Origin of the sequence: Planktotalea sp., assembly GCF_018607995.1 — a bacterium.
In the GTDB taxonomy this organism is placed as follows: Bacteria; Pseudomonadota; Alphaproteobacteria; order Rhodobacterales; family Rhodobacteraceae; genus Planktotalea.
Genome location: NZ_JABBAL010000001.1, coordinates 1 through 55,478, shown reverse-complemented (window position 1 = coordinate 55,478; position 55,478 = coordinate 1). Strand labels below are relative to the sequence as shown.

Annotated in this window: 55 protein-coding genes and 4 pseudogenes; 34 read left to right on the top strand and 25 right to left on the bottom strand. The window is 52.2% G+C overall.

What is annotated here, in order from left to right:
* Positions 1-34 precede the first annotated feature (34 nt).
* Genes QZ280_RS00290 through QZ280_RS00280 form a run of 3 tightly spaced genes read right to left on the bottom strand, consistent with a single transcriptional unit; the run spans position 35 to position 1,989 of the window.
* Positions 35-694, bottom strand: a complete 660-nt coding sequence (locus tag QZ280_RS00290; protein ID WP_293440029.1) for a SulP family inorganic anion transporter — start codon at positions 692-694, stop codon at positions 35-37.
* A gap of 1 nt (position 695) precedes the next feature.
* Positions 696-1,499 carry a coniferyl-alcohol dehydrogenase gene (locus QZ280_RS00285; RefSeq protein ID WP_293440027.1) on the bottom strand — a complete coding sequence of 268 codons (804 nt, stop codon included), beginning with the start codon at positions 1,497-1,499 and terminating at the stop codon, positions 696-698.
* Positions 1,500-1,554: 55 nt separating this feature from the next.
* Positions 1,555-1,989, bottom strand: a complete 435-nt coding sequence (locus QZ280_RS00280) for an NUDIX hydrolase (RefSeq protein ID WP_293440026.1) — start codon at positions 1,987-1,989, stop codon at positions 1,555-1,557.
* 76 nt (positions 1,990-2,065) lie between these two features.
* Here QZ280_RS00280 and QZ280_RS00275 point away from each other — a divergent pair, with 76 nt between their 5' ends.
* From QZ280_RS00275 to QZ280_RS00235, 9 genes are all read left to right on the top strand, one after another.
* The gene (locus QZ280_RS00275) at positions 2,066-3,043 is read left to right on the top strand and encodes an Hsp33 family molecular chaperone HslO (protein ID WP_293440024.1); all 978 of its coding nucleotides are present in this window, start codon (positions 2,066-2,068) and stop codon (positions 3,041-3,043) included.
* Positions 3,036-3,635 carry a CoA pyrophosphatase gene (locus QZ280_RS00270; RefSeq protein WP_293440022.1) on the top strand — a complete coding sequence of 200 codons (600 nt, stop codon included), beginning with the start codon at positions 3,036-3,038 and terminating at the stop codon, positions 3,633-3,635. Before QZ280_RS00275 ends, QZ280_RS00270 begins: the two co-directional genes overlap by 8 nt.
* Positions 3,632-4,777: a CCA tRNA nucleotidyltransferase gene (locus tag QZ280_RS00265; RefSeq protein WP_293440020.1), complete on the top strand. Its 1,146-nt coding sequence runs from the start codon at positions 3,632-3,634 to the stop codon at positions 4,775-4,777. Before QZ280_RS00270 ends, QZ280_RS00265 begins: the two co-directional genes overlap by 4 nt.
* Entirely contained in the window at positions 4,774-5,361 is a 588-nt protein-coding gene (locus QZ280_RS00260; protein WP_293440019.1) for a LysE family transporter, read from the top strand. Before QZ280_RS00265 ends, QZ280_RS00260 begins: the two co-directional genes overlap by 4 nt.
* Before the next feature lie 26 nt (positions 5,362-5,387).
* Positions 5,388-7,223: an ABC transporter ATP-binding protein gene (locus QZ280_RS00255; RefSeq protein ID WP_293440031.1), complete on the top strand. Its 1,836-nt coding sequence runs from the start codon at positions 5,388-5,390 to the stop codon at positions 7,221-7,223.
* On the top strand, positions 7,220-9,058 hold the full coding sequence (locus tag QZ280_RS00250; protein WP_293440017.1) for an ABC transporter ATP-binding protein: 1,839 nt from the start codon (positions 7,220-7,222) through the stop codon (positions 9,056-9,058). The genes QZ280_RS00255 and QZ280_RS00250 overlap by 4 nt, the downstream gene beginning before the upstream one ends.
* 15 nt (positions 9,059-9,073) lie before the next feature.
* Positions 9,074-10,300: a class I SAM-dependent RNA methyltransferase gene (locus tag QZ280_RS00245; RefSeq protein WP_293440015.1), complete on the top strand. Its 1,227-nt coding sequence runs from the start codon at positions 9,074-9,076 to the stop codon at positions 10,298-10,300.
* Between the two features lie 15 nt (positions 10,301-10,315).
* A complete protein-coding gene (locus tag QZ280_RS00240; protein WP_293440013.1) occupies positions 10,316-11,098 on the top strand; it encodes an ion transporter in 783 nt (260 codons plus the stop codon).
* Between the two features lie 89 nt (positions 11,099-11,187).
* Positions 11,188-11,682 carry a L,D-transpeptidase family protein gene (locus QZ280_RS00235; protein WP_293440011.1) on the top strand — a complete coding sequence of 165 codons (495 nt, stop codon included), beginning with the start codon at positions 11,188-11,190 and terminating at the stop codon, positions 11,680-11,682.
* Here the strand turns inward: QZ280_RS00235 and QZ280_RS00230 are convergent, their stop codons facing one another.
* Complete coding sequence (locus tag QZ280_RS00230) at positions 11,683-12,234, bottom strand: CAP domain-containing protein (protein ID WP_293440009.1); 552 nt, start codon at positions 12,232-12,234, stop codon at positions 11,683-11,685. It lies immediately after the preceding gene.
* A gap of 186 nt (positions 12,235-12,420) precedes the next feature.
* Here QZ280_RS00230 and QZ280_RS00225 point away from each other — a divergent pair, with 186 nt between their 5' ends.
* Entirely contained in the window at positions 12,421-13,032 is a 612-nt protein-coding gene (locus tag QZ280_RS00225; protein ID WP_293440007.1) for a L,D-transpeptidase, read from the top strand.
* A gap of 145 nt (positions 13,033-13,177) precedes the next feature.
* Positions 13,178-13,360 (top strand): hypothetical protein, encoded by a 183-nt coding sequence (locus QZ280_RS00220; protein ID WP_293440005.1) that lies wholly within the window; start codon positions 13,178-13,180, stop codon positions 13,358-13,360.
* 166 nt (positions 13,361-13,526) lie between these two features.
* Here the strand turns inward: QZ280_RS00220 and hemH are convergent, their stop codons facing one another.
* Complete coding sequence (gene hemH, locus QZ280_RS00215) at positions 13,527-14,591, bottom strand: ferrochelatase (RefSeq protein ID WP_293440003.1); 1,065 nt, start codon at positions 14,589-14,591, stop codon at positions 13,527-13,529.
* Between the two features lie 55 nt (positions 14,592-14,646).
* Entirely contained in the window at positions 14,647-15,444 is a 798-nt protein-coding gene (locus QZ280_RS00210; RefSeq protein ID WP_293440001.1) for an SAM-dependent methyltransferase, read from the bottom strand.
* Between QZ280_RS00210 and QZ280_RS16155 the strand changes: the two genes are divergently transcribed.
* The 5 genes from QZ280_RS16155 to QZ280_RS00190 are packed head-to-tail and all read left to right on the top strand — an operon-like array spanning position 15,445 to position 17,744.
* On the top strand, positions 15,445-15,663 hold the full coding sequence (locus QZ280_RS16155) for a double zinc ribbon domain-containing protein (protein ID WP_365733965.1): 219 nt from the start codon (positions 15,445-15,447) through the stop codon (positions 15,661-15,663).
* A gap of 33 nt (positions 15,664-15,696) precedes the next feature.
* Positions 15,697-16,185 carry a phosphoribosyltransferase family protein gene (locus QZ280_RS00205; protein WP_365733959.1) on the top strand — a complete coding sequence of 163 codons (489 nt, stop codon included), beginning with the start codon at positions 15,697-15,699 and terminating at the stop codon, positions 16,183-16,185.
* 30 nt (positions 16,186-16,215) lie between these two features.
* On the top strand, positions 16,216-16,473 hold the full coding sequence (gene grxC / locus QZ280_RS00200) for a glutaredoxin 3 (RefSeq protein ID WP_293439999.1): 258 nt from the start codon (positions 16,216-16,218) through the stop codon (positions 16,471-16,473).
* A complete protein-coding gene (locus QZ280_RS00195; protein WP_293439997.1) occupies positions 16,474-17,304 on the top strand; it encodes a carbon-nitrogen hydrolase family protein in 831 nt (276 codons plus the stop codon). It begins immediately after the preceding gene.
* The gene (locus QZ280_RS00190; protein WP_293439995.1) at positions 17,304-17,744 is read left to right on the top strand and encodes a MarR family transcriptional regulator; all 441 of its coding nucleotides are present in this window, start codon (positions 17,304-17,306) and stop codon (positions 17,742-17,744) included. Before QZ280_RS00195 ends, QZ280_RS00190 begins: the two co-directional genes overlap by 1 nt.
* Here QZ280_RS00190 and ubiG read toward each other — a convergent pair.
* Complete coding sequence (ubiG, locus tag QZ280_RS00185; RefSeq protein WP_293439993.1) at positions 17,741-18,487, bottom strand: bifunctional 2-polyprenyl-6-hydroxyphenol methylase/3-demethylubiquinol 3-O-methyltransferase UbiG; 747 nt, start codon at positions 18,485-18,487, stop codon at positions 17,741-17,743. The two genes, QZ280_RS00190 and ubiG, sit on opposite strands and share 4 nt — an antisense overlap.
* A 55-nt stretch (positions 18,488-18,542) precedes the next feature.
* On the opposite strand from ubiG, the gene pip reads away from it, so the two are divergent.
* The 5 genes from pip (at position 18,543) to infB (ending at position 25,118) form a co-directional block, all read left to right on the top strand.
* Entirely contained in the window at positions 18,543-19,526 is a 984-nt protein-coding gene (gene pip, locus QZ280_RS00180) for a prolyl aminopeptidase (RefSeq protein ID WP_293439991.1), read from the top strand.
* A gap of 260 nt (positions 19,527-19,786) precedes the next feature.
* A complete protein-coding gene (gene rimP / locus QZ280_RS00175) occupies positions 19,787-20,368 on the top strand; it encodes a ribosome maturation factor RimP (protein WP_293439989.1) in 582 nt (193 codons plus the stop codon).
* 2 nt (positions 20,369-20,370) lie between these two features.
* Positions 20,371-21,981, top strand: a complete 1,611-nt coding sequence (nusA, locus tag QZ280_RS00170) for a transcription termination factor NusA (protein WP_293439987.1) — start codon at positions 20,371-20,373, stop codon at positions 21,979-21,981.
* Between the two features lie 24 nt (positions 21,982-22,005).
* The gene (locus tag QZ280_RS00165) at positions 22,006-22,638 is read left to right on the top strand and encodes an RNA-binding protein (RefSeq protein WP_293439985.1); all 633 of its coding nucleotides are present in this window, start codon (positions 22,006-22,008) and stop codon (positions 22,636-22,638) included.
* Complete coding sequence (gene infB, locus QZ280_RS00160) at positions 22,635-25,118, top strand: translation initiation factor IF-2 (protein WP_293439984.1); 2,484 nt, start codon at positions 22,635-22,637, stop codon at positions 25,116-25,118. Before QZ280_RS00165 ends, infB begins: the two co-directional genes overlap by 4 nt.
* A gap of 349 nt (positions 25,119-25,467) precedes the next feature.
* Here the strand turns inward: infB and QZ280_RS00155 are convergent, their stop codons facing one another.
* From QZ280_RS00155 to QZ280_RS00145, 3 genes are read right to left on the bottom strand one after another with little or no spacing between them, the layout of a single operon-like run.
* Positions 25,468-25,866 (bottom strand): (deoxy)nucleoside triphosphate pyrophosphohydrolase, encoded by a 399-nt coding sequence (locus QZ280_RS00155; RefSeq protein ID WP_293439983.1) that lies wholly within the window; start codon positions 25,864-25,866, stop codon positions 25,468-25,470.
* Positions 25,863-27,089, bottom strand: coding sequence for a bifunctional glutamate N-acetyltransferase/amino-acid acetyltransferase ArgJ (gene argJ, locus QZ280_RS00150; RefSeq protein ID WP_293439981.1), 1,227 nt, complete (start codon positions 27,087-27,089; stop codon positions 25,863-25,865). The genes QZ280_RS00155 and argJ overlap by 4 nt, the downstream gene beginning before the upstream one ends.
* 3 nt (positions 27,090-27,092) lie before the next feature.
* On the bottom strand, positions 27,093-27,938 hold the full coding sequence (locus tag QZ280_RS00145) for a peptidylprolyl isomerase (RefSeq protein ID WP_293439979.1): 846 nt from the start codon (positions 27,936-27,938) through the stop codon (positions 27,093-27,095).
* A gap of 174 nt (positions 27,939-28,112) precedes the next feature.
* Between QZ280_RS00145 and secA the strand changes: the two genes are divergently transcribed.
* Both secA and QZ280_RS00135 read left to right on the top strand, forming a co-directional pair.
* Positions 28,113-30,815, top strand: a complete 2,703-nt coding sequence (secA, locus tag QZ280_RS00140) for a preprotein translocase subunit SecA (RefSeq protein WP_293439977.1) — start codon at positions 28,113-28,115, stop codon at positions 30,813-30,815.
* Positions 30,816-31,904: 1,089 nt separating this feature from the next.
* Positions 31,905-32,165 carry a hypothetical protein gene (locus tag QZ280_RS00135; RefSeq protein ID WP_293439975.1) on the top strand — a complete coding sequence of 87 codons (261 nt, stop codon included), beginning with the start codon at positions 31,905-31,907 and terminating at the stop codon, positions 32,163-32,165.
* A 194-nt stretch (positions 32,166-32,359) separates the two neighbouring features.
* On the opposite strand, the gene QZ280_RS00130 is transcribed toward QZ280_RS00135, so the two are convergent.
* Positions 32,360-32,458, bottom strand: a complete 99-nt coding sequence (locus QZ280_RS00130; RefSeq protein ID WP_293439973.1) for a hypothetical protein — start codon at positions 32,456-32,458, stop codon at positions 32,360-32,362.
* A 234-nt stretch (positions 32,459-32,692) separates the two neighbouring features.
* Here QZ280_RS00130 and QZ280_RS00125 point away from each other — a divergent pair, with 234 nt between their 5' ends.
* Complete coding sequence (locus QZ280_RS00125) at positions 32,693-33,307, top strand: hypothetical protein (protein ID WP_293439971.1); 615 nt, start codon at positions 32,693-32,695, stop codon at positions 33,305-33,307.
* Between the two features lie 57 nt (positions 33,308-33,364).
* Entirely contained in the window at positions 33,365-34,924 is a 1,560-nt protein-coding gene (locus QZ280_RS00120; protein WP_293439970.1) for a phosphate ABC transporter substrate-binding/OmpA family protein, read from the top strand.
* Here QZ280_RS00120 and radC read toward each other — a convergent pair.
* The 3 genes and pseudogenes from radC to dnaK form a co-directional block, all read right to left on the bottom strand.
* A pseudogene (gene radC / locus QZ280_RS00115) lies at positions 34,921-35,318 on the bottom strand (DNA repair protein RadC); the annotation flags it as partial. The gene QZ280_RS00120 and the pseudogene radC overlap by 4 nt on opposite strands.
* Positions 35,319-35,604: 286 nt before the next feature.
* Entirely contained in the window at positions 35,605-36,750 is a 1,146-nt protein-coding gene (dnaJ, locus tag QZ280_RS00110; protein WP_293439968.1) for a molecular chaperone DnaJ, read from the bottom strand.
* A gap of 90 nt (positions 36,751-36,840) precedes the next feature.
* Positions 36,841-38,751, bottom strand: coding sequence for a molecular chaperone DnaK (gene dnaK / locus QZ280_RS00105; RefSeq protein WP_293439966.1), 1,911 nt, complete (start codon positions 38,749-38,751; stop codon positions 36,841-36,843).
* 224 nt (positions 38,752-38,975) lie between these two features.
* On the opposite strand from dnaK, the gene QZ280_RS00100 reads away from it, so the two are divergent.
* Positions 38,976-39,578: an alpha-ketoglutarate-dependent dioxygenase AlkB gene (locus QZ280_RS00100; protein WP_293439964.1), complete on the top strand. Its 603-nt coding sequence runs from the start codon at positions 38,976-38,978 to the stop codon at positions 39,576-39,578.
* A 125-nt stretch (positions 39,579-39,703) separates the two neighbouring features.
* Here QZ280_RS00100 and QZ280_RS00095 read toward each other — a convergent pair whose 3' ends face one another.
* Positions 39,704-40,195: a hypothetical protein gene (locus tag QZ280_RS00095; protein WP_293439963.1), complete on the bottom strand. Its 492-nt coding sequence runs from the start codon at positions 40,193-40,195 to the stop codon at positions 39,704-39,706.
* A 289-nt stretch (positions 40,196-40,484) separates the two neighbouring features.
* Positions 40,485-40,901: a hypothetical protein gene (locus QZ280_RS16150; RefSeq protein ID WP_365733953.1), complete on the bottom strand. Its 417-nt coding sequence runs from the start codon at positions 40,899-40,901 to the stop codon at positions 40,485-40,487.
* Positions 40,902-41,135: 234 nt separating this feature from the next.
* Here QZ280_RS16150 and cysQ point away from each other — a divergent pair, with 234 nt between their 5' ends.
* The 8 genes and pseudogenes from cysQ to QZ280_RS00050 all read left to right on the top strand — a co-directional run bounded on the left by cysQ (position 41,136) and on the right by QZ280_RS00050 (position 47,742).
* Positions 41,136-41,933, top strand: a complete 798-nt coding sequence (cysQ, locus tag QZ280_RS00085; RefSeq protein WP_293439962.1) for a 3'(2'),5'-bisphosphate nucleotidase CysQ — start codon at positions 41,136-41,138, stop codon at positions 41,931-41,933.
* Positions 41,934-42,734 (top strand): manno-octulosonate cytidylyltransferase, encoded by an 801-nt coding sequence (locus QZ280_RS00080; RefSeq protein ID WP_293439961.1) that lies wholly within the window; start codon positions 41,934-41,936, stop codon positions 42,732-42,734.
* 107 nt (positions 42,735-42,841) lie between these two features.
* Positions 42,842-43,312, top strand: coding sequence for a glycosyltransferase (locus tag QZ280_RS00075; RefSeq protein WP_293439960.1), 471 nt, complete (start codon positions 42,842-42,844; stop codon positions 43,310-43,312).
* A gap of 687 nt (positions 43,313-43,999) precedes the next feature.
* Complete coding sequence (galU, locus tag QZ280_RS00070; protein WP_293439959.1) at positions 44,000-44,893, top strand: UTP--glucose-1-phosphate uridylyltransferase GalU; 894 nt, start codon at positions 44,000-44,002, stop codon at positions 44,891-44,893.
* A gap of 24 nt (positions 44,894-44,917) precedes the next feature.
* Positions 44,918-45,132, top strand: a pseudogene (locus tag QZ280_RS00065) (NAD-dependent epimerase/dehydratase family protein); the annotation flags it as partial.
* Positions 45,119-45,386, top strand: a pseudogene (locus QZ280_RS00060) (glycosyl transferase); the annotation flags it as partial. The pseudogenes QZ280_RS00065 and QZ280_RS00060, both read left to right, overlap by 14 nt.
* A gap of 3 nt (positions 45,387-45,389) precedes the next feature.
* A pseudogene (locus QZ280_RS00055) lies at positions 45,390-46,811 on the top strand (nodulation protein NodH).
* A 7-nt stretch (positions 46,812-46,818) separates the two neighbouring features.
* Positions 46,819-47,742, top strand: a complete 924-nt coding sequence (locus QZ280_RS00050; protein ID WP_293439957.1) for an aminotransferase class IV — start codon at positions 46,819-46,821, stop codon at positions 47,740-47,742.
* On the opposite strand, the gene QZ280_RS00045 is transcribed toward QZ280_RS00050, so the two are convergent.
* The 9 genes from QZ280_RS00045 to QZ280_RS00005 form a co-directional block, all read right to left on the bottom strand.
* Positions 47,739-48,203, bottom strand: a complete 465-nt coding sequence (locus QZ280_RS00045; protein WP_293439955.1) for a PTS sugar transporter subunit IIA — start codon at positions 48,201-48,203, stop codon at positions 47,739-47,741. The genes QZ280_RS00050 and QZ280_RS00045 overlap by 4 nt on opposite strands.
* A gap of 38 nt (positions 48,204-48,241) precedes the next feature.
* The gene (gene raiA / locus QZ280_RS00040) at positions 48,242-48,808 is read right to left on the bottom strand and encodes a ribosome-associated translation inhibitor RaiA (RefSeq protein ID WP_293439953.1); all 567 of its coding nucleotides are present in this window, start codon (positions 48,806-48,808) and stop codon (positions 48,242-48,244) included.
* Between the two features lie 238 nt (positions 48,809-49,046).
* The gene (lptB, locus tag QZ280_RS00035) at positions 49,047-49,805 is read right to left on the bottom strand and encodes an LPS export ABC transporter ATP-binding protein (protein ID WP_293439951.1); all 759 of its coding nucleotides are present in this window, start codon (positions 49,803-49,805) and stop codon (positions 49,047-49,049) included.
* A complete protein-coding gene (locus QZ280_RS00030; protein WP_293439949.1) occupies positions 49,802-50,350 on the bottom strand; it encodes an LptA/OstA family protein in 549 nt (182 codons plus the stop codon). Before QZ280_RS00030 ends, lptB begins: the two co-directional genes overlap by 4 nt.
* A gap of 12 nt (positions 50,351-50,362) precedes the next feature.
* Positions 50,363-50,974: an LPS export ABC transporter periplasmic protein LptC gene (gene lptC / locus QZ280_RS00025; RefSeq protein WP_293439947.1), complete on the bottom strand. Its 612-nt coding sequence runs from the start codon at positions 50,972-50,974 to the stop codon at positions 50,363-50,365.
* A 3-nt stretch (positions 50,975-50,977) separates the two neighbouring features.
* Positions 50,978-51,940 (bottom strand): KpsF/GutQ family sugar-phosphate isomerase, encoded by a 963-nt coding sequence (locus QZ280_RS00020; protein ID WP_293439946.1) that lies wholly within the window; start codon positions 51,938-51,940, stop codon positions 50,978-50,980.
* Positions 51,940-52,551: a ribonuclease H-like domain-containing protein gene (locus QZ280_RS00015; RefSeq protein WP_293439944.1), complete on the bottom strand. Its 612-nt coding sequence runs from the start codon at positions 52,549-52,551 to the stop codon at positions 51,940-51,942. The genes QZ280_RS00020 and QZ280_RS00015 overlap by 1 nt, the downstream gene beginning before the upstream one ends.
* A gap of 429 nt (positions 52,552-52,980) precedes the next feature.
* Positions 52,981-54,045: a hypothetical protein gene (locus QZ280_RS00010; RefSeq protein WP_293439942.1), complete on the bottom strand. Its 1,065-nt coding sequence runs from the start codon at positions 54,043-54,045 to the stop codon at positions 52,981-52,983.
* Between the two features lie 441 nt (positions 54,046-54,486).
* Positions 54,487-55,218: a tyrosine-type recombinase/integrase gene (locus QZ280_RS00005; RefSeq protein WP_293439940.1), complete on the bottom strand. Its 732-nt coding sequence runs from the start codon at positions 55,216-55,218 to the stop codon at positions 54,487-54,489.
* Positions 55,219-55,478 lie beyond the last annotated feature (260 nt).

Here is a 55,478-nt window from a genome sequence, read left to right as displayed (position 1 = left end):
CCGTGAATCATGACAGCGCCGCAAGCTCAATCAGTTAATGGGTCCTGACCCTAGCCGAAATTGCTGAAAGTTTTGAAACAGCGCCTGCTTCTGCGTTGACACCTGATCGGGTAAATGATCCTGATCCAGCGTAGAATTGAAAAAAGCTTCCAACGCTATTGGAAAGGCTTTGCGCGACAATTTCTTGATTGGGCGCGAAGGGTTCATGGCGGCGCAGCGCAAATTTGCGACCGATCGAAATTGCTTCGAGGAGGCCGACCAAAGCCACCGCAGCCGCGCTCGGCGTGAGAATTGCTACATTGACCAGTCTAGTGATGGGGCTTGGAAATTCGGCAGAGCCGCTGGTGTAGCACTCAGCATATCGACGCCCTTGTTCGCCGAGGCGCGCTAGCCCTGCGATGATCTGGAACAGCCCGACCAAAAGCGTCAGCAGTAAAACAAGCTCAATGTATCGCGTGGTTCCTGGTACTGCCATGCCCGCAAGGTCGGCGAATAAAAGCGCAGCAATAATAGCGGTGATCATCGCCGTGTAGAGACCGTATTCAGGCGGCAATCCTGCGATAGTCGCGAAGGCCACGCCTTGGTGTAACAAGATAGCCGCGTTGGTTAATCCCGCAAGAATGTCAGCTTTGAGCGTGGTAGGCGTGGTCTTGCTCAGCCACTCAAGTGCTCGAAAAAAGCGAAGCTGCGCCATGTTAGTTGGATTGAGATAGGCGCAGGCTTTGCAGGTCCATTGCATCGCTTTGATTGAACGCTCCCATGCCGCCGTCGATGGCAATGTCAGTGCCCTTTATCCAATTGGATGCAGACGAGAGTAGGAAGGCGGCGATTTCAGCGATCTCGTCGGGTGTTCCGGGTCGCCCTGCGCGTTCGACATTCCTGGCCATTGCGGCACCGAACGCTTTCTGAAAATCGCCCAGAATACCTGTGGAAATCCCCCCCGGACTAAGGGAGTTTACGCGCAGTCCTTGGCCCACCATCGCTTCTGCTTCGGCAACGGTCCAAAGGATTACAGCTTCTTTCGTCAAGTTATAACAGCGCGTTGCGTCGATATTTTCTGACGCGATAAAGTTGGCAAGCTGCTCGCGGCGCTTCAAGTTGGCCAGTCGTTTGACTTGTTCGACGCCCTCTCGCCATCCATGTCCCGCGCGGCTTGCCATGTTGACGATAGACCCGCCTTCACGCAGGTGCGGAAGCATTGCATCGGTGAAAGCGCGGGTGCCAAGGAAATTCACCTGCAAAATCGCCTCTTCAAGACCAGCGCGGGGAGGCAAGCCAGCGTTGTTGCAAAGTCCATGGAGCGGGCGGTCCACTGCTGCGGCCGCTGCTGAAATGCTACTCGCATCGTTAAGATCCAAAGGAATGAAGCGATCAACATTTTCTTGCGTCTTGCGGATGTCAAAGCCAATTACGCTGTGGCCCTGCGCTTTTAAAATTCTGGCCAGTTCGGCACCAATGCCACTTGCGACGCCTGTTACGGCGAATGTTGACTGCGTCATCTGAATCTCCCTGTAAACTGCGGTTTTGTACGAATTTGATCCCAAGCGCTCTGACCTAAAGCACTGATGTGAGGAAATGGCGTGCGCCTGGACTGCTTACTAAATCAATGGCGCTCTCTGAAGAGGTCCATATGCACGTATGGCCCAGTTCTGTCGGCTCCCCAAGTTTCAAAGCAGGACGCGCGAGAAAGATGTGACACATTTTATCCGCCCATTTGTCGTATTCGGGCATAAAAACGAATTGTCGAAAGGTGCCTAGTCGCACAGGTGAACCCACGCACCAGCCTGTTTCTTCCATGATCTCACGGCGCAATGCCGGAACCATATGTTCGCCCGGATCAATACCGCCACCAGGGATTTGATATTCTGGCTCAGGTTCTTCCTGAAATGTCAGCAGAACTTGCGTGTTGCGCACCAAAATTGCATATGCGCCGGGGCGTAGGTGATAGTGAACACCGCTCTTCGGGGGTGTACCAAACCGTCTGATCATCTGCTTGCCCTTGGACCTATGCTTGCGGCACCTATATAGGCGCTGTATGCCAAGAGCCTGCGTATAAGGAAACCCCATGTCACTTGGACAAAAACTCGCTTGGGACGACTCTGTTCTGCCCTTTCAATTGGATGCATCAGACATCCGCGGCCGCGTTGCCCGTTTGGACGGCGCCCTGGATGGCATTCTGAAGCAACACAATTATCCGCCTGCCGTTGAGGCCTTGGTGGCTGAAATGGCTGTGCTGACCGCTTTGATCGGCCAAACGATCAAGTTGCGCTGGAAGCTGTCATTGCAGGTTCAATCCAAGGGTGCCGTACGGATGATCGCGACGGACTACTACGGCCCGTCAGAAGATGGTGCACCTGCACGCATTCGCGCATATGCGTCCTATACCGAGGATCGCCTGACCGATGAAAAACCGTTTGATCAGATCGGCGAAGGTTATTTCGCGATTATGATCGATCAGGGCGAGGGTATGACGCCGTATCAGGGGATCACTCCCATCGCAGGTGGGTCACTGTCCGCATGTGCGGAGGCCTATTTTGCGCAATCCGAGCAGATTCCAACACGGTTTGAGCTTAGCTTTGGCGTTTCAACCGAACAGAGTGAACCGCATTGGCGTGCGGGTGGCGTGATGTTGCAGCACATGCCAAAGGCATCGCCTTCCGTTGCGCAAGAGGCGACGGGTGAGGGCGGATTGCTGCAAGCCAATGATGTGGTTGGTGAGGGGGATGATGCGGAAAACTGGTCTCGTGTGAACATTCTGCTCAACACTGTCGAGGAGTTGGAGCTGATTGGCCCCAGCGTTTCACCTGACAAGTTGTTGTTGCGGTTGTTCAGCGAAGAGCTACCGCGTGTTTACGCGCCGCAGGCTGTTCAATTCGGGTGCACCTGTTCGGAAGACCGCGTGCGCCAAAGTTTGTCGATCTATTCAGCGAAAGACATTGAGACGATGACAACTGATGATGGTCGCGTTACGGCGGACTGCCAATTCTGCGGATCGCATTATGATCTGGACCCGCAAAGCGTTGGTTTTGAGGCGAATGCCTAAGACAATCGATCATATACGTGAAAAGTTGGCAGCGTCTGGTGCGCCATCATCTGACTATGATTTGAACCCTGAAATTGTGCTGCCGGCAGAGCGTAAGTTGCGGTCTGCCGCAGTACTTGTGCCGCTTATTCGCTCGCAGGGTGAGTGGCAGATTGTGCTGACCATGCGCTCCAGCGCATTGAAACATCATCCGGGCCAAATTGCATTCCCCGGTGGAAAGCAAGATCCAAGCGACGCCACGTTGGAAGACACAGCTTTGCGTGAAGCTTTCGAGGAAATCGGGCTGCCCCGCGAGAAGGTCAAAATCTTGGGCCGCCTGCCAATCCATGAGACTGTGACTGGTTTTACAGTGACGCCCATTGTTGGGGTGATCACCTCGGAATTTGACGTCATGCCGGAGTCTGGCGAAGTTGCGGAAGTCTTCCAGGTTTCTTTTTCTTTCTTGAACGATCCAAAAAATTTCCAAACGCAGTTTCGTTGTTGGCGTGGGCAGAAACGTTACTACTACACCGTGCCTTACGGGCCCTATTATATTTGGGGCGCGACTGCGCGGATGCTTCGGATGTTTGCTGATACGTTGGCGAGGCCATGAAGATTCAGGGCACCTGGATCGAGGATGCAGCGACCCAAGTGGTCTGCGATGCGCTCACCTCGCAGGGATTTCAGGCGCTTTTTGTTGGCGGTTGCGTGCGCAATGCACTGCTTGGCGTTGATGTGTCCGACATTGATATTGCGACTGATGCGACCCCCAAAGATGTTGTCGAATGCGCTCGTCTTGCTGGTCTTAAGTCCATTCCGACCGGCATAGATCATGGTACAATTACCATTGTTTCAGCTGGTATCCCGCATGAATTAACTACGTTTCGAAACGATACAGAAACCGATGGAAGACACGCGAAAGTGCGCTTCTCCAAGAGCATTCTAGAGGATGCAGCACGCCGCGATTTCACGATGAATGCGATTTATGCTGACCCTGCTGGCACTGTGGTTGATCCGTTAAATGGGATACCTGATCTGAACGCGCGGCACGTGCGTTTCATTGGTGATGCTGAAGCGCGCATTCGCGAAGATTACCTGCGCAGCCTCAGGTTTTTCCGTTTTACCGCGTGGTACGGCGATCCTGCGCTGGGCATCGATCCCGAAGGGCTTGCTGCGATAGCCGCGAACCTTGACGGGTTACGAGGCTTGTCGCGTGAACGCGTTGGAGCGGAACTTAAGAAACTGATGACTGCCGCGAACCCCGCGATGGCAGTTGCTGCTATGCGGTCCTCGGGTGTCTTGCATGCTGTTTTACCAAGTGCGGATGATCGCGTGCTGGGTCCGCTTATCCATTTGGAGCAAAGCATTAATATCGCGCCGGATCCGATCCGGCGGTTAAGCGCGCTTACAACAAGTGATGCGGCAAAAAAATTGCGTTTAAGCAAATTGGAAAGCAAGCGCTGGGCGGTCCTGCGAGACGAAGTTGAAACGACTAAGCCCGCTGCGCATCTTGGGTATCTTCACGGGTCTAATACTGCAAAAGATGTTCTGTTGTTAAGGTCAGCGTTTCTAGAAATGCCTCTCAATGAGGAGGCATTGCAAGAGTCGAATAAAGGCGAAACCGCTCTTTTTCCGATTAAAGCGAAAGACCTGCCTCACCTTTCTGGTCGTGCATTAGGTGAAGCGTTAACGACACTAGAGCAGCGCTGGATCGTGTCTGGTTTTGCGCTTTCCCGAGATGAGCTGCTGGCGTGAGCGTTTTGCTCGATCCGATTTATGCGTTCGTGTTTTTGGGACTGTTTTCACCGGGGCCAAATGTCATTCTGCTTACCGCATCTGGCGCGCGCTTTGGATTTCTACGTACACTGCCTCATCTTGTGGGCGTTGTTCTTGGGGTTGGTATTGTCGCTGGCCTCACTGCGTTTGGCTTGGGTGCGATTCTGACTGCAATGCCGCAATTAGTGCTAGCATTAAAGGCTATCGCCGCAGTTTGGATATTGTGGATGGCGTGGCGTCTTTGGAACAGCGAGGCCCGTTTGAGCGACGCGAGCGATGTTCCGATGACTTTCACTCAAGCCGTTCTGTTCCAATGGGTAAACCCCAAAATTTGGGCGGTCGCCTTGAGTGGCATAACTCTTTACCCCGGTGGGTTTTCCCCAATTGGCGAAGCGGCACGACTGGCAAGCGCATTTTCAGGCATAAATCTTGGCGTGTGCATCTTTTGGACAGCGGCGGGCACTTTGCTCACCTTTTTGCTGACCTCACCAGTTGCATGGCGGATATTCATGCGCGTGCTGGCCTTGGCCTTGGCTGCATTTTCGATCATGTTGTTCGTCTAACTCTTCTGATCCGAAATCTGAAACCTATGCTGCGCTTTTTTGAATGCCTTGTTGATCCTTATGTGAGCTATTCCGAGACGGATACGCCGCCGCAAAAGCTGTGGCCGTTCATGATGGCTTATTCGCAGCCTTTCAAACGGGTGTTTTGGTATGCGGGCATCATGTCGGTTATCGTTGCTGTGGTGGAGATTTGGTTGATCTCCTACATGGGGCGCGTCGTGGACATTTTGCAGGGTGATCCGGCGTTGGTTTGGCAGACATATGGCACCGAGTTTCTGATTGTTTCACTGTTTATCCTGTTCATACGTCCGATCCTGCAAGGCATTGATGTTGCGCTTTTGAACAACACGATCCTTCCAAATTTTGGAACGCTCATTCGCTGGCGTGCGCATAAACATGTGCTTCGGCAATCCGTGGGGTGGTTTGAAAATGACTTCGCGGGTCGCATTGCAAACCGCATTATGCAAACGCCCCCAGCTGCTGGTGAAGCGGTATTTCAGGTGTTTGATGCGATCACATTTTCGCTCGCCTATGTCATCGGGTCTGCGATCTTGCTGGCGAATGCGGACCTGCGTTTGGCGCTGCCGCTTGTCATTTGGCTTGGACTTTATGCGATGTTGGTTGTGTGGACGGTGAAGCGCGTTGGTCCTGCGTCCCAAGCCTCGTCCGATGCGCGGTCTACTGTGACTGGGCGGGTCGTGGATGCCTATACGAACATCCACTCGGTGAAGATGTTCAGCCATGGTCCGCAAGAAATGAACTATGCGAAAGATGCTATCGAAAACGCACGTACGACGTTCCAGACTGAGATGCGGATTTTTACGATTATGGACTTCGCTTTGGTGATGCTGAACGGTCTGTTGATCATTGGTGTTGTCGGTGGTGCGATCTGGCTTTGGAGTGTTGGTGAGGCCTCTGTTGGGATCGTCGCGGCGACAACGGCGCTGGTGCTGCGCCTAAATGCGATGACCGCTTGGATCATGTGGGCGCTAACCAGTTTCTTCCGCCAGCTGGGTGTTGTGAAAGAGGGGATGGAGACGATTGCGCAACCGATTACACTTGTCGATCAGGTGGATGCGCAACCTTTGAAATTTGAAGAAGGCCGGATCGAGATTGATCAGTTGACCCATCACTACGGGAGACAAACAGGCGGATTAGACACTGTTTCTTTGCAAATCGAACCTGGCCAAAAGATAGGTTTGATCGGTCGTTCTGGCGCTGGGAAAAGTACGCTCGTTAAACTATTGCTCCGATTTTATGATGCTGACCGTGGGCGCATTTTGATCGATGATCAGGATATCGCTAAAGTCACGCAAGACAGCCTTCGTGCGCAGATTGGGATGGTACAACAGGACAGTTCACTGCTGCATCGGTCCGTGCGCGACAATATTCGCTATGGTCGACCTGATGCCACTGAGGAAGAGGTCATTGCAGCCGCAAAGCAAGCCGAAGCGCATGAGTTTATCCTTGACCTTGCCGACGCTGAAGGGCGTGAGGGATATGATGCTCAAGTGGGTGAGCGCGGGGTAAAATTGTCTGGTGGCCAGCGTCAGAGGATCACGCTCGCGCGGGTGATGTTGAAGGACGCGCCGATCTTGCTTTTGGATGAGGCAACCAGCGCTTTGGACAGTGAAGTCGAAGCCGCGATTCAAGCGACGCTCTACGGGATGATGGCAGGCAAAACTGTGATCGCGATTGCGCATCGCTTGTCCACGATTGCGCAAATGGATCGCATAATTGTGCTGGATCAAGGGCGTATCGTTGAAGATGGTACGCATGACGCGCTTTTGTCCAAAGGCGGGCTATATGCTGACTTCTGGGCGCGTCAGTCCGGCGGATTTCTGAATGCCGAGGACACATGAAAAAGATTGAAACATGGATTGAAGCTTTCCGTCCCGCGGATGGCCCACCGCCAAACACTTTGTGGGCGTTTGTTAGGTGGTGCTTGGCCAGCGCTTGGCCTGTTCTACTCCTTGCAGCACTTTTGTCTGCAGGCTCGGGTGCAATGGAGGCGGGGACAGCCTATATCTTGGGCCTCGTGATCGATGCGGTCGTTGGGACTGGCGCTGAAAATTTTTATACGACGAAAAACATCGTTATGGCCGTTCTAGCCATTGGATTTTTCGTCGTTTTGCGGCCTTTGATGTTTGCGGTGTCTTCCGCAGCGAACCATGTGATCGTTATGCCGAACGTCTCGACCCTTGTGCAGTCACGGCTACATCGCTGGTCGCTGGGGCAGTCGGTTAGTTTTTTTGACGATGATTTTGCAGGTCGCATAGCGCAAAAGCAGATGCAGACGGCGCGTGCTGTGACGGATGTTGTGTCAGAAACGATCAATGTTGTGGCCTTTGCGCTGGCATCTTTGTTGGGCAGCTTTGCATTGCTTGGGGCGATTGATTGGCGCGTCGCTGGGTTGTTCGTAATCTGGCTTTTTGTATATTTCGCGCTGATTGGCTGGTTCTTGCCCCGTATTCGCGCACGTGCAGCGACACGGGCGAATGCGCGTGCAGCTGTGTCTGGCCAGTTAGTGGATACGATCACCAACATCAAAACCGTCAAGCTTTTCGCGCATGATGCGCATGAAGATAAGGTTGCATTGGACGCAATGGGCAAGTTCCGTACGCAGTCTTTGCACTATGGTTGGCTCGCCGCGACGTTCCGCTTTTTCCTGATGGTGATTGCAGGAATTTTACCTGTCTTGCTGATGGGCGCGTCGATCTATTTCTGGCAAATTGGCCAAGCGACGCCGGGCGATATTGTTGCGGCTGGTGCGGTATCAATCCGAATCGCGCAGATGACGGGATGGGTGTCGTTCACGCTGATGGCGATTTATTCCAACATTGGTGAAATCGAAGATGGCATGCACACTTTGGCCAACCCTGTGCGTGTCGAGGATGCGCCGCATGCAAGCGATCTTGAAGTCCCTCAAGGTAGGATCACCTTCGAGAATGTGAGCTTTCAATATGGCAATGCGCTGGGCGGTATCAGTGACATGACCCTTACGATTGGGGCTAGCGAAAAGATCGGTATTGTCGGCGCTTCTGGAGCGGGAAAATCGACGTTAGTTTCGCTTCTTCTTAGGCTCTACGATGCGGAAGAGGGTCGCATTTTGATTGATGGGCAACCTCTGGAAAGTGTCACACAAACTTCGCTACGGCGCGCGATTGGGATGGTCACGCAAGAGACTGCGATGTTTAATCGATCTGCGCGCGACAACATTTTTTATGGGCGCCACGGTGCGAGCGAGCAGGATATGATCCACTCCGCAGAACAGGCCGAAGCGCACGGATTCATTGCTAATCTTCGAGACAGTCAAAAGCGCGAAGGCTACGATGCGCATTTGGGCGAACGCGGCGTGAAATTGTCGGGCGGTCAAAGACAGCGCATTGCCCTCGCGCGGGCCATTCTCAAAGACGCGCCGATCCTTGTGTTGGATGAAGCGACAAGTGCGCTTGACAGCGAGGTCGAAGCGTCGATCCAGGCCGCGTTAGAGCGCGCGATGGAAGGTAAAACTGTCCTTGCGATCGCGCACCGTTTGTCGACGCTCAGCCAGATGGATCGCATCATTGTTCTAGATGAGGGACGCATTGTCGAAGACGGTACGCATGACAGTCTGTTGAAACAAGACGGGCTTTATGCGCGCTATTGGAACCGTCAGTCGGGCGGGTTTATTGACGTGCGTTCAGCCGCCGAATAGGGCACTAGCACGCCTATGGAAGAATTTTTGATTGAACGATTAGGGCATCAGGGCGACGGGATCGCTTCTGGCCCTGTGTTTGCGCCGCGCACTTTGCCGGGTGAACGTGTGAGCGGTATTCGCAATGGAGATCGTTTGAGCGATGTGAAAATCATCAAACCCTCCAATCGACGCGTTGCTGCTGCGTGTCGTCATTTCAAAAACTGTGGCGGATGTCAGTTGCAGCACGCCTCTGAACCGTTTGTTAGCGAATATAAACAGCAGATCGTGAAAAGCGCGTTGGATGTGCATGGGATTGAGACGGAGTTGCGGCCGATTGTGACCTCGCCCGTACAAAGCCGTCGACGTGCCACGTTCGCGGTGCGACGTACCAAGAAAGGTGCGCTTTGGGGTTTTCATGCGCGCGGCTCTGATATGGTTGTTGCTGTGCCAGAGTGTCAGTTGGTGGTGCCTGAATTGCTAGGTGTAAACGCTTTGATGGATGATCTCGCGCGCATTGGCGGATCTCGCAAAGGCGAGATGGCGGTGAATGTCACTTTGTCTGAGGTGGGGCTGGATGTCTTTGTCACAGGCGGTAAGCCGCTTGATCGCGAATTGACGGTGGGCCTGTCAGGCGTTGTCGAGGCGCATAAACTGGCGCGTTTGACCTGGGATGATGAAGTCATTGGCATGCGTAATCCGCCTTATCAGAAATTTGGTGCCGCCAAAGTTGCCCCGCCTCCCGGTGCGTTTTTGCAAGCGACGGTGCATGGGCAGGATGCATTGACCGTAGCGGTCTTGGACGCGGTGAGCGGTGAGAAAGGTGTAGATCTGTTCGCGGGAAGCGGCACGTTTACTTTGCCGCTAGCCGAGCACTACGAGATGATCGCGTTGGAGAGCGAGAAGCCTATGATCGCCGCGCTAGACAGAGGATGGCGAGAGGCGAAAGGCTTGAAGAAAGTCGACGCGATTGCGCGGGATTTGTTCCGTAGACCGTTCTTGTCGGATGAATTGGCGAAGTTGGATTTCGCCGTGCTTGACCCGCCACGTGCAGGAGCAGAGGCGCAGGTTAAAGAGCTGGCCAAAAGCGAGATCGCACAGATTTTTTATGTGTCGTGCAATCCGGTGACGTTCGCACGGGATGCGAATATGTTGATTAATGCGGGCTTTACGCTTGAGTGGGTACAAGTTGTGGATCAATTCCGCTGGTCATCACATGTGGAGCTTGCAGCGAAGTTCGCACGCACACATATGCAGGGCTAAGGCAAAGGAACACGCATGCGTCAGCAACTTAGCAACTGGTTAGATCGACCCATAGTTGGCAATTTCATTATTTTGGTGATCGTAGTGAATGCGATCGTGCTCGGGCTTGAGACGTCTAAACCGATCATGGCGCAGTTTGGCGGTTTGATCCTTGCGATTGATCAAGCGTGCCTCGCGATCTTTGTGGTTGAGATTGCAGCGAAGCTGATCGCACGCGGCATTCGTTTCTTCCGCGATGGCTGGAACCTGTTCGATCTCGCTGTTGTCGCGATTGCACTTGTCCCGTCCAGTGGCGGTCTGTCTGTGTTGCGCGCTTTGCGTATCTTGCGGGTTTTGCGTGTTGTATCGGTCGCGCCGCGTTTGCGTCGTGTGGTTGAGGGCTTTATTACCGCGCTTCCCGGAATGGGTAGTGTGTTTCTGCTGATGTCGATCATCTTTTATATCGGCGCAGTGATTGCCACCAAGATATTCGGCGCTGAATTTCCGCAGTGGTTCGGATCTTTAGGCCAATCGGGCTATACTTTGTTCCAAGTGATGACGTTGGAAAGCTGGTCGATGGGTATCGTGCGGCCTGTGCTTGAAGTTTATCCCTACGCCTGGGCTTTCTTTATTCCGTTTATCTTGGTGACAACATTTGCGGTTGTGAACTTGCTTGTAGGCTTAATTGTGAATTCGATGCAGGACGCGCATCAGGAGGAAGATGTACAGCGCACGGACGCCTACCGCGATGATGTTTTGGCGCGGCTGGAAGCGATTGAGAAATTGTTGCAGCACAAGAATGGCTCACAAGGGCGTTGAGTGATGTGGATTTCTTTTTGAAGGACGGGCAAACCGTTTAGACAGGGTGCAATTAAAAAAGCACTAAGCATTTCGAGGCAGTATTTTAGATGAAAAGACGGGTCCTTCTTCTTTCAGCGGCAGCAACTTTGATGCTGAGCGCCTGTGCGAACAAATTTAAACGTTACAATGGTCCAAAAGTGACGCGGGTGATCGTCTATAAGGCCCAGCGCAAAATGCACCTCATGCACTTTGGCGAAGCTTTGCGTAGCTATGACTTTGATCTTGGATTTGCACCCTACGGCCACAAGGGTGAAGAAGGTGACGGGCGCACGCCCGAGGGCGAATATATTATTGATCGACGCAACCCTAATTCAAAATTCCATCTTTCAATTGGGATCAATTACCCCAATGCGAACGATATTGCGAAAGCGAGGGCTGCTGGCGTGAAGCCCGGTGGTGACATCTTTATACACGGACAACCCAAAGTGTTTGTACCAGAGGGCGCTGATTGGACAGCCGGCTGTATTGCTGTGACCAACAAGGAAATGGAACGGATTTATGCCATGGTTGATAATGGCACGCCGATCTCGATTTATCCGTAACTAGTTCGTGGAAGCGATCTGCTTGGTGCCATCAGTAGCTAGTGCACCTGTGACAAGCGTCCACCAAATCTTACTGTTGCTTTCCTGAAAGTAGGAAAAGCCCATAAGTGTCGCGGATTTGTCTAAGATAACACTGCGTGTTGGCGCCTCTTCCATCCATGCACCGAGTGTTTCCAGCTCTGTCTCATAGGTTTCGGAGATGTTTTCGCCCTTAAGCTGGCCGGAAAAGCCAACGCGGCGCACGCGATCAATCGGGGAGGAGCCGTCAGAGCCAAAGTGCCAAGGGCGGTTTTGCACCGACATATCGCGCGAATGCGTCGCCGCGGCAGCATTTAGGTTCGCATCAAGTTGAAGTGGCGCTGCACCAGAGGCTTGACGTAGCGAGTTCACAGAATCGAGCATGCGAAACTGAATGCGTGACGTTTCGCCAGATCCAATGCGATAGGCTTTCGGCAGTGGTTTACCATCCGGTCCAAGCGAAGAAGATTGGGGTGCGATACAGGCTGCAAGTGCAAGTGCTGCTGAAACAAGAAGAAAACCGATGCGCGTCATTATACTACCCCAACTGCGTTGAGGTAGCACTATCCCCCAATGCGTTGCGATTCAAACCCACAATCTGTTGAGAAACGCTTTCGAGGGCCTGTTTCAATTGTGAGTGAGGCTTTCGCGCAATAAAGTTCTGGTGAAATGCGCGTAAATAGGCGCGAAAGAAATGTGACGTCTGAAATGGAGAACGCGATGAATGATGCATTGGGCAAACGAATGGATCGACGCAGGTTTATCGGTGCCGCAGGTGCCACGATGCTTACGGGCCCCGCGATGGCTCAAGATACGTCTCTACCCAGCAATGGAACGGTTGAGCTTGAAAAAGACATTAGCCAAGCGGTGCGTCGCAACATCTCAAGTTTTCGAACGCTTGATTGGCGCCTCTATTTCAGCAACCTGAACAACGGTGCGGTATTGGTCGATATTTCCAGCCGCGCGCTGCACTTCTGGTCGGAAGACGGCAATACATATAAATTGTATCCGTCCTCTGTTCCTTTAACGCCTGATCTCACGAAGAAAGGCCGCACCAAAGTTGTGCGCAAAGTTGAGGGGCCAACGTGGCGTCCAACACCATCTATGAAAAAGCGTAATCCTGAATGGCCCGATGTTGTTGAGCCGGGTCCTGATAATCCGCTGGGGACACATGCTCTGTATCTGAGCTGGACGTATTATCGAATCCACGGCACGCATGACACGCGAAAAATTGGGCGTCGCTCGTCCAATGGCTGTATTGGGCTTTATAATGAGCACATTGCTCAACTATATGCGATCACCAAAGTAGGCACTCAAGTGTTGCTTATTTGACGACATTGGGTCGATCTTGCGCGATGTGGTTCAAAGATGGGTTTGCATTATCTGATGATAACTGCTTAAAACAAATCACGAGGTTTAAGTCTTGCGTGCTCGTTGTTGATGAACCGGCGATGGGCTAATTCTAGAGGATATTACTATGAAAAAAATCGCACTTGCTGCTGCACTTTCCGTTTCTGCTTCCACAGCCTTCGCTGGCAACATGGAAGCTCCTGTGATGGAAGCACCAGTCATCGTTGAAGAAGCTGCTGCAGGCTCTTCTGCTAGCATCGTCGTTCCTTTGTTGATCTTGGCGATTGTTGGTGCTGCAATTTCCATGTAAATTAGCGGCTAGAAACAAATTTGGAAGGGCGGTATCTTAGGATGCCGCCTTTTCTATTTGTGTAATGGTTTTTTTTATTGAGCGTGCTTCGCCCGCGCTAGATGATCATATTTAAGAAATATGCAGATTGCCTTCGGCGAGAGCTTACTTGACAAGATGAAGTCGATTAGCTGAGCCAGCCTTTGAGGTTGTCTTCGATCACTGCTGAAAGTGCAGAGATATGAGCCGGATCATCGTTGAGGCAAGGAATATAGGTGAAATGTTCGCCGCCTCCCTCTTCAAAGCTTTCTTTGATCTCTTCATTGATCTCTTCCAGCGTTTCGATGCAATCGGCCGAAAAGGCAGGTGCGATGACGGCGATGTTCTTTTTGCCATCTTCTTCTGCGAGGCGCGCGACCTCTTTAACTGTATATGGTTGCAGCCACTCTTCAGGGCCAAACTTTGACTGGAAGGTTGTCGCGATTTCTGTGTCGCCCCAGCTAAGGCGTTCTTTCAGCAAGCGCGTCGTTTTCTGGCACTGGCAGTGGTACGGATCGCCTTCCATCAAATAGCGCTTTGGCACGCCATGATAGGAGCAGACAAGAATGTCGGGCTTTTTTTCCGCAGCGGCATAGGCGCGCTCAACGGATTGTGCGAGCGCTTCGATATATAGCGGATGTTCGAAGTATGGCTCGATCGTGCGGCTGGCGGGTTGCCATTTCTCTTCCATTAGAATGCGGAAGAACTGATCGTTTGCTGTCGCTGACGTCGCACCTGCGTAATGCGGATAAAGCGGAACGAAAAGAATCTTTGTGCAGCCTGCCTCAACCATCGCACGCACTTTGCTTTTGGTTGACGGATTTCCATAGCGCATACAGAAATCAACCATGACATCGTCACCATAGCGCGCTTTCATCGTTTCTGTGATTGCTGCATTTTGCTGCTTGGTAATCGTCATCAGCGGGCTTTCATCCGCTTCTTCGTTCCAAATAGAGCGGTAGGCCGCGCCAGATGTGAAAGGGCGTTTCGTCAAGATGATGAGCTGCAACAACGGCTGCCAAAGCCAGGGTGAGTAGTCAATGACGCGGCGATCCGACAGAAATTCACCAAGGTAGCGACGCATGGACCAATAGTCCGTGTTGTCGGGTGTACCGAGGTTAGACAGAAGAATGCCAACTTTAGGGGTGGGCAGTTTCGGATGATCGCTTGGCGCATGCGCAGGGCATGTCATGGGGATATTGGCATCGGTCATGGGATCACTCCGGTTAATCTATTATTTGAGCCAGATAAGCGAAATATGTCTGCGGTCAATCGCGCAAAGGCTTTTCCGTTGTTTTTAACGCATCTGCGAGACGGGATGTCGCAGAACCGGGGCGCAGTGGCTTGGGTTGATCAGCGGAGGGAGCCCAGCCTGAAAGGAACAAGAATTCAAACGTCGCAATGATTTTACTACCCTCTGCAAAGGTCTCTGCATAAATCTGATTGCAGCGGTCAAAAATGGCGCGCTTTGTCGGGTGGCGCAGGCGCGCGTTGAGGGCATTGGTTTCGCCGAATTTTCTCAGGTCGTGCATTAGGTGGAACGCATCTTGGTAGCTCGTGCGGATCGTGATGTTATCTGCAACAGGAAGCGCCAGGCCTGCGCGTTGTAGCAATGCGCCAAGGTCGCGAATTTCGCCCATGGGCGCGATGCGAGGGGATAGACCCCCAGTCACTTCGCTCTCAGCTTGGGCAAGACAGATGCGCAGTTCGTTCAGGGTTTGACCGCCTAAACATACCGCTTGAAACAATCCATCTGGTTGAAGTGCGCGCGCGCTTTGGATGATTTGACCAACGGGGTCATTGGCCCAATGCAGTGCCATGAAATGGATCGCAAGGTCGTTGGAGTTCGTTGTGACATCCAGCGTTTCACTGTCCTCGATCTGTTTCGCATTTGGGACAATTGGGGGCGCTGGGCCAACAATAAGGGGCGATTTAAACTCTCTGTTAACCAGACTCAGGCGATCAAGGAGTTCATCCCGTGCGATATCACGCAAGAACCCGTCACTGGCTCGGTGGCGATTGCGGATCAGAGCGGAGCGATCAGTAAGGAGGGGCACATTTTGCATATGTCACGTCATATGGCGCAAACGCGGGGGGTTCAAACCCTGATCCATTCTGTGTTTCCGCCCGAATGCCTGTCCTGTTGTGCAAATGTTGCAAACGATGATGGTCTATGTGGTATGTCTTGGCGCGATACTGCGTTTATCGCGGGAGATATTTGTGACGGATGTGGCGTTCCTTTGAGGGGGGTGTGCAAAGTGGGGATCGCTGTGATAATTGCCTGAGAACAGCGCGACCTTGGGCGCAAGGGCGGTTCGTTGCTCTACAAAGATCGCGGGCGTGCGTTGGTCTTGGCGCTGAAGCACGGAGATCGCCACGATATTGTGAAGCCTGCGGGAAAGTGGATTGCGCGCTGTGTTCAGGACACCTTGCGAAGCGATGTTCTGGTTGCGCCCGCACCGCTTTATTGGACGCGGATGGTTAAGCGGCGATATAATCAATCGAGCTTAATTGCGCGGGTGATGGCGGGGCGGCTTTTGGTTCTGATCTGCGCTGATCTGCGAAGGCGGGTTCGCGCGACTGCAACGCTTGACGGAAAAACACGTGAAGTGCGGTTTGATGAAATGCGCGATGCGATTTCTGTATATCCCAAACGTGAGGCATTGCTCGAAGGGCGCTCCGTGCTGCTTGTGGATGATGTTATGACCTCTGGTGCTACGCTTGCCCCTTGTACAGAAGCGTGCCTCAAATCATGTGCAAGAGAGGTTTGTGTCGTGGCCCTAGCGCGCGTTGCAAAGGATGACTAACTTACGAGCAAGCTAAGAAGGAATATGCTCGTGAAAGAAGTTGAGATTTATACATCGCCGCTCTGTGGGTTTTGCCACGCTGCAAAACGTTTGCTGACATCGAAGGATGTGAATTTTGCAGAAGTCGACATTGCTATGCAGCCAGAACGCCGTGCAGAGATGATGCAACGCGCCAATGGTGGACGCACGGTTCCGCAGATTTTCATTGGTGAGGAACATGTTGGCGGATGCGACGATCTTTTCGCGCTTGAACGTGCTGGCAAACTAGATGCGATGCTGGCCGCCTAAATGCTGGCAGCACTCATTCAAACCAACTCTAGCGACGATCCGCGTGAAAACCTTGCGCGGATCTCTGCGCGGATCAGGGAAGCGGCAAATGATGGTGCCGGCTTTATTCTGACACCGGAGGTGAGCAATTGCTTGTCGCTTAGCCGTGAGCATCAGGACGCTGTTTTGCAGTATGAAGCACATGACGTGTCCCTTGCGGGCTATCAAGCACTGGCCGCAGAGCTGGGCGTTTGGTTGTCCATCGGATCGCTTGCAGTGAAGACCGATGACGCGGATGGGCGATATGCGAACCGTTCTTTCGTGATTGATCCAAGCGGGGCGGTGACAACGCGCTACGATAAAATTCATATGTTTGATGTGGATGTGACCAAGGACGAAACCTATCGCGAGTCTGACGGCTATCTTCCGGGCACACGTGCTGCGATTGCGCCGACGCCTTTTGGGACGTTGGGATTGAGCATCTGCTATGATGTGCGATTTGCCTATCTTTATCGTGCCTTGGCGCAAGCAGGGGCTGAGATCTTGTTGGTGCCAGCAGCGTTTTCACCTGTGACGGGCAAAGCGCATTGGGAGTCCCTGTTGCGTGCACGTGCGATTGAAACGGGGTGCTTCGTTCTTGCGGCAGCGCAAACCGGAATGCATCGCGCAAGCGTTGGTAAACAGCGTAAAACACATGGGCATTCGTTGGCGATTTCGCCTTGGGGTGAGGTTCTGGCTGATGGCGGAACCGAAGAGGGCACGGTCCTGGTTGAAATTGACCATGCAGAAGTGGCACAAGCACGTAGGAAGATTGCGGCGCTGGGCCATGATCGGAACTTCGAAGGTCCGTAATGCCGGAAGAATCCAACGCTCTAGCCACCATGTTGTTCAGCGAACTTTTGACTGCTGATCAATTGCTGCGCAACAAGCTTGGCCGCGTTTTGCCCAAGGGCATGGAGATTTCGCATTTCTCGGTTCTGAACTATCTGGCCAGTACGTCCAGCGAACGCACACCTGCGCAATTGGCGAAAAGTTTTCATCTGACGCGCGGGGCGATGACCAACACGCTTGGTAAGTTAGAGCGTGCTGGCTATATCCATATTCGCCCTGATTGGGACGATGCGCGCCGCAAGCAGGTTGCGATTAGTCCTGCGGGTCGCTCCGCACGCGATGGCGCGCTGGCAGGTATTGGACCTGTGATCGAAAAGCTCGTCAAGGATTTGGGGGGTGATAAGCTGCGCCTTGCTTTGCCCATTTTGCGTGACCTGCGCCTTAAGCTGGAACAGGATTAAGCGGGTTTTACGCTTGCAGTGACGTAGTTCACGCTCAAATTTCTTTCTGAAATGCTCCAGCTCCACAAGATTGGATTGAACACGAAGCCCTTGCGATCCACTGGTTCGACGCCAGATTGGGACAACAGTTCAAACAGCTCATCTGGCGTGATGAATTTGTTCCATTCATGTGTGCCCTTAGGCAGCCAACGCATGATTACTTCCGCGCCGATAATCGCCATTGCGTAGCTTTTCGGATTGCGATTGATTGTGGAGCATAGGTGCAGGCCACCGGGTTTCAGCAATTGCTGGCAAGCGGCTAGATAGGCCAATGGATCGGCAACGTGTTCTACTACCTCCATGTTCACCACCACATCAAATTGCTCCCCCGCATCAGCTAGTGCTTCGGCGGTGGTGCAGCGGTAATCGATGGTGAGGCCGGATTGCTCGGCATGAACTTGGGCGACGGGAATATTACGCTCAGCGGCATCTGCGCCCAGGACAGTCGCGCCAAGACGCGCCATAGGTTCAGAGAGCAAGCCACCACCGCATCCGATATCAAGTATGCGCAGACCTTTAAATGGCTCCGGCGCGCTCAGATTGCGGTCAAATTCGCCAGCGATCTGACATGTCAGATAATCAAGACGGCAGGGGTTTAGCATGTGCAAGGGCTTAAACTTGCCCTTCGGGTCCCACCATTCTGCGGCCATTGCTTCGAACTTCGCGACCTCTGAGGGATCAACTGTGTTTGGGGCGGCTTGCATTCCTGTCTCCATATGCTCATCTGGTCCTAACGGACCTCTCGAAGGGTTATATAGGATGGATCTCGATAAAATCTCAGGCCAAAAGAGCGCGGTGCAATATTTGTACCCTCCGATAGATCCGTTTGATCAACGCATGATGGAAATGCCTGGCGGGCATACAATCTATTTTGAACAATGCGGCAACCCTGATGGCATCCCCGTGATCGTGTTGCACGGTGGTCCGGGAGGTGGATGTAGCCCCGCGATGCGGCGCTATTTTGATCCCGCTGTTTATCGCGTGGTTTTGTTTGATCAGCGTGGTTGTGGCCGCTCGCGCCCTCATGCGTCGGTCGAGAACAACACGACATGGGATTTGGTTGCGGATATCGAACGCATTCGCGAGACCTTGGACATAGAGAAATTCATCGTATTTGGCGGAAGCTGGGGCGCAACGCTTGCGCTAATCTATGCGGAAACACATCCAGAGAATGTTAGCCATCTGGTTCTGCGTGGCGTGTTTTTGATGATGCAGCGTGAGTTGGATTGGTTCTACGGCGGTGGCGCCGGGCAATTCTGGCCAGAGACTTGGGCAAACTTCGTGTCCCTTGTGCCGAAGGACGAGTGCGATGATTTTATAGGTGCTTATCATCGTCGATTGTTCAGTGGTGATATTCCCTTAGAGACCCGTTTTGCAAAAACGTGGTCAAGTTGGGAAAATGCTTTGGCCTCTGTTTATTCCAATGGCCGTGGGGACGAAGCGCCTGGAGAATATGCGCGAGCGTTTGCGCGGCTTGAGAACCATTATTTCGTGCATGGAGGATTCCTGGAGTTTGATGGCTGGATTTTAGAAAACGTGGATCGCATCAGTCACATTCCAAGCATCATCGTGCAGGGCCGTTATGATATGATTTGCCCGCCTAAGTCTGCCTATGATCTTGCGCAAGCTTGGCCCAATGCTGAGCTGCGAATGGTGCGTAACGCGGGGCATGCACTTAGCGAGCCGGGGATCAGCGCGGAACTTGTGCGTGCGATGGACCAGATCGCGGAGAGCATCTCCTAAAGGAAAATACCGCCCAGTGAGAGGTTGATCTTATTAGGAACTCTTTACCCCTTAAGGATGAATTACTCACAAGAGATGATTCGTGAACCAAATGGGGAAAGGACTTTGTTATTGTGACATGTGGCCTTGCGGACTCAGTTGGTCTTGTCTATATGGCCTTTAACAGCGGCGCGGCTGGGTCCACACCAAACGCTCCACCGGAACTTATGTAACGGGCCGTGCGCCCGTTTTTTTGTGCCTAGACGCTAGGTAGGATGACTATGAACAACGATTTGATTGCCAAGGCTGCCATCGACCAACGCCTTGCTGGGATCATCACACCTGTGATTGAAGACCTTGGGTTTGAATTGGTGCGTGTGCGTTTGATGTCTGGCAAGGCCACGACATTGCAGATTATGGCTGAGCGCCCTGAGGGCGGTATCGAAGTCGATCAATGTGCAGAGATTAGCACAGCGATTGGTGCGACACTGGATGTCGAGGACCCGATCATCGATGAATACACGCTTGAGGTCTCTAGTCCCGGTATTGATCGCCCTTTAACGCGTCTTAAGGACTTCGCCACATTTGAAGGGTATGAAGCCAAAATTGAAACGACTGAGTTGATTGATGGCCGCCGTCGTTTCAAAGGACAACTTGCAGGTGTTGAGGGCAATGATGTGCTGATCAACATCGAAGAGGGCACTGTCGGTTTGAACTTTGATTGGCTGAGCGATGCCAAGCTGGTTTTGACTGATGAGTTGATCACAGAAATGCTACGCCAGCGCAAAGCCGCAGGCGATATTAACGAAGATGAATTTGACGAAATTGAAACGGATGAAACGCCGTTTTCGGAGGAGAAATAACCATGGCTATCACCTCAGCGAACCAGCTTGAGCTGTTGCAAACCGCAGAAGCGGTTGCGCGCGAAAAGATGATTGATCCGGGTCTTGTGATTGAGGCCATGGAGGAAAGCCTCGCACGCGCGGCCAAGTCGCGTTACGGCGCTGAGATGGATATCCGCGTCGCAATTGACCGCAAGACAGGTCGCGCGACATTCACACGTGTGCGCACGGTTGTTGAGGATGAAGAGCTTGAGAACTATCAGGCGGAATTCACCGTTGAGCAAGCCAAGCAGTACATAGAAAACCCTGAAGTGGGTGCGACTTTCGTTGAGGAAGTGCCACCGGTGGAAATGGGCCGTATCGCAGCGCAATCTGCCAAGCAGGTCATCTTGCAGAAGGTGCGCGAAGCGGAGCGTGATCGCCAGTTCGAAGAATTCCAAGACCGCGCAGGCACGATCATCAACGGCGTTGTGAAGCGTGAAGAGTATGGCAACGTGATCGTTGACGTAGGTCGTGGCGAAGGCATTCTGCGCCGTAACGAAAAGATTGGCCGCGAAAGCTATCGCCCGAATGATCGTATCCGTTGCTTTATCAAAGACGTGCGCCGCGAAGTGCGTGGACCTCAGATTTTCTTATCTCGTACAGCGCCTGAGTTCATGGCCGAGCTGTTCAAGATGGAAGTTCCAGAAATTTACGACAATATCATCGAGATCAAAGCGGTGGCCCGTGACCCTGGTTCGCGCGCGAAGATTGCTGTAATTTCACATGACGGTTCTATTGATCCTGTCGGTGCTTGTGTTGGTATGCGTGGTTCCCGCGTTCAGGCCGTTGTGAACGAGCTTCAAGGCGAAAAAATCGACATCATCCCATGGAATGAAGATCAGCCAACGTTCCTCGTGAATGCGCTTCAGCCTGCGGAAGTTTCCAAAGTTGTTCTCGACGAAGAAGCGGGCAAAATTGAAGTTGTTGTTCCAGATGAGCAGTTGTCCTTAGCGATTGGTCGCCGTGGTCAGAATGTGCGTCTCGCGTCGCAGCTGACGAACCTCGACATCGATATCATGACCGAAGAAGAAGAGAGCAAGCGCCGTCAGGCGGAGTTCGAGCTTCGCACGAAACTGTTCATGGAAGCGTTAGACGTAGACGAGTTCTTCGCGCAGCTTTTGGTCGTGGAAGGGTTCACGAACCTTGAAGAAGTTGCTTACGTTGAAATTGACGAACTGATTGTCATCGACGGAGTTGACGAAGATACGGCTGGCGAACTTCAGACCCGTGCACGCGAGTTCCTAGAGGCGAAAGCAGCAGCAGCCCTCGCGAAAGCGCGTGGGCTTGGTGCAGAGGATAGCCTTATCACGTTCGAGGGAATCACCCCTCAAATGGCAGAGGTTCTTGCGGAAGACGGTGTCAAAACGCTGGAAGATTTCGCGACTTGTGCAGATTGGGAATTGGCGGGTGGCTGGACCACCGTGGATGGCGAGCGCGTCAAGGATGACGGCCTGCTAGAGCAATTCGGAATGGAGCTTGAGGAAGCCCAAACCATGATTATGACTGCGCGTGTTTTGCTTGGTTGGGTTGATCCAACAGAGCTTGAACCAGAGGTTTCAGAGGACGAAATGTCCGAGGAGTCTGAGGTCTGATCTCAGGCCTCAGGGTTTCTGACAGTGACGCGCGGCGGCACACATAAAGATCGGTCCAGCGGACCAGAGCGCAAGTGCATCGCGACACAGGTTACTATGCCTGTGTCAGATATGGTCCGCTTTGTCGTTGGGCCTGATGCGCAGATTGTTCCTGATATTTTGGGAAAACTGCCCGGTCGTGGTATTTGGGTTTCTGCGGATAAGGCAGCCCTTGAAAAGGCGGCGAACAAGAACCTATTTGCACGTAGCGCTAAACAGTCCGTGAAAGTCCCAGATGGCTTGGTCGCCGAAGTGGAAGTGCAAGTGACACGTCGCTTGGTCGAGCTGATTAGTTTGGCGCGCAAGGGCGGCGGTGCAGTTGTGGGTTACGAGAAGGTCAAAAGCTGGCTGATGAATGAAGAGGCCGAAGTGCTTATTCAAGCCAGTGACGGATCAGAGCGCGGCAAGTCGAAATTAAGTACGCCGCATTACGGCAGTTTCATCGGTTGGTTAACAGCAGATGAGTTGGGATTGGCCTTTGGGCGACAGGTTGTGATACATGGCGCGCTAAGCGCTGGTGGACTCACCTCTCGTGTAGTAGAGGAAGCCCAAAGATTAAAAGCGATACGAGAAGTAGCGACGGCAGGGGCCGTCCGAAAGGAAAAGACAGCTAAATGAGCGATAACGACGGCAAAAAGACATTGGGACTGCGCGGCACCGGCTCGCGTCCCTCGAATGTAAAGCAAAGCTTTAGCCACGGCCGCACGAAGAATGTGGTCGTTGAGACCAAGCGTAAGCGCATTGTGGTGCCCAAGCCGGGAGCTGTGAAGCCTGCGGCTGGTGCTGTTGCGGGTAGCAACCCTGCAAAGCGTCCAGCGGGTATCACCGATGTGGAAATGGAGCGTCGTCTGAAAGCGGTTCAAGCTGCGAAAGCGCGTGAGACCGAAGATGCGGCCCGTCGTGAAGCCGAAGAGAAAGCGCGCGCAGAAGATCGCGAGCGTCGTCGCGCCGAGATAGAAGCGAAAGAAAAAGAAGAGCAAGAGCGCGCAGAGCGTGCGAAGGCGAAAGCTGAAGCAGAAGAAGCGGCCAATCGCGCAGCGAAAGATGCAGCACGTGTCGCAGCAGCACCAGCTGCTGACAAGCCTGTACCTGCCTCACGTCCTGCACCGAATAAGCCAGCACCAGCCGCAACACCGCGCAAAGCGGATCGCGAACGCGACCAGCGTAATCAGCGTGGCAGGGGTAACGAAAACGATGGCCGTCGTTCCGGCAAGCTGACGTTGAACCAAGCGCTGGGTGGCGGCGGCGGTCGTCACAAGTCCATGGCAGCCATGAAGCGCAAGCAAGAGCGCGCACGTCAAAAAGCGATGGGTGGCACGGTTGAGCGCGAAAAGATCATTCGTGACGTGCAACTGCCTCCGGCGATTGTAGTGTCCGAATTGGCCGCGCGTATGGCTGAAAAGACTGGCGCTGTTGTGAAAGCTCTAATGACCAACGGTATGATGGTCACGCAGAACGAAACGATTGACGCGGATACAGCGGAACTCATCATTGAAGAGTTTGGCCACAAAGTAGTGCGTGTTTCTGATGCAGACGTCGAGGATGTTATCACCGAGATCATCGACAATGAAAAAGACCTGCAAGGTCGTCCACCAATTATCACGATCATGGGCCACGTTGACCACGGTAAAACATCGCTTCTTGATGCAATCCGTAACGCGAAAGTGGTGTCTGGCGAGGCTGGCGGTATTACACAACATATCGGTGCCTACCAGGTAACGACAGACAACGGCGCTGTTCTCAGCTTCCTCGATACTCCGGGTCACGCGGCGTTTACGTCGATGCGCTCGCGCGGTGCTCAGGTCACAGACATTGTTGTTTTGGTTGTTGCTGCTGATGACGCGGTTATGCCGCAAACGATCGAGGCAATTAACCACGCGAAAGCGGCAGGTGTTCCGATGATCGTTGCGATCAACAAGATTGACCGTCCTGAAGCGAACCCTGACAAAGTGCGTACAGATTTGCTTCAGCACGAAGTTATCGTTGAGAAAATGTCTGGTGAAGTGCAGGACGTTGAAGTCTCTGCAATTACAGGTCAGGGTCTTGATCAGCTCTTGGAGGCGATTGCATTGCAGTCCGAAATTTTGGAGCTGAAAGCCAACCCAGATCGCGCTGCTGTTGGTGCGGTGATTGAAGCGCAACTTGATGTTGGCCGTGGTCCTGTTGCGACTGTTTTGGTTCAGACGGGTACATTACGAGTTGGCGATATCTTCGTTGTAGGTGAGCAGCACGGTAAGGTTCGTGCGCTAATCAACGATCATGGCGAGCGCGTCAAAGAAGCTGGTCCTTCGGTCCCTGTTGAGGTTCTTGGCCTTAACGGAACGCCGGAAGCGGGCGACGTTTTGAACGTGGTTGATACGGATGCGCAAGCGCGTGAAATCGCAGAGTACCGTGAGAAAGCTGCGAAAGACAAGCGCGCAGCAGCAGGTGCTGCAACGACGCTAGAGCAGTTGATGGCAAACGCAAAAGCGGATGAGAATGTTTCTGAGATGCCAATCTTGGTAAAGGCAGACGTTCAAGGTTCTGCGGAAGCGATTGTTCAGGCGATGGCAAAAATCGGTAACGACGAAGTCCGCGTTCGGGTTCTACACTCCGGTGTTGGCGCGATTACCGAAAGTGACATCGGTCTGGCCGAAGCATCTGGCGCACCGATCATGGGCTTTAACGTACGTGCGAACACATCTGCGCGTAATACGGCGAACCAAAAGGGCGTCGAAATTCGCTACTATTCAATCATCTACGATCTTGTGGATGATGTGAAAGCGGCAGCGTCTGGTCTGCTTAGTGCGGAAATTCGCGAGAACTTCATCGGTTATGCGAATATCAAAGAGGTGTTCAAAGTTACGGGTATCGGCAAAGTTGCCGGCTGTCTTGTGACCGAAGGTGTCGCGCGTCGCTCGGCTGGGGTGCGTTTGCTGCGTGACAACGTTGTGATCCACGAAGGTACGTTGAAAACACTTAAGCGTTTCAAAGATGAGGTTGCTGAAGTGCAGTCTGGTCAGGAATGTGGTATGGCGTTTGAGAACTACGATGATATCCGCGCGGATGACGTAATCGAAATCTTTGAGCGCGAGTCAATCGAGCGTACACTAGACTAGATTATTAACCTTATGACATGAGAAAAGGGCTCAAGCGAGCGCTTGAGCCCTTTTCCATTGAAAAGTTAAACGTTTGAAACGTGATCTAGGCGGCAGCCGAAATAGGCTGACTCGCGAAATCACGATCACTAACTGATACAATAATGCGCCCGTCATTAAGCGCGCGTACGAAAGTTCCCTGAACCTGCACACAAGTTCCAATGATGATTGTACAAAGCATGGCGTTCTCCCCCAAGAAATTGAACGTTGTGTTCGATACATGCATTGACCCGGGTGTTGGGTGTCAGAAAACATTTAACTTTTCTATAATAATTTTCGCGAAATTGGATAATTATCCAATGTTTTCCCCTTACAGCCAGTCTCTGAGGATCGGAATCAGCGGAATATCAGCTGCTGGCATCGGATATTTGGACAAATCGCGGGCCTTTACCCACCTCAAAGCCTGATTTTCGCGTGATTGGGGAATACCTTCCCATTTACGACAAGCAAAGAGTGGCATGAGAAGATGGAAATTTTCGTAGGTATGGCTCGCAAAATTTAAGGGAGCGAGGCAGCTGGCCCATGTGTCGATGCCCAACTCTTCTTGCAACTCACGGATGAGCGCGGCCTCAGGTGTTTCGCCCTCCTCGACCTTTCCGCCGGGAAATTCCCAAAGACCCGCCATTGATTTGCCTTCTGGGCGTTGACCCAGAAGAATCCGACCATCGAGGTCGATCAGAGCAACGGCGCTTACAAGGACAGTTTTCATGACCGATAATCCGCGTTGATAGTGATGTAGCCGTGAGTAAGATCGCAGGTCCAAACGGTGCTCTTGCCGATGCCTAGCCCTAGATCCACAGCGATCACTAATTCGGATTGGGTCATGTATGCAGCGCCATCCTCTTCTTTGTAGTCAGGGCTTACCCAACCTTTATCAGCGACCAACACATCGCCAAAAGAAATACTGAGCAAATCGCGATCCGCGGCTGCGCCAGATTTTCCGATTGCCATTACAACGCGACCCCAGTTTGGATCTTCGCCAGCGATTGCGGTTTTGACCAAGGGTGAGTTTGCAACCGCGAGGCCGTGTGTACGCGCATCCGCATCGCTTTGCGCGCCAGTGATCTGAATTTCGACAAGTTTCGTCGCGCCCTCACCGTCGCGGACAACCTGCAATGCGAGATCTTTCATCACCCCGTGAAGTGCGACTTTGAAAGCTGTGCTGTCCGTTACATCAACATCAGATCCGCCAGTTGCGGCAATCAAAAAAGAATCTGACGTGGAGGTGTCGCTATCGACTGTGATCGAATTGAAGGTGATTTCATTCAATTCGGACACTATGGCCTGCAAGTCTTCGCGTGCAATCTTGGCGTCTGTGAAAACGTAGACAAGCATCGTCGCCATGTCCGGTGCGATCATGCCTGACCCTTTGGCAATGCCCGCGATAGAGACGGTTTTTCCGTTCACCTCAATTTGTGCGCCAGCACCTTTGGCGAAAGTATCAGTTGTTCGGATTGCTTCGGCGGCGGCTTCAATCGCGCTCTCATCTAGTGCCGCTTTCAGCTCGATGATCTTCGCGGTGATCCGATCGTGGGGAAGGGGTTCGCCTATAACGCCAGTGGAAGAGGAAAACACCCGCGTTTCAGGAAGGTCGAGCGCATCAGCAACAGCGTCAGTGACGGCCTGCGTCGCTTCAATTCCGTTCTTCCCGGTAAACGCGTTGGCATTGCCAGAATTCACGATGATTGCAGCGCCAGCGTCACTGTCGAGGCTGATCTTTGTCTGACAGTCTAGCACAGGTGCTGCACGCGTTGAGGATTTGGTGAACACGCCAGCCACAGCACTGCCTGGCGCGATTTGCGCGAGCATGACATCGGTGCGGCCTTGATATTTTACCCCCGCTGCGGCAGCGGCAAAAGACACGCCACCAATCAGTGGCAAATTGGGAAATTGCTCTGGCGCAAGGGGGGAGCGGGGCGGCGTGTCTGCCATGACTTATTTCTCCAGAAGTGAGAGGTCGCTAAGCTTGGACATATCGATGTCTGTCGCAGGCGTCTTAGAAATTGTGGCACCTTCCGTCAACTTCGTAATGTAGGCGTCAACGGTTTCCATGCGCACTTGCTGTTCTAGATCTGCGCGCACGTCCTCAAGCTTTGGCGCATCTTTGGAGCGCGTGTCATTAAGTTTGATCACGTGCCAGCCAAACTGCGTTTTAATCGGGGCAGAGACTGCGCCAACCTCCATGTCTTTTACGGCATTTTCGAACTCCGGCACCATCTGACCTGTGCCAAACCATCCCAAAGCTCCACCACGTGGACCTGAGGGACCTGTGGACTTTTCCTTGGCCAGCTCTACGAAATCTGCGCCGCCATCTAGTTCTGTGACCAGTGCTTTGGCCTCGTCTTTGGTTTCGACAAGAATATGTGAGGCGTCGAATTCACGTTCTGGCGCGGCACCTGCGTAGGTTTTTTCGTAGGCTGCAGCGACAGCATCTTCTGTCACCGCATCTGCGAGTACGACATCCATATGCTCTGCCGCCATCAAAGCACGACGTTCGTTTTCTAGCGCGAGGCGCACGCGATCAGGCGTGCCACTCCCAGCTTGCGCCGCCAAAATCGTTTGCTGGATGACCTGATCCAGGATGCCTTTGAACAACACATCATCCGGCAAATTGCGATACTGATCTGGCAAGCCAGAGCGCACCACGATCATGTGACCCATCGTGATATCTGTGCCGTTTACCGTAGCGACAACCTGATCAATGCCAGTTTCCGCAGAAAGTGGGAGCGCCAGCAGCGTGACAGCAGCCACAGAGGCCAAAAATGGGGTGTGTTTTAACATCGCTTATTCCTTGTTTATTGCGCGATTCGTGCGCGCCGTTGACACTGGCATACCTGCCCCTTACATCGCTTTAAGGCCATGGTTCGGGCCGTCTTCACCCCTTTATCTATGGGTTGCGTGCAAGGCGAGCAAGCGGAGCCTGAGCACAAAGACGTCAAGGATGGATGAGCGCAGATGCTAGGACTTGGAAAAATCACGAAAAAGATCTTCGGAACGCCGAATGATCGCAAAGTGAAGGCCACGCGCCCGATCGTTGAAAAAATCAACGCGCTGGAACCTGATTTCGAAAAGCTCACCGATGAGGGTCTCAAACAAAAGACCGAAGAGCTGGCAAAACGTGCGGTGGAAGGCGAGAGCCTTGATGACCTGCTTCCAGAAGCCTTTGCCAACTGTCGTGAGGGCGCGCGCCGTGCGCTTGGTTTGCGCGCATTCGATACACAGCTCATGGGCGGTATCTTCCTGCATCAAGGCAATATTTCTGAGATGAAAACAGGCGAGGGTAAGACCCTTGTTGCGACCCTGCCTGCGTACCTCAACGCATTGACGGGCAAGGGTGTGCACGTTGTGACGGTGAACGACTACCTCGCAAAACGAGACGCGGAATGGATGAGTAAGGTGTTCGGCGCCTTGGGCATGACCACCGGCGTGATCTATCCTAACCAAGATGAAGCAGAAAAGAAGGCAGCCTATGCCTGTGATGTGACATACGCCACGAACAATGAGCTGGGTTTTGACTATCTGCGCGACAATATGAAATCTGAGTTAAGCCAAATGTACCAGCGCGAGCATAACTTCGCGATTGTTGACGAGGTGGATTCGATCCTCATCGATGAAGCTCGTACACCGCTTATTATTTCTGGCCCTGCGGCGGACCGTTCAGAGCTTTATATGGCGATTGATTTGGTCATCCCTGAATTGACCGACGAGCATTTCGAGCTCGACGAAAAAACCCGCAACGTGTCTTACACGGAAGACGGCAACGAGTTCCTTGAGCAGCTCTTGCTTGAGAAGAGTCTACTGGAAGAAGGTGCGACGCTTTACGATCCTGAAAGCACGACACTGGTGCATCATGTGAACCAAGGTTTGCGCGCACACAAGCTGTTTGAGAAAGATAAAGAGTACATCGTGCGCGACGGCGAAGTCGTTCTGATTGACGAATTCACCGGTCGTATGATGTCGGGTCGCCGTTTGTCTGATGGTCTGCACCAAGCGATTGAAGCGAAGGAAGGCTGCCCTATTCAGCCAGAAAACGTCACGCTCGCCTCTGTTACGTTCCAGAACTACTTCCGCTTGTATAACAAATTGTCCGGCATGACTGGAACGGCGATGACCGAAGCGGAAGAATTCGCTGAGATCTATGGCCTTGGCGTGGTCGAGGTTCCAACGAACCGTCCCATCGCGCGTGTTGATGAGCATGATAAGGTGTTCCGCACGGCCAAAGAGAAATACGACGAGATCGTTAACATCGTAAAAGAAGCGCATGAGAAGGGTCAGCCGTGTCTCGTGGGCACAACCTCGATTGATAAATCTGAATTCCTGTCCAACATGCTGAAAGAAGCGGGCTTACCGCATAACGTTTTGAACGCGCGTCAGCACGAGCAAGAAGCGCAGATTGTGGGAGACGCGGGCAAGCTTGGCGCTATCACAATTGCGACGAACATGGCGGGTCGGGGCACAGACATTCAGCTTGGCGGCAACGTTGATCTGAAGGTGATGGAAGCATTGGCCGCAGAGCCGGCTGCAGATCCAGAAGCCGTGCGCGCACGCATTGAGGAAGAGCATCAGACATGGCGTCAAAAGGTGCTCGACGCGGGTGGTCTTTATATTATCGCGACCGAGCGCCACGAGAGCCGTCGCATCGATAACCAGCTGCGTGGTCGCGCGGGTCGTCAGGGTGATCCTGGTCGCTCTGCGTTCTTCCTATCGCTTGATGACGATCTGATGCGCATTTTTGGGTCGGAGCGTTTGGACAAGGTGCTGAACACGCTTGGCATGAAAGAAGGCGAAGCGATTGTGCATCCGTGGGTCAACAAATCCCTAGAACGCGCGCAGGCGAAGGTTGAAGGCCGCAACTTTGACATTCGTAAGCAGTTGTTGAAGTTCGACGATGTGATGAACGATCAACGTAAAGTGATCTTTGGCCAACGCCGCGAGATTATGGAAGCGGAGGATGTGTCCGAGATCACGCAAGACATGCGTTATCAGGTGATTGACGATCTGATTGATCAATACATGCCACCAAAATCCTATGCGGATCAGTGGGACATGGAAGGTCTGCACGGCGCTGCTGCCGAGGCCGTGAACATCGACGTGCCCGTTCAAGACTGGGGTATTGAAGAGGGTGCGGATGACGATGTGATCCGTGAGCGTCTGGAAAAAGCAGCGGACGAAGCGATTGCGCAAAAGGTTGCGGCCTTCGGTACTGACAACATGCGTCAGATCGAAAAGCAGATGCTCTTGCAGACCATCGATGGCAAATGGCGTGAACATCTTGTAACGCTTGAGCACCTTCGTTCGGTTGTGGGCTTCCGTGGCTACGCGCAGCGTGATCCACTGAACGAGTATAAGAACGAAAGCTTCCAGCTGTTTGAGAGCATGCTTGATAGCTTGCGCACGGAAGTGACGCAAAAGCTTGGCCAAGTGCGCCCGATGACTGAGGAAGAACAGGCAGAGATGCTGGCCGAAATTCAGGCACAGCAAGAGATGTTGCAAGAAGCGGGTGTTGAGGCCTTTGCGGAAACCTCTCAAGCGCCTGAGCCTGAGGTCGCAGGCTTTGATGAAACGGACAGCTCGACTTGGGGCAATCCAGGTCGTAACGATCCCTGCCCTTGCGGGTCCGGCAAGAAATTCAAGCACTGCCACGGGCGCTTAACTTAATAAATTATTTCAATGACTTAGTGCCTAATTGAACTGCATAAAATGTTATGCAAATACTAATTTTGTATAGGTCGTTAGACAAAACTTACGCTGAGTTTGAAGAAAAGATATTGGATGGCAAAGTGCTGTTGTTCACTCGCAATGGCGTTTTCCAAGTGCGATTGTACAAAGGTAATCGTCAGTACATCTACAAAAGTTTGAAGACACGCGACTTGGCTAAGGCACGTGAGTTGGCAGTACGTGCGCACTACGAGTTAGAGTTTCACAGCTACCACTGCAGATTAAACGTTTCAGTGATGTGCTTAATGAGTATGAACGACTGCGTGAGAACTAGAATGCACGTGGCACTTATCCGCACAACAACAAAGCCAATCAGCAGCAAACAAGTGATTACATGCTACGCCAGATACGGCGTGTGAGTAAGTTTTGGCATGAGTACTGTGGCAAGAAGCCAGTTGATAAGGTAGATAAAGAATTGCTGCGTGACTATCTGGATTGGCGATGTGATGACTATCATCGCATGCCCAAAGATAAACGTCCAAAGAACCACAGCCTAAATCCAGCAGACAAAACACTTGAGTGGGAAACTACTTTTGCACTCACTGTGCTGAAGTTTGCACAAGAACGTGGCTATAGAGGCAATAAACCAACGCCCACGTTTAGACACAAAGCACAGCGCACCAAAACACGCCCAGCAGTTTACACTGCGAGAGTACAGCGTGCTGTACAAAGGCATAAGGCGCTGGATGCATGAAGAGAAAGACAACGCTCGTAAGCGTTATACACGTGAGCTACTGCGAGACTATGTGCTTGTCCTTACCAACAGCGGCATGCGTGTAGGCGAAGCCAATAACGTGTGTGAATGACTTAGAACGGTTTACAGATGAACGTGGCAGAGCAAACTACTCATTTAATGTGAAGGGTAAGACGGGCAAGCGTTACGTTATCCCACGTGCTAACGCAGCTAGGTATGTTGAACGCACACTGGAGCGTAACCAGAAGTGGCAAGAAGAGTGGGCATGGACAGCTGCAGTAGGCGCCAAACAACACAGCCGTAAAACAGCGCAACACGACGATTGACTATTTCGTATGCCAGATGGCAACAAGATCATCACTCTAATTGATCAATTTAACGAAGTTCCCAAGCGTGAAAATATCACGCACAATGCTGACGGTGAGAAGTACACGCTCTACAGCCTAAGGCGCTTTTACGCTGTGCAGATGCTGCGGCATGGCAAGGTTAATGTGTTTGATATTGCACGTAACATGGGCACGCGTGTTCTGATTATTGAGAGCTATTATGGCAAGCATGCAACTGCACAAGAACTTGCAACGAAGGTAGGTGGATAAAAAGGGTAGGTTTGAGCCTACCCTTTTAAAGTTTACAGCTTGTTGCTGGTAATCTCTGGCTCAACCATTGTTGTGGTTGGTGGAGTACAAGCCGACACAGCGATTACGCCGCAGAGGATGAGTAGTGAGCTTATTTTACGCATAATTATATCCAATATATGAAGTACCAATAAGACACTAAAGCAATGTCCTCATCAAAGCAATTCTACAGCGTTTGCCAACTGCTCATCGTTTACGTTTATATATCTTTGAGTAACTGCGATTGAACTGTGTCCAGCAAGTTCTGCTAGCACACGTATGCCTATACCTTTGTTAGCAAGTCATGTGATGAATGTCCTGCGAGGACTGTGACTGCTGGCACCTTGCAGCCCACATGCGTGGAATATGTTGAGGAACAGCTGACACATTGTATTTGCACTAAAGTGCCCCCTTTCTGACTGCGAAACAGGGGCGCAGCAACGTCTACGCAGCTGACACTCAGTAATTGCTTAGGCTAGCTGCTTGTTTAACAAACACTGTGCGTGTACGTGCGCCTTTGGTTTGTGACTTTGACAGCAAACTGCTATCCGAATGAGCGCGTGACGTTCCACCATAATGGCATGATGTTCACACATGCGACGGATGCAGACGGCAACCTCGATCTTAGCATTCCGGCTTTGTCTGAAAATGCGGTTATCATTGTTGCATTTGTGAATGGTGAGGGTGCGCTTGCTGATATAAAAGTACCGTCTCTAGAGTTTTACGACCGTATGGTTGTGCAATCAAAAGCAAAGAGCCAGTTGCACATTAACGCTTTCGAATTCGGCGCAGACTATCGCGACGAAGGTCACGTGAATGTGGACTCCAAGAGGAGTGTCAGCGATGCGGCCAAAGGTGTTGGCGGATTTGTCACAGTTTCGGGCGATTACGAGCAAGGCCAAGCATTGGTTGCCGAAGTCTATACGTTCCCGACAAGCACCTCCAAAACGATGGGCGATGTGCATGTTTCTGTTGATGCAAACGTGACTGTAGCCAATTTTTGTTTGCGCATCGAAGCGCAAACCCTTGAAGTCAGCCGTGCTGGCAAGATGAAAGTGCAAGATCTGACGCTTCAATTCTATCTTGTGATGCAGTTGGTGATTTTCTGGTGCTGGGAAACCTGATACAAGACTTGAAAGTTGCGCGTAACTAAGCGCGCAACACTTCGAGGCTGTTGATTGATGTTATTGCAACGTGCGGCGTACCTCGCCGCATTTTTTGTTTGTATGGTAACTGCTCCGCTTATGGCCCAGGATGTGACGTTGACGTCGCCTGATGGCTCTGTCGAGGTGAATGGCACTCTTTTGGGATTCGACGGTAAATTCTACCGTGTTGAAACAGTCTATGGTGAGTTGACGGTTGATGGTTCCGGCGTGAATTGCGCGGGCTCCGCGTGCCCTGATTTGCTGAATTACGTGGCAGAGCTCTCTGTGTCTGGTTCTGCAAAGATTGGTGAGGTCTTGATGCCTGCGCTAATTGAAGGCTTTGCGCTGCGACATGGGTATGTGGCTGAACGGGAACGCAAAGACGCAATCCACTTCGTTTACACATTGCGCTACAAAAAAGACGGCGCGCTGTTGGGTCGCTTCATATTTCAGGTGACGAACACGGATGAGGGCTTTGCCGATCTTTTGGCGGATGAAGCGGACATAGTGATGTCGCTGCGCGAGATTCGCTTAACCGAGAACAGACGCGCGAATGAAGCAGGGCTAGGCGATTTGCGTGGCCCCAACCGAAGCCGCGTGCTGGCGCTGGATGCGATGGTGCCGATCACTGCGCCCGGCAATCCGGTTGATGCGATTTCGCCTGCAACGCTCGCGCGAGTTTTTGCGGGTCGTGTGACAAATTGGAAAGACTTGGGCGGGCCTGATGCACCAATCTCTATGCATCTGCGCGATCCTAAGTCTGGTCTATCCCAAGCAGTTCAAGATCGCTTGATGGCGCCTGCCGCTTTGGTTCTGGATAGCAATATTATGCGACACGCAACGAATAATGCACTGATCAAAGCTGTGACAGACGATCCTTTTGCTATAGGAATTTCAAGCTACTCCGAAACAGGTAATGCAGATGTTTTGGTGCTGACAGGCACGTGCGGATTTTCCCTGCGTGCGGGTCGTGTGACGATCAAGACTGAGGACTATCCGCTAACCGTACCAATGTTTCTCTACATTCCTGCGCGTCGCTTACCCAAATTGGCCCGCGAATTTTTGACATTCACTCGCTCGCCCTCTGCGCAGATTGTGATCCGTCGCGCTGGTTTTGTAGATCAAGCGCCGGAAGAATTGTCGATCAACCAGCAGGGCGATCGTTTTGCCAATGCAATTTCATTGATTGGAACGGAGATTAACCTGACCGATGTGAAACGCTTGGTTAAAGTGCTCAGTCCGATGAAGCGTCTCAGCACATCTTTTAGGTTTCGTGCAGGTTCAAGCGCGCTGGATGCACAATCCTTGTCCAATGTGCAGCAACTTGCCCGCGCGATTGAGGTGGGTGTTTATGACGAACGTTCGGTCACATTTGTCGGCTTTAGTGATGGGCAGGGTCCGGCAGATGGCAATAAAATAATTGGGCTACGGCGCGCCAATTCTGTTTTAGCCGCCGTAAAGAAAGCCGTAGAAACCGTAGATCTGAGCGAGCTAAACATTTCAGTCGAAGCATTTGGCGAAGCGCTTCCCATGGCCTGTGATGACAGCGCATGGGGTCGGCAGGTCAATCGCCGTGTGGAGGTTTGGGTGCGCTAAAGCAGCCCTTCGCTGACAAAGCTCGACTCGCCAGTTGCACCGATAATCAGATGATCGTGCAACGTGATCAACAGGCTGTCAGCAGCCTGTTTGATGAGCTTGGTCATTTCTACGTCGCTGGGTGATGGGCTCGGATCGCCCGAGGGATGGTTGTGTACGAGGATGATGGCGCAGGAATTGAGTTCTAACGCGCGCTTTAGCACCTCGCGGGGATAGGCGGGAACATGATCAACTGTGCCCACGCCTAAAGTCTCATCAGCGACCAGCATATTGCGGCGATCTAGGAAAAGAACGTGGAATTCTTCTGTTTTTTATGCGCGAGGTTAGTGTGGCAGTAAGTCAGTACAGCGTCCCAGCTAGAGATCAGAGGAAGATGAGCGATACGGGCTTTAGATCCAGCATCTCCGTACCGCTTAGGTGTTCGGTGCCATGGTCTTGAAAACGCTCACGCAAAAGGCTACGTGTTTATCGCGAAGATTGCTATCAGAGAGCCCAAGGCGTTCGCGGCCTGTTTTATCGGCAAGGCGCAGACTGAAGGCGGGGGCGGATATATCGGAAAACTGTGTGTGTTGAATGCCCATGCTGACTTTGATCAGCCGATTCGACAATTTTTTAATTAACTGTACAAAAAAGTCCGGCGCAGCGTGGCTGGCCGGACTAAGATTTAGATGTGTCGTGCTTTAGCCCTTCATGCTATCCCAAAAGGATTTCACGGAAGAGAAAAAGCTTTTGCTTTCAGGGTTGTTGTCCTCGGAGAGGTCTTCAAATTCCTTTAGCAATTCTTTCTGACGGCTGGTCAGGTTCACAGGCGTTTCCACAGCAAGTTCGATGAACATATCACCTGCGCCCCCACCACGAAGGGCTGGCATACCTTTGCTACGCAAACGCATTTGACGGCCAGATTGGCTACCCGCTGGGATCTTCACGCGGCTGCGTCCCCCATCAATAGTTGGCACTTCAATATCACCACCCAGCGCCGCAGAGGACATGGAGACAGGAACATTGCAGAACAGGTTCACACCATCTCGTTCAAACAGTTTGTGCTTGTTCACTTCGATAAAAATGTAGAGATCGCCGGACGGACCACCGCGCACTCCTGCTTCGCCTTCGCCGGAAAGACGAATGCGTGTGCCTGTTTCAACGCCCGCCGGAATGTTCACGCTTAGGGCGCGCTCTTTCTCAACACGGCCTTGGCCAGAGCAGGAGTTACATGGGTTCTTGATGATTTGACCCATGCCGGAACAGGTTGGGCATGTGCGTTCAACCGTAAAGAAACCCTGCTGTGCGCGGACCTTACCAATGCCGGAGCATGTGGGGCAATTCGTCGGCTCTACGCCGCCATCCGCGCCTGTGCCCTCACAGCTGGAACAATTCACAGCAGTCGGAACGTTGATTGTCTTCTGCAGTCCAGCGAAAGCTTCTTCCAGCGAAACACGTAGGTTGAAACGCAAGTCCGAGCCACGAGCCGCACGGTTTCGACCACCGCCACCGCTGCGTTGGCCACCCATGAAATCGCCAAACAGATCGTCGAAAACATCAGAGAAAGCAGAGCTGAAATCACCTTGCCCGCCACCAGGTCGACCGCCGCCGCCCATGCCACCCTCAAAGGCCGCATGACCATAGCGATCGTACGCCGCCTTCTTTTCGGGGTCTTTCAGGACTTCGTGGGCTTCATTAGCCTCTTTGAATTGCTCTTCAGCTTTTGGATTGTCTGAGTTGCGATCGGGGTGAAGTTCTTTTGCTTTCTTGCGATAGCCCTTCTTGATCTCATCCGCGGATGCACCTTTGGCGATGCCTAGGACGTCGTAATAGTCTCGTTTTGACATAACAAATCCTGCTTTGAGGAAACGCATTGGGCCGGCACTGATTTAACAGACCGGCCCTTTAGGGAAGTTGGTCGCGCGAAACGCGACCCCTTACCCGCGCTTTTCGTCTTCGTTCAGGTCTTCAAAGTCGGCATCAACGATGTCGTCATCCGGGTTTTGATCGGCTGCCATTGGTTCGTCATCTGCTTCGTCTTGCGACGCTTTGTAGATGGCTTCACCCAGCTTCATTGCGGACTCAGTCACGTTCTGGATGCCGGACTTAATCTTGTCGGCGTTCTCTGTTTCCAGCTCGTCCTTGAGTGCGGCAATCGCCAATTCAATCGCTTCGACCGTTGTCGGATCGACCTTATCAGCATGCTCTTCCATGGACTTTTCAGTCGAATGGATGAGGCTTTCCGCTTGGTTCTTCGCTTCGATCAATTCGCGGCGCTCTTTGTCCGCATCCGCATTCTCTTCCGCGTCCTTGACCATCTTATCGATATCGTCATCAGACAGACCGCCAGAGGCTTGGATTGTGATCTTTTGCTCTTTGCCCGTGCCTTTGTCCATCGCGCCAACGGCAACGATACCGTTTGCGTCGATGTCAAACGTCACTTCAATCTGTGGCAGACCGCGTGGCGCAGGTGGGATGTTCTCAAGGTTGAACTGACCGAGCATTTTGTTGTCGTTCGCCATTTCACGCTCACCTTGGAAGACACGGATTGTCACGGCGCTTTGGCTGTCTTCTGCGGTCGAGAAGATCTGTGATTTCTTCGTTGGGATCGTTGTGTTGCGGTCGATCAAACGTGTGAACACGCCGCCGAGCGTTTCAATGCCCAAAGACAGTGGCGTAACGTCGAGAAGAACAACGTCTTTAACGTCGCCTTGAAGAACACCCGCCTGAATGGCGGCACCCATCGCAACAACCTCATCTGGGTTCACACCCTTGTGTGGCTCTTTACCGAAGAATTTCGTCACTTCTTCAACAACGCGCGGCATACGTGTCATACCACCAACAAGGACAATCTCGTCGATGTCTGATGTGGATAGACCCGCGTCCTTAAGCGCAGCTTGGCAAGGTTTGATAGACGCTTTGATCAGATCGGACACAAGGCTTTCCAGCTTTGCACGCGTCAGTTTAAGAACCATGTGAAGTGGCTGGCCACCTTTTGGGTCCATGGAGATAAACGGTTGGTTGATTTCTGTCTGGTTTGCGGCAGAGAGTTCGATCTTCGCTTTTTCAGCTGCTTCTTTCAAACGCTGAAGCGCCATCTTGTCTTTGGTCAAATCAACGCCGTTCTCTTTCTTGAATTGATCGGCGAGGTAGTTGACGATGCGCATGTCAAAGTCTTCACCGCCAAGAAACGTATCACCGTTGGTGGATTTTACTTCGAACAGGCCGTCGTCGATCTCGAGGATCGTGACGTCGAATGTACCACCGCCGAGGTCGTAGACCGCAATTGTCTGTGTTTCTTCTTTATCAAGGCCATAGGCTAGCGCGGCTGCTGTCGGCTCGTTGATGATGCGCAACACTTCGAGGCCAGCAATTTTGCCTGCGTCTTTTGTCGCTTGGCGTTGTGCGTCGTTGAAATACGCAGGAACGGTGATAACCGCTTGAGTCACACCTTCGCCAAGATAGCTTTCTGCGGTTTCCTTCATTTTACCGAGGATGAAAGCAGAGATCTGGCTTGGGGAGTATTTGTCACCCTTAGCTTCAACCCAAGCGTCGCCATTGCCGCCATCGACAACAGAGAACGGCAGGTTCTTAAGATCTTTTTTCAGGTGCTCGTCGTCAAAGCGGCGACCGATGAGGCGCTTCACACCGAAGACTGTGTTGTCTGGGTTTGTGACGGCCTGGCGTTTTGCCGGCTGGCCAACAAGGCGCTCGTCATCTGTGAAAGCCACAATAGACGGCGTTGTGCGCGCGCCTTCTGCGTTCTCGATCACGCGTGGTTGAGAGCCGTCCATGATGGACACGCAGCTGTTTGTCGTACCGAGGTCAATACCAATTACTTTGGCCATAGTTTCAATCCCTTTTTAAGGTCAAGGCGATGTCACGAGACGCAAACCCGTTATGGCATCTGCGCCTCGATTGGTTAGTGATTTGCAAAGGTGCAAACCAACGTTCGAGCGGTATATAAGGAGCGTAAATGGGTGCTGCAAGGATTGTGCGCCACTCATTTAGCGATTTTGCGCAGTTCCGGCGTAATTTTCGCGTTTAGAATGAATTTGGAGTTAATGACGCCATGGAAAAGCTGACCCTGCGCGGTTTTGAGATTTACAAAGGGTTGCTCGACAGTGTGACGCAACAGCATCTTGTGGATGCGGTGCGCGAGGTTGCGAAAGCTGCGCCGCTGTTTTCGCCGATGACCCCATATGGCAAACCGATGCGCGTGCGCATGACCTCTGCGGGTGACTTTGGCTGGGTCTCTGATCGCTCTGGCTATCGTTATGCGCGTGCGCACCCTGACGGCATGGCTTGGCCAGCGATCCCCGCGCCTGTCATGAAGATATGGAATGATGTGAGCGGGTCAGATCGCACGCCAGAATGCTGTTTGATGAATTTCTATGGCGAAGACGCGAAGATGAGTATGCATCGGGATTGCGATGAGGGCGACTTTTCGCACTCTGTCGTGTCTGTCTCGCTTGGCGATGATGCGTTGTTTCGCATTGGTAACCTTGAACGCGGCGGCAAGACTGAGTCGATTTGGCTTACCTCAGGCGACGTTGTTGTCATGGGTGGCGATGCACGGTTGACGTATCACGGCGTTGATAAAATCCGGTTTGGATCGTCACGTGTGCTCGCCAAGGGGGGTCGTTTAAACCTAACGCTGCGTGTCGTGACCTGAGATGTCGCGACCTATCTTGTCGCGTCCATTGTGCAGCATCCCCGCAAGTAGCGATTGCCGTCTGGTGTTTCGATAAAGACGCGCCCTGTGAAGCCAAACTCTTGATCGCTCATCCTGTCGCTGCATTACGCGGGCTCGAACATCAGCGTGTAAATTTTGGTTGGACCTTCTTCGAACGTCGCTAAAGATCCTGTTTGTGCTACCGCCTCACTAATGTCGTTCAGATCGATGCGAGATGCGCCAAGTTCTGTGAACTCTGTGCTGCGGGGTGTCATGTTTAGGGTCCAAAACGGCTCCGTTCTGGAACAGCTAAGCAGGCGCGATATGGTGTATGAGGTGTCGTTTGGCATCACTTGGAGATATTGCATGGTCGCCCAGCTGTTGCCCTCACCCATGCCAATCATGTCCCATTTAGCATCCTCACGGACGCGTAGCACCTCTATGTTTATCGCAAAGGGTGGGTAGCTTCCGAGTTTTGGTGAACTTGCGTTCGGCTCTGCGCGGATGTTCAACGTGTCATTCGTGGCAACACTGTTCACAGAGTATCGCGTAGGAAGACTGTCGGCCAAAGCCTGGCTTGGCAGGAAAAGCGAGAGGAATGCGAAGAGACGTATCATTGTCGTGCGCTCCAGCTCGCGGAGGCATGTTTGCGCGTGTAGAATTCGCCCATCATACTGATCATTTAGAACACGAGACCCAGGTAAAACGCATATTCTCAGTTCGAGTTGCGAGGTACATATTTTAAAATGCAAACCCGCTTGCCTGATCGATGCAATGAAACAGCGGGTTCTAGTCGAAGAAGTTTCGCAATTGGGGTGTCAGGGAATTAGCGACGAACATTTTGCCAGAACAAATCATATTGGCACGCTGGTAGATCGCCGAAAGTAGGCTTGTGGTGCCTGGTGACTAAGGTTTGATCGCGAGAAAGACCAAGCCGATTGCGAATGCGGTGAACCAAGTCAGCCAGATTATGAACATAACACCCGCAACACCCAGAATGATAAATGGCGTCACAAGCACGTGGTAGCCGAACATGATTACCACAAGTGACATCATCTGGATATAAAGCTGGGACAATGCAGCCGCGACAATGGAGATCGACGTATTCATCGGCGTGTTTTTCATCATCGGTGACGCGGGTCCGTCTGACCCAGTGATTGCACCCACAGTTTTAATGTGCCTTATGAACGGGAAAAAGTCGCTCATAATATAAACCATGAAATCGCCGCGCAGCACTGCACCGCACAGACCAAGAATGGTAAACATCAAATATAACGCGAGCACGAAAATGATCATTTGCAACAAGTTGACCGCGATACTCATCAAAGCGTTGCCGTGCGCCTTACAGAATGTGTGCACGATGTTGTGGTACACGAGGTCACTAAATGTGAGGACCTTACCGAGTGTGGTTTCGCGTCTTCGAACCCGAAACATGTGTTTTCTGCCTGATATGCGACGAATTTGTTGATGATTATTGCCGTTTTCGCCCTCTCCTATCATAAGAGGGATGGAGAATTTATTAATATTACGAATGATCTTAGGCAGGAATAGGGCAACATGGACTACAAGCAATTGGAAGAAACTATGCGCCGTCTGTCGCTCGCCGCGGGTGATGTGATTATGGGCATCTATGGTCAGGATGATTTCGATGTGAAATCAAAATCCGACGACAGCCCTGTCACCGCCGCTGACGAAGCTGCTGATGCGCTTATTTCCGCAGGTCTGCATGCAGCGTTTCCCGATGTGATGCTGGTCACTGAAGAGCAGTCAGAGTCCCATAGCGCAAAGGGTGACACGTTCCTGATTGTCGATCCTTTGGATGGTACAAAAGAGTTCATCCACCGCCGCGGCGATTTCACTGTCAATATTGCTTATGTCGAGAACGGCGTGCCGACGCGTGGCGTCGTCTATGCGCCTGCGAAAAAGCGGATGTTCTACACGCGTGCAGACGGCCAATCTATTGAAGAGATAGGGCCATTGCATCCCGATGTGATTGGCCAACAAAATTTGATCGAAGTTAGCAAGCCGGACAGCAGAGCGCTTTATGTGGTCGCGTCCAAATCGCACCGCGATCAGGCGACTGATGACTACATAAACAAGTATCAAGTGCGAAATATGAAGAGCGCGGGATCGTCTCTGAAATTCTGTCTAATCGCCACGGGTGAAGCGGATATCTATCCGCGCGTTGGTCGCACGATGGAGTGGGACACAGCCGCAGGGCATGCTGTTCTAACGGGTGCGGGAGGACGTGTTGTGCGTTTTGATAACCATGAAGATTTGACCTATGGCAAAGACGGTTTCGCTAATCCCTTCTTCATTGCCTATTCGCCTGATGTTGAATTGAAAGACGCCTAAATGTCAGTCTTGATTGTCATCCCCGCGCGTTATGCCTCGACACGCTATCCTGCGAAACCTTTGGCTGAGCTTAAGGGTGCAAGTGGCCAGTCACGCTCGCTTATCCAGCGTGCGTGGGAAGCGGCAATCGCTGTGAACGGTGTGGACCGTGTGGTTGTTGCGACGGATGATGATCGCATCAAAGACGCAGCAGAAGCGTTTGGTGCAGAAGTGGTGATGACGCCTGAAAGCTGCGCCAATGGCACGGAACGTTGTGCAGCGGCATATGACGTGCTGGTTAGCGATGCAGAGATCGTGGTGAACTTGCAAGGCGACGCACCTTTAACGCCCCATTGGTTCGTTGAAGATCTTGTAAGCGCTATGCGCGCGACCCCTGAGGCCGATATCGCAACGCCTGTTTTGCGCTGTGATGGACGCGCGCTGAACGGATTTCTCGCGGATCGCAAAGCGAGTCGTGTCGGCGGAACAACTGCTGTGTTTGATGCCAATATGCGCGCAATGTATTTCAGCAAAGAGGTGGTTCCTTTTACCTCTGACACTTATGCGGATGACGCTGAAACGCCCGTTTTTCATCATGTTGGCGTTTACGCTTACCGCCCTGCTGCATTGATGGCTTATCCGACTTGGCAAGTGGGTCTTTTGGAGCAGCTTGAAGGCTTAGAGCAGCTTCGCTTTATGGAGCAAGGCAGCACCGTGCAATGCGTCGAAGTCGAAGCGCGCGGAAAACAATTCTGGGAACTGAATAATCCCGAAGATGTCCCTGTGCTGGAACGCATGATGCAGGAGATGGGGGTTGAATGAGCACGCCAACGGTCTCTGTCATTATTGTGAGCAGAGGCCGCGTTGCTGATTTACCGTTGTGCCTGCTTGGCATTTCCTAGCTTGATTAACCTAATTTCGAAGTTTTTTTGGTTGCTGATAGTGATGGTCTCAGCGGTGTACGTGAGCTGCCGTTCTTCGACGATCTGAAAATAATCGAGTTCAACGAAGCCAACAAATCTGCCGCACGCAATCATGAGATTGCAGAGGCCGCTGGCGAAATTGTCGCTTTTATTGATGACGATTTGGTAGCGGAACCCACGTGGCTTAACTATCTCACCGCCGTGTTTCGTGACCCCGATGCGGCTGCTGCGCTTGAGGTTGCCGAAGACCAGATCAGTGTTTTGACCCCTTCGAATGGTCGCGCCATCAAGACCGAAGGCACGAACATGGCTTTATGCCGTGATGTGATTGTGCTGATGGGTGGATTTGATCCGGCGTTTCGGTTTTATCTGGATGAAACGGACGTCAATTTCTGGCTAATGTATCCTTGTCATCGTACCGCTATCGCACCACTTGCGCAGGTACATCATGGCTACAAAGCCAGCGCGACACGGTGAAGTGACAGAGTGCCCACAGATCTGTTTGAGATCGGTGCAAGCCTTGCCGTCTATCTACGCAAACATGCGAGTGGTAATTTTGAAACGTTGGCATGTGCGCGGCACGAACAAAGGCAGCAGGCGCTGAGGCACATGGTAAATGGGCTGATCGAACCGCGTGATGTGCGGCGTTTACTTGCATCGTTCGAAAAAGGGGGTTGCGGCTGGCAAATCGCGTGAGATCGGGGTCATGCGAGAGATTCCAAACGCCGCAACCGGATTCCAAACGATGGAGCGCTGTCCTTCAAGTGATCATGCTGTCCTTGCGGGCAAACGATCGGAGTCACGACGCGTACTGACCGACGCAGAGACTACTGTGAAAGAAGGTGGTCGCGCCTCTGCCTTCATTGTTTCAACCTTTGCGAGAGCACATAAAATACGCTTTACCAAGGGTGGAGTTTGGGTGCAGTCGGACGGGCTTTTTGGGTGCAGTATACGCTACGGATCGAGGTTTTTATTGAACAAACGGAGAAAAAGAACGGCGAAAGAGATCAAGCGTCTTGCTATGGTGCGTGGTTTCCCTGCAAAACCGACGTGGGGATGAAAATTTTGAAACAATACACTCGAAATTCGATTTTGACATTTTTAGAACCCAATTCGCATTTAGTGGATGTGAAATGGTAACGAATTAACACTGGGGACGTCAGTATGCGTAACAAAGTAACGAAAGCTATCTTTCCTGTCGCTGGGTTAGGTACGCGGTTTTTACCAGCGACAAAGTCTATTCCTAAAGAAATCATGACGCTCGTTGATCGCCCTCTTATTCAGTACGCAATTGATGAAGCACGCGCCGCTGGCATCAAGGAATTCATTTTTGTTACCTCGCGTGGCAAAGGTGCGCTTGAGGATTACTTTGATCACTCCCCACAGCTGGAAAATGAACTTCGCAAGAAGGGAAAAGATGACCTTCTTGAAATCCTAAAATCGACCAACATGGACAGTGGTACAATCGCCTACATGCGTCAACACAAAGCGCTGGGCCTTGGACACGCGGTCTGGTGTGCGCGTCGTTTGATCGGGAATGAGCCTTTTGTGGTAATTTTGCCTGACGATGTAATTGCGGCGGAAAAACCTTGCTTGCAGCAAATGGTTGAAGCCTATGAAAAAACCGGTGGTAACATGGTTGCTGCGATGGAAGTCCCGCCAGAAAAGGCATCGTCCTACGGTGTTCTCGATGTCGAAGAAGATATGGGATCAATGGTGTCCGTCAAAGGCATGGTGGAAAAGCCAGCGCCCGGGACAGAGCCGTCGAACCTAGCCGTTATTGGTCGCTATATTCTGTCGCCTCATGTTTTGAAGAACCTCAACAAGATCAAATCTGGTGCAGGTGGTGAAATCCAACTAACCGATGCGATTGCGCAAGAGATTGGCTCGGATCGTGGTGTTTATGGATATCGTTTCCGTGGCCAGCGTTTCGATTGCGGGTCCAAGTCGGGCTTTTTGCAGGCGACAGTTGCGTTTGGTCTGTCACGCGATGATTTACGCGACGACCTGCATGACTATTTAACAGGTATCATGGCAGCAGAACGCGTAGCGCAGTAACTTGATCAAACGGGAGAGACTGGATTGGATTGCGTATTAATCGCAGGTGGGGCCGGATATATCGGCTCACACGCCTGCAAAGCATTATCCAAAGCTGGGTACATTCCGGTGTGCTTCGACAATCTTTCCACAGGTTGGGAAGAGGTGATCAAATTCGCCCATTTGAACGTGGTGATCTATTGGATCACGCGCGCATCGACGAAGTCCTTGCCAAACACAAGCCCGTCGCCATCATGCATTCGTATTTGGACCATGGCCGAGTCTATTGAAAGCTCCGATGGAGCCTTTGCAAACCATCATCGATGAGATTGGAAACGCGCCACAACGTCGCTTGTCAAAAGTGCCAAAAATGGCCGATCTGAAAGGGTTTGGTCAGTTCCTTCAGAACCTCAAGAACTAAGGTATGCATCCACATTTGATGGGTGATTTTCCAATCCATGATGGCCCAACTGTTCAACCTGATAAGCCACGCAAACACTATCTGGTGAAGTAAGATATGAGTGCTGATTTTGACTCCTTCATTGTGTTTGCTGAGATGCGCACAGGCTCGAATTTTCTGTAAGCAAATCTAAATGCGATTGAGGGAGTCACGTGTCATGGCGGAGCGTTTAATCCGCATTTCATTGGCTACCCGAACAAGACAGAAATTTTGGGCGTTACGCGGGAGATGCGGGAAGATAGCCCTGTTCAGCTGATTGAAACGATCAAGAAGTTTTCTGATGGGATGGGGGCTTTTGCTATTTCCATGATTATGATCCACGCGTGCTTGATATTGCTTTGGATGACCCGAGATGCGCGAAAGTTATCCTCACACGCAACCCTTTAGAAAGCTACGTGTCTTGGAACATCGCGCAGGAAACGGGACAATGGAAGCTAACCAATGTGAAGCGTCGCTGCGATGCGAAAGCGACGTTTACGCAGCAGAATTCGAAATTCATGTAGAAGGTTTGCAAGCGTTTCAAGTGACCCTTCTCAACCGTTTGCAGGCGCAGACCGCGTTTTATGTGGCGTATGAGGATTTGCAGAACCTTGATGTGATGAACGGTCTCGCCAGTTTTCTAGGGGTGGATGGTCGTCTTGATGGGCTTAATGATTCATTGAAGCCGCAAAATCCTGTGGCGCTGGAAGATATGGTTGTGAACGCGGACGCGCTCGAAAAAGGCCTGTCGCGCATCTATCACTTTAACTTGACGCGCACCCCCAATTTTGAGCCGCGTCGTGGACCTGTCGTGCCACGCTATATCGCTGCGCCTCACGCGCCGCTTTTGTTTATGCCGATCAGCACCGGGCCTGAGGAGGCTGTGAGAAATTGGCTCGCTGCGGTTGATGATAGCGCACTCGATGCGCTGCAGACGGGGTTCAACCAAAAATCCCTACGCCAATGGAAGCGTGATCATCTTGGGCACTGCACCTTTACTGTTGTGCGCCATCCTGCGTTGCGTTTGCTTGATGGGTTCTGCTCCAAGATCCTGACCACAGGGCCGGGGAGCTACAATAAGATCCGCCACACGCTGCGCCGCTCTCACAAACTGCTAATTCGGGGTCAAGAACCGAATGAAAATTGGACCTTGCAGCGCACCGCGAGGCCTTTATTGCCTTTGCTCAGTTCGTGAAGATGATTATTTCTGACCAACTGCGATCCGTGTGGACGCGCATCGGTGTGACCAGGCGTAGGCGATTTCTAACATGGCTGAGTTCGCGCATCCCGATATGCCTCTGCGTGAAGACCAGCTTGTTGAGATGCTTCCGATCCTTGTAATTTCCGCTGGCTGCGACGCTTTGCCCGCCCCAGATTTGGAAACGCCTGCACTTGCGTTTTTTTGCGCTTGAGGACATCTATGATGAAGAAGTTGAAAGCGCAGTACAGGATTCTTACCAGTGCGACTATTTGATGTTCGGTTTTGATAGTTGGAGCTAGATCCGAAATGAGCACCGACACTCACACCACCCATGATGCTGAAGACGATGATCGTAATCGCGATATCAAGATCTATGTAAATGGCGACCTTGTGCACCGCGACGAGGCGAAGGTGTCCGTCTATGACAGCGGGTTCATGTTGGGCGATGGGATGTGGGAAGGCATGCGGCTCTATAATGGGGTGTGGGCATTTTTCGACGAACACATGGATCGCTTTTTTGAGAGTTGCAAAGCTGTGTCGCTTGACGTTGGAATGGATCGAGCAGGAATTTTGAACGCGCTTAGCAAGACGGCTGAAGCTAACGGGATGATCACGGATGTGCATTGTCGATTGATGCTGACGCGAGGTGTGAAGGTGAAACCATTTCAACATCCGTCGCTCAGTCGCACGGGTCCGACTTTGGTTGTCATCATGGAGCACTCAAAGCCCGCGGAGGCGTTGCAAAGCCAAGGCATTCGCCTTGCAACAGTGCCGCAAGTGCGCGGTTTTCCGATGAGCCAAGACGCCAAGTACAATAGTCATTCGAAATTGAATTGCGTGATCGCCTGCTTGCAAGCAGAGCAGGCGGGTGCGGACGAAGGCCTCATGCTTGATCCTTATGGGTTTGTGAACACGACCAACGCTTGCAATTTTTTTATCGTCCGCAAAGGGGCGGTTTGGACGTCGACAGGGGACTATTGCATGAATGGTGTGACCCGTCAGAAGGTGATCGACTTGTGCCGTGCTAATGGGATTGAGGTGCACGAGCGGAACTATTCGCTCGTTGATGCTTATGGTGCTGATGAGGCGTTTTTGACCGGCACCTTTGGTGCGCAAACCCCCGTTGATGAGATCGACGGTAAGATCATTGGAACAGGTGATAGGCCCGTCACAGCACGGATCAGAGCGCTCTACAAAGAGCTCGTTCTTGCAAATACAGGAACGAGTTAAGCGGCTTGAAGGCGCTGTGTTTCTGTAATGATTGTATAGAGCGTGTCCTGCTCTGTATTCGCACGAAGCTTTGCACAGATGCCAGCATCACGCATTGTGCGAGAAATCAAAGCGAGCGCCTTGAGATGCTCAACGCCCGCATCTTCTGGCGCAAACAGGCAGAAAAATAGATCAACAGGCTGGCGATCGACAGCGCCAAAATCTACAGGCTTTTCCAAACGAATGAAAATGGCCTTCACTTTTTCCAGACCCGCAAGGCGCGCATGTGGCAGGGCGACGCCGTGGCCAACACCTGTCGGCCCCAGCGTTTCGCGATCTTGCAAGGCACGTAAAGTGGTTTCGGCATCAAGGTCGTGAACCTGCGCCGAAAGATCCGCCAAAGCATGCAACAGCATCTTTTTGCTAGAGACCGTCGACACCGCTTTCACAGCGTTTGGCTTCAAAAGATCAAGAATATCCACTTACATATGCCTTGCTGCACCTATCTCGGATAGCTGCGTTACTTCGGGTCGATCCAGCCAATGTTGCCGTCATCCCGACGATAAACGACATTCACGCTCTTACTGCCTACGTTCTTAAACACAAGAACCGGCGCCCTGCCCAATTCCATATGCATCACGGCTTCGCCTACAGTGAGGGTTGGAATGCTGGTTTCCATCTCTGCGACGATCACGGGCTGCAATGAATCGGGCTCCGATTCTGGCTCTTCATGTTCTCGTTCGAGGATATACGAGGATGCGCCAATTAATTCAACTGGGTCTGTGCGATCTTTGTGATGATCCTTAAGACGACGTTTGTACCGTCTAAGCTGTTTGTCCATTTTTTCGCAGCAACTGTCAAAAGCTGCATATATTTCAGTAGCATGGGCGCGCGCAGAGGCGGTTAACCCAGTGGATAGATGGACGACTGTTTCACATACGAATTCATGGGCGCTTTTAGAAAAGATGACATTTGCATCTGTCGGGCGCTGGGCGTATTTATCTAGAATATCGCCTAATTCAGCCTTTACGTGAGTTTGCAGCGCTTCGCCGATATCGATCTGTTTGCCACTGATTTGGTAACGCATCCTGTCTCCTTCATTGATTGGTGCCAACGCGCTGCTCCGACGGGAGAACGCGGTCCTGTTGTCAGGGTTGGCGGACAGAGAATGACATTTTTGCAGATTGCAGGACGCCCTCCCCGGTAGGGATACGAAGCAGATGAAGATGCGTAATCTTGCAAAACGTCATACCCTATCTGACGACACGAAGGGCCTCTGTGTCAATCAATTCTGGTAGGTATGCGCGGGAAAGTAATTTGAAGTTTCAGGAAATTTTGAATTTGTCGCCAAGATAAACGCGGCGCACATTTTCGTTTTCCACCACTTCTTCAGGTGTGCCAGACATCAAAACTTGACCGTCGTGTAAAATATAAGCACGATCCACAATTTCCAATGTTTCCCGTACGTTATGATCTGTTATCAGCACACCGATGCCGCGTTTCTTTAGATCTGCGACAAGGTGGCGGATGTCACCAACGGAAATAGGATCAACGCCAGCAAAAGGTTCATCCAACAGCAGATATTTCGGACGAGCAGCCAAACAGCGCGCGATTTCGACACGGCGGCGTTCACCCCCTGAAAGGGCAAGCGCAGGCACACTGCGTAGATGTTCGATGGAGAATTCAGAGAGAAGTTCTTCAAGTCGTTCACGACGTTTCTGGCGATCTTTCACCGAAATATCGAGAATCGAAGCGATGTTGTCTTGCACGTTCATACCGCGAAAGATTGACATTTCTTGGGGGAGATAGCCGATGCCAAGTTTAGCGCGGCGATACATCGGAAGGTTGGTCACAACGCGACCGTCAATCGTGACAGAGCCTCCCTCAGGATAAACAAGACCTGCAATCGCGTAAAAGCTGGTGGTTTTGCCAGAGCCATTCGGCCCCAAAAGCGCAATGACTTCGCCGCGATCAAGCGTCATCGAAACGTCGCGGATCACCACTTTTTTCTTATAGCTTTTGCGCAAGTTTGCGATGCGCAGGCCAGAGCTGCCTTCGGTCACTTGCAGATCAGCCTGCTTCATTCGTCGTCCTTTTTCGAATTCGTGTTGGTGCGTAGCAAGGATTTCACGCGGCCTGTCATCAGGGCTGTACCGTCGCCCAATCTCACAGTCATTTTGTCAGATGCAATCGCGCTTAGCTTTTGTGTCACTAATACATCGCCATTCATAACGATGATCTCTTTTTCGAGATCATATTCAGCTGTCTCGCCTTCTGCGGCTTCTTCGTTCTGAATCAAAGTGACGCCATCTTTGGCTTTGACGTGGGAAATCCCGCTTTGATCTTCTTTGTAAAAGACCTTTACCCAAGGCGCATAAAGCGTCATCGTATCTTGGATCACCACAACATCGCCCGTGAAGAGCGCGGTGTTTGCGTTTTCATCCACCGCGAGCCGCTCAGATGTGACATCAATCGGCGCATCCGTGTCTTGCTTGCGATCCCCAAAGGCTATTGTCGTGCCGCCCTCTGCGGGATCGGCGTCTGTGTCTTGCGCATGAACAAAGCCGCCAAATGAGAGCGTGAGGCCAAGCACCACAGCGCTTAGAATTGGGTATGATTTCATCAACATCACAATGCTCGCCTATTCTTCTTTTGGTTTGGTATACACCAAATGCACGCCTTGGGTAAAAAGCAAATGTAAATTTCCTGTATCATCATCCGTGTGCACGAACATTTTGCCGGCATCTAGCCTTCCGGGGGGGCCAAAACCAGCGACGGTCCCAGCAGATTCGCCCTCTAACTTTGAAATAAGGGAGGTTAGTTGGATGGTCTTGAAATTATACCCGTCTGTCGTGATAATATGTACGTTACCACGCAGGGTCGCCAAGTCTTGGGCTTCATCGACCACGCTTGTGTCAGCCGTGACGGTCATTACCTCACCATTTTCGAGGTTGATATTTGCGTTGACCAGTTGACCATAGGTCTTGCCCTCAATTTCTGGATCAGGGCGTGCGGATTGGGCTGTGACATTCATGCTTTCGCCACTTCCCGTCGTGCCGTCGTAGCTTGGGTTGCTCAGCTGTGAGCGGTCGATCTTGGCGCGGAACGCAAGATCAGACAGGGCGATTGCCGCGGTTGGATCTACTTTTTTGGATAGCAAAAACATGGTCGACAGCAGAACCAAAGCCACTAAGGGCAGCGTGATTTTCAGGCCGCGAATGACGCGCGTGTATGCGTGATCGCCAATCGCCATGCCTTAGCCAAGACCTGCGCGCAAACAATCATGAATATGCAAAAGACCTTCAACGCTGCCCGATTGATCCGTGACGAACAAACATGTGATCTTGCGCGCGTTCATAATACCAAGCGCTTCTTCCGCTAGCGCACCCGCCTGAACAGTTGTCGGGCCATTGGTCTGCACGTCCTCGGCACTTAGATCTAGCAAGCCGTCCATATGACGGCGCAGGTCGCCATCTGTGATGATACCTTGCAATTGGCGTGCGGTATCGACGACACCAACGACGCCAAAGCCTTTTTGGCTGATCTCTCGCAAAACATCACCCATAGACGTATTCGTTGCGACCAAGGGTAAGGCGTCACCTGCATGCATCAAATCGCCGACCTTGGAGAGACGCGCGCCCAATTTTCCACCGGGGTGGAAATCACGGAAATTGGCAGGTGTAAAATCACGATGCTCCATCAAAGCAACGGCCATCGCATCGCCCAGCGCTAAGGTCATTGTTGTTGATGTGGTTGGCACAACGCCTGTACCACAGGCCTCTTTAGCGGCAGGTAGGACAATGGCCACGTCTGACTGTGTCAGTAGCGTTGATGTCGCTTTACTCGCCACGCCAATCATTGGGATGCCAAAGCGACGGGTGTGCGCGATGACGTCCGCGAGCTCTGGCGTTTCACCTGAATTAGACAGAACCAAAACCACATCTCCTTTGGCCATCATGCCAAGATCGCCATGGCTCGCTTCGGCGGGATGCACGAAATGCGCGGGTGTGCCTGTGCTCGCAAAGGTTGCGGCAATCTTGCGGGCGACATGACCGGATTTGCCCATGCCGCAAACAATAATGCGCCCCGGGGCGTCGAGGATCATTTGAACAGCCTGCCCAAACGGCGAGCCAACGTTATTGGCAAGCAGCGCTAAGGCATCGGCTTCGATACGGATTACACGGCGCGCGGTGTCCAGAAATTTGGATGCATCAGTCATTAGTGAGAGAAGATGTCCTGTTCTGGCCAACCTTCAAGATCAAGGTTCGCGCGCATGGGTAGAAAGTCGAAACAAGCTTGTGCAATCACCATACGATCTTCGCGGATCAGACGCTTGTTCAACTCTGTGCGCAGGCGATGCAGATGAAGAACGTCGCTCGCCGCATATTCAAGTTGTGCATTGGTCAGTTTGGTGGATCCCCAATCGCTGGATTGTTGCTGTTTGGAGATGTCGATGTTCAGCAGTTCTTGCAGCAGGTTCTTAAGACCATGTCGGTCCGTGTAGGTGCGGATCAATTTGCTTGCGATCTTGGTGCAATAGACAGGCGCTGTTACTGCGCCAAACGCGTTTTGCATCGCCGCAATATCAAAGCGACCAAAGTGGAAAAGTTTCAGAACATTCGGATCTGTGAGCATCTTGCACAGATTGGGCGCTTCGGTTTGACCTTTTACCACTTGTACCAAATGAGCGTTGCCGTCGCCGCCCGACATCTGAATAACGCACAGGCGATCGCGATTAGGATGCAGACCCATGGTTTCGCAGTCAATTGCAACGACTGGGCCAAGATCCAGATCAGCGGGGATGTCGTTTTGATACAGTGTGTTCGTCATTCTCGTTTCCAATCTAATGTGGGGGAGAATGGTGCCCAGGAGAGGATACCGAACTCAGAATTTTCTCATGCAACACTAAGGACTTAAGGAGGGGGCTGCAAGGTGAAATGGTCCTGAAAGCGGTCCAGACTTATGTGTCAGATCAGAGTGACGTTTTTGGCTTGCTCCCAAAGCTGGACGGGTTGGCAGGTCAGCTTCCGGCCAATTGCGGACCTTAGCGGACGGTGCAGCGAATGACGGTAAGGAGCCCAAACCGACCAATATTCTGCACCGCCGAGAATGTCTGCAATCGTTGGCTTGTCAAAAACCCTCCAAAACCACACAGGTTTCAAATGAGTTTTTTTTGGCAGAGCAAATTGGGGTGTTTTGCGGCAGAGCCAATGAAGAGGGTTTTAAGGCACCACCAAACAACCACTTGGCGGTGCAATCTTAACGGGCGGACGTTTCAGACGTTGGGGCTTGTCCATCTCTGCGCATAAATTCAAAACTTCCTGTTAGTTTCCAAAGACCAATCAAGATGAGCATAGGGCAAACAACAGTTTTAAACAGGAATGCAGCAAAAACCCCCATCAGTGCCATTACTAAATCATCAGATCTAGAGGTAAGAACCATCAATATGTTCTTCGCCTTGTTGTAGGACGCGGTAGCAGACGATGCCGCTCCCTTTACGCCGTCAACTGCACTGGTTGTCAAATTGCTTACACCGGACGCTGCGGAACTGGCGATATTCACGGCCCCTTCGCCGGTTGCTCTCAGCCCGTTCCCGACACTTTTAAAGAACCCTTTTTCCTCTTCTTCGAGGTACATCGCCTCAGGCTCAACCAACTCATCATGGTCCTCAATTTCATTTGCCTGCTCTGCATCGAGAATCGATACATTTTCTGGTGATAGCTTGGGCATCTGCTCGGCAATATTTGTGAGAGTAAGCTGATACTCACCCCATGCCCTATTTGATACGCCGTCTGCGAACCAAGAACTTATCGAAAACGCAATGACAATCAGAAATCCCAACCCGCCCAATCGGGCGGTTCCTTGAAACAAGTTTAACAAGAAATTTCGGCCCGGGTATCTTAGACTGCTCAAGTCCATACCTGCCAGAATTGTCAGAGAAGCTCCGATCAATACGAGCGCGACACCTCCCAACATCGGTAAAACAACAGCCAAAACACCTGAAACAGCGCCAACAAGAAAAATTGCGGCGGACAGACGTTCAACGGCATCATCAATCGGTTCGAGTACCTTGAATGGATGTGCTGATCCGTTCACCGCTATGACTGAACCACCCACTTCCACTTCTTCAGCAAACGAAATCGCGGCATTGATTAACCGAAGTGACAAGTAAGCCGTGGCCGAACTTCTTGCGATCTCTTGTGAGTAGCCCTTCGCCCCTTTGATGAACGGCCCATTGTTCGTAAACCCCAAAAGGCCAATCACAATCCCCACCGCCAATACGATGCTGGCTGCACGCCGATTCCCGAAGATTGAATTATTCATAGACTACTTTCCGTATAATTGGTCTGACTTGAAAAGGCGCTCGCCAGAATGTGTGGCTACAACTTGGGTCTTCAGCTACCTAGTGTCTTAAACAGAAGGGATGAAAATGGCTATTCATCGCGTTGATATAAATCTCCCAAAACCACCGTCTGTTGAACGGTTCAATCTGAAAGCAGACTTTGGGTAAAATTCGAGCAAGGACCGCACTGTCCGCATTGGTGACCTTGGTGGATGGCGCAGCGAACGACCGCAAAGCGCCCTTCCTGTAGAAATATGCGAGGCGCAGCATTTGTCATCTTGGGTTTTCTTGCGTTCGCTGCGATTGGCACCAATGTCTGCACTGGCTCCAAACCTTCCTCCTCCCGCAAAAAAATAAATCGCCGTACTCCCGCCTGACCACCCGCGAAGGGAAGCCAGACGGGGTTTGAGTGCATGCATGTTTTATGCCTGAGGCACTCTGACCCCCTCGACGATCTCCCGCTTCTGCGCATCACTGATGCCAGCCGAGTACAGCCCATAAGTCAGCTTATTGGCGGACCTAGCCGAGTGATGCCCCACGAGAGTTGCAGTGAAGTGCTCAGGAACCCCTGTGCGCTCACACTGTGTGATGAACCACTTACGGGTTGAGTGGAACACGGTCCTGTGCAGCTCTGGATGTCTCTGCCTGAGTTTTGCGTACCGCTTCACAACCTTGTCCACCGTGAGATACGGGAACAGCCTGCCGGACTTTGGCAGGACGGTATCCAAAAGTCCCTCTAGAACCCCATGCAGTGGCACCTCTCGCTCAGCTGCCTTGGACTTCAGCAGTCTCACCGCATTGGGCTTGATGCTAACAAACCGCCCCAGGTTGCCCTTTGCTGTGATGTCCTCCGCCATGAGCCCACAGATCTCCCCTGAGCGCATGCCCGTAAGGAGCCCAAAGAGCAGGGCACTGTGCAGCAGCCGGTCCTTGGCACTGAGGAGGAGGCTGACCTGTTCATCCGTGAGCACACCATGGGGATGGACCTCTGGCCGGTCTTTGACCTTGAGGGCCTCCCAGGGGTTGGCCGTTAGCTCTCCCTCCCCAACACACCAGTCAAGGAACTGGGACATCTGCTTGAGGATACGGGCCTGGGTCTGGGGTGCCAGAGTGATACCCTCAGAGGCCACTGACAGGCTTGCTAGGTCAACCAAGCCAGCGTCCTTCCCCTGCCTGTACTTGCGCACGTTGGGAGAGAGCTGAGTGATGTACCCCAGCACCTCCTTTCCATGGCTCAGGGACAAGTCACCAACAGCACGCCCACCTAGGTGAGAGCACAGTAACTCCAGCGCAAAACGCACCGACTTGTAGCTACCGGGACGTAGCCGCTGTGACACCTCAGCGAGGTAGGCTTGTGCTAGGTCCGCTACCAACCGCTCACCCACAAGACGAGCACGCTGATATCGAGGGCGAC

Bases quoted from the DNA above. Each gene is read 5' to 3' on its own strand.
- QZ280_RS00290 (WP_293440029.1), bottom strand. From the start codon at position 694: ATGGCGCAGCTTCGCTTTTTTCGAGCACTTGAGTGGCTGAGCAAGACC.
- QZ280_RS00285 (WP_293440027.1), bottom strand. From the start codon at position 1,499: ATGACGCAGTCAACATTCGCCGTAACAGGCGTCGCAAGTGGCATTGGT.
- QZ280_RS00280 (WP_293440026.1), bottom strand. From the start codon at position 1,989: ATGATCAGACGGTTTGGTACACCCCCGAAGAGCGGTGTTCACTATCAC.
- QZ280_RS00275 (WP_293440024.1), top strand. From the start codon at position 2,066: ATGTCACTTGGACAAAAACTCGCTTGGGACGACTCTGTTCTGCCCTTT.
- QZ280_RS00270 (WP_293440022.1), top strand. From the start codon at position 3,036: ATGCCTAAGACAATCGATCATATACGTGAAAAGTTGGCAGCGTCTGGT.
- QZ280_RS00265 (WP_293440020.1), top strand. From the start codon at position 3,632: ATGAAGATTCAGGGCACCTGGATCGAGGATGCAGCGACCCAAGTGGTC.
- QZ280_RS00255 (WP_293440031.1), top strand. From the start codon at position 5,388: ATGCTGCGCTTTTTTGAATGCCTTGTTGATCCTTATGTGAGCTATTCC.
- QZ280_RS00250 (WP_293440017.1), top strand. From the start codon at position 7,220: ATGAAAAAGATTGAAACATGGATTGAAGCTTTCCGTCCCGCGGATGGC.
- QZ280_RS00245 (WP_293440015.1), top strand. From the start codon at position 9,074: ATGGAAGAATTTTTGATTGAACGATTAGGGCATCAGGGCGACGGGATC.
- QZ280_RS00240 (WP_293440013.1), top strand. From the start codon at position 10,316: ATGCGTCAGCAACTTAGCAACTGGTTAGATCGACCCATAGTTGGCAAT.
- QZ280_RS00235 (WP_293440011.1), top strand. From the start codon at position 11,188: ATGAAAAGACGGGTCCTTCTTCTTTCAGCGGCAGCAACTTTGATGCTG.
- QZ280_RS00230 (WP_293440009.1), bottom strand. From the start codon at position 12,234: ATGACGCGCATCGGTTTTCTTCTTGTTTCAGCAGCACTTGCACTTGCA.
- QZ280_RS00225 (WP_293440007.1), top strand. From the start codon at position 12,421: ATGAATGATGCATTGGGCAAACGAATGGATCGACGCAGGTTTATCGGT.
- QZ280_RS00220 (WP_293440005.1), top strand. From the start codon at position 13,178: ATGAAAAAAATCGCACTTGCTGCTGCACTTTCCGTTTCTGCTTCCACA.
- hemH (WP_293440003.1), bottom strand. From the start codon at position 14,591: ATGACCGATGCCAATATCCCCATGACATGCCCTGCGCATGCGCCAAGC.
- QZ280_RS00210 (WP_293440001.1), bottom strand. From the start codon at position 15,444: ATGCAAAATGTGCCCCTCCTTACTGATCGCTCCGCTCTGATCCGCAAT.
- QZ280_RS16155 (WP_365733965.1), top strand. From the start codon at position 15,445: ATGTCACGTCATATGGCGCAAACGCGGGGGGTTCAAACCCTGATCCAT.
- QZ280_RS00195 (WP_293439997.1), top strand. From the start codon at position 16,474: ATGCTGGCAGCACTCATTCAAACCAACTCTAGCGACGATCCGCGTGAA.
- QZ280_RS00190 (WP_293439995.1), top strand. From the start codon at position 17,304: ATGCCGGAAGAATCCAACGCTCTAGCCACCATGTTGTTCAGCGAACTT.
- ubiG (WP_293439993.1), bottom strand. From the start codon at position 18,487: ATGCAAGCCGCCCCAAACACAGTTGATCCCTCAGAGGTCGCGAAGTTC.
- pip (WP_293439991.1), top strand. From the start codon at position 18,543: ATGGATCTCGATAAAATCTCAGGCCAAAAGAGCGCGGTGCAATATTTG.
- rimP (WP_293439989.1), top strand. From the start codon at position 19,787: ATGAACAACGATTTGATTGCCAAGGCTGCCATCGACCAACGCCTTGCT.
- nusA (WP_293439987.1), top strand. From the start codon at position 20,371: ATGGCTATCACCTCAGCGAACCAGCTTGAGCTGTTGCAAACCGCAGAA.
- infB (WP_293439984.1), top strand. From the start codon at position 22,635: ATGAGCGATAACGACGGCAAAAAGACATTGGGACTGCGCGGCACCGGC.
- QZ280_RS00155 (WP_293439983.1), bottom strand. From the start codon at position 25,866: ATGAAAACTGTCCTTGTAAGCGCCGTTGCTCTGATCGACCTCGATGGT.
- argJ (WP_293439981.1), bottom strand. From the start codon at position 27,089: ATGGCAGACACGCCGCCCCGCTCCCCCCTTGCGCCAGAGCAATTTCCC.
- QZ280_RS00145 (WP_293439979.1), bottom strand. From the start codon at position 27,938: ATGTTAAAACACACCCCATTTTTGGCCTCTGTGGCTGCTGTCACGCTG.
- secA (WP_293439977.1), top strand. From the start codon at position 28,113: ATGCTAGGACTTGGAAAAATCACGAAAAAGATCTTCGGAACGCCGAAT.
- QZ280_RS00135 (WP_293439975.1), top strand. From the start codon at position 31,905: ATGCCAGATGGCAACAAGATCATCACTCTAATTGATCAATTTAACGAA.
- QZ280_RS00120 (WP_293439970.1), top strand. From the start codon at position 33,365: ATGTTATTGCAACGTGCGGCGTACCTCGCCGCATTTTTTGTTTGTATG.
- dnaJ (WP_293439968.1), bottom strand. From the start codon at position 36,750: ATGTCAAAACGAGACTATTACGACGTCCTAGGCATCGCCAAAGGTGCA.
- dnaK (WP_293439966.1), bottom strand. From the start codon at position 38,751: ATGGCCAAAGTAATTGGTATTGACCTCGGTACGACAAACAGCTGCGTG.
- QZ280_RS00100 (WP_293439964.1), top strand. From the start codon at position 38,976: ATGGAAAAGCTGACCCTGCGCGGTTTTGAGATTTACAAAGGGTTGCTC.
- QZ280_RS00095 (WP_293439963.1), bottom strand. From the start codon at position 40,195: ATGATACGTCTCTTCGCATTCCTCTCGCTTTTCCTGCCAAGCCAGGCT.
- QZ280_RS16150 (WP_365733953.1), bottom strand. From the start codon at position 40,901: ATGAGTATCGCGGTCAACTTGTTGCAAATGATCATTTTCGTGCTCGCG.
- cysQ (WP_293439962.1), top strand. From the start codon at position 41,136: ATGGACTACAAGCAATTGGAAGAAACTATGCGCCGTCTGTCGCTCGCC.
- QZ280_RS00080 (WP_293439961.1), top strand. From the start codon at position 41,934: ATGTCAGTCTTGATTGTCATCCCCGCGCGTTATGCCTCGACACGCTAT.
- galU (WP_293439959.1), top strand. From the start codon at position 44,000: ATGCGTAACAAAGTAACGAAAGCTATCTTTCCTGTCGCTGGGTTAGGT.
- QZ280_RS00050 (WP_293439957.1), top strand. From the start codon at position 46,819: ATGAGCACCGACACTCACACCACCCATGATGCTGAAGACGATGATCGT.
- raiA (WP_293439953.1), bottom strand. From the start codon at position 48,808: ATGCGTTACCAAATCAGTGGCAAACAGATCGATATCGGCGAAGCGCTG.
- lptB (WP_293439951.1), bottom strand. From the start codon at position 49,805: ATGAAGCAGGCTGATCTGCAAGTGACCGAAGGCAGCTCTGGCCTGCGC.
- QZ280_RS00030 (WP_293439949.1), bottom strand. From the start codon at position 50,350: ATGTTGATGAAATCATACCCAATTCTAAGCGCTGTGGTGCTTGGCCTC.
- lptC (WP_293439947.1), bottom strand. From the start codon at position 50,974: ATGGCGATTGGCGATCACGCATACACGCGCGTCATTCGCGGCCTGAAA.
- QZ280_RS00020 (WP_293439946.1), bottom strand. From the start codon at position 51,940: ATGACTGATGCATCCAAATTTCTGGACACCGCGCGCCGTGTAATCCGT.
- QZ280_RS00015 (WP_293439944.1), bottom strand. From the start codon at position 52,551: ATGACGAACACACTGTATCAAAACGACATCCCCGCTGATCTGGATCTT.
- QZ280_RS00010 (WP_293439942.1), bottom strand. From the start codon at position 54,045: ATGAATAATTCAATCTTCGGGAATCGGCGTGCAGCCAGCATCGTATTG.